The 55,949-nt window shown below is 69.5% G+C and carries 50 protein-coding genes and 2 pseudogenes (1 of these 52 running past the window's edge); 31 read left to right on the top strand and 21 right to left on the bottom strand.

What is annotated here, in order from left to right:
• Positions 1 to 108: 108 nt before the first annotated feature.
• Positions 109 to 390 (bottom strand): annotated as a pseudogene (locus ACIBI9_RS56335) (transposase); the annotation flags it as partial.
• A gap of 249 nt (positions 391 to 639) precedes the next feature.
• Here ACIBI9_RS56335 and ACIBI9_RS56340 point away from each other — a divergent pair.
• A complete protein-coding gene (locus tag ACIBI9_RS56340) occupies positions 640 to 1,503 on the top strand; it encodes a tyrosine recombinase XerC (protein ID WP_397235675.1) in 864 nt (287 codons plus the stop codon).
• 350 nt (positions 1,504 to 1,853) lie between these two features.
• Complete coding sequence (locus tag ACIBI9_RS56345; RefSeq protein WP_397235757.1) at positions 1,854 to 2,003, top strand: hypothetical protein; 150 nt, start codon at positions 1,854 to 1,856, stop codon at positions 2,001 to 2,003.
• 341 nt (positions 2,004 to 2,344) lie between these two features.
• Here the strand turns inward: ACIBI9_RS56345 and ACIBI9_RS56350 are convergent.
• A pseudogene (locus ACIBI9_RS56350) lies at positions 2,345 to 3,244 on the bottom strand (murein hydrolase activator EnvC family protein); the annotation flags it as partial.
• A gap of 290 nt (positions 3,245 to 3,534) precedes the next feature.
• Here ACIBI9_RS56350 and ACIBI9_RS56355 point away from each other — a divergent pair.
• A complete protein-coding gene (locus ACIBI9_RS56355; RefSeq protein ID WP_397235676.1) occupies positions 3,535 to 4,710 on the top strand; it encodes an epoxide hydrolase family protein in 1,176 nt (391 codons plus the stop codon).
• 71 nt (positions 4,711 to 4,781) lie between these two features.
• Here the strand turns inward: ACIBI9_RS56355 and ACIBI9_RS56360 are convergent, their stop codons facing one another.
• Positions 4,782 to 6,365, bottom strand: a complete 1,584-nt coding sequence (locus tag ACIBI9_RS56360) for an MFS transporter (protein ID WP_397235677.1) — start codon at positions 6,363 to 6,365, stop codon at positions 4,782 to 4,784.
• A 485-nt stretch (positions 6,366 to 6,850) separates the two neighbouring features.
• Between ACIBI9_RS56360 and ACIBI9_RS56365 the strand changes: the two genes are divergently transcribed.
• The 6 genes from ACIBI9_RS56365 (at position 6,851) to ACIBI9_RS56390 (ending at position 12,965) form a co-directional block, all read left to right on the top strand.
• Positions 6,851 to 7,459, top strand: coding sequence for an ArsR/SmtB family transcription factor (locus ACIBI9_RS56365; protein ID WP_397235678.1), 609 nt, complete (start codon positions 6,851 to 6,853; stop codon positions 7,457 to 7,459).
• A gap of 486 nt (positions 7,460 to 7,945) precedes the next feature.
• Positions 7,946 to 8,893: a 30S ribosomal protein S2 gene (gene rpsB, locus ACIBI9_RS56370; protein ID WP_397235679.1), complete on the top strand. Its 948-nt coding sequence runs from the start codon at positions 7,946 to 7,948 to the stop codon at positions 8,891 to 8,893.
• A 788-nt stretch (positions 8,894 to 9,681) separates the two neighbouring features.
• Entirely contained in the window at positions 9,682 to 10,515 is an 834-nt protein-coding gene (gene tsf / locus ACIBI9_RS56375; RefSeq protein ID WP_397235680.1) for a translation elongation factor Ts, read from the top strand.
• 205 nt (positions 10,516 to 10,720) lie between these two features.
• Positions 10,721 to 11,419, top strand: coding sequence for a UMP kinase (gene pyrH / locus ACIBI9_RS56380; protein WP_240777587.1), 699 nt, complete (start codon positions 10,721 to 10,723; stop codon positions 11,417 to 11,419).
• 43 nt (positions 11,420 to 11,462) lie between these two features.
• Positions 11,463 to 12,020 carry a ribosome recycling factor gene (gene frr, locus ACIBI9_RS56385; protein ID WP_192790776.1) on the top strand — a complete coding sequence of 186 codons (558 nt, stop codon included), beginning with the start codon at positions 11,463 to 11,465 and terminating at the stop codon, positions 12,018 to 12,020.
• A gap of 105 nt (positions 12,021 to 12,125) precedes the next feature.
• Positions 12,126 to 12,965 (top strand): phosphatidate cytidylyltransferase, encoded by an 840-nt coding sequence (locus ACIBI9_RS56390; RefSeq protein WP_397235681.1) that lies wholly within the window; start codon positions 12,126 to 12,128, stop codon positions 12,963 to 12,965.
• Here ACIBI9_RS56390 and ACIBI9_RS56395 read toward each other — a convergent pair whose 3' ends face one another.
• Entirely contained in the window at positions 12,966 to 13,988 is a 1,023-nt protein-coding gene (locus ACIBI9_RS56395) for a suppressor of fused domain protein (protein WP_397235682.1), read from the bottom strand.
• A gap of 104 nt (positions 13,989 to 14,092) precedes the next feature.
• Between ACIBI9_RS56395 and rlmN the strand changes: the two genes are divergently transcribed.
• Positions 14,093 to 15,193 (top strand): 23S rRNA (adenine(2503)-C(2))-methyltransferase RlmN, encoded by a 1,101-nt coding sequence (gene rlmN / locus ACIBI9_RS56400; RefSeq protein ID WP_355379196.1) that lies wholly within the window; start codon positions 14,093 to 14,095, stop codon positions 15,191 to 15,193.
• 27 nt (positions 15,194 to 15,220) lie between these two features.
• Here rlmN and ACIBI9_RS56405 read toward each other — a convergent pair whose 3' ends face one another.
• The 5 genes from ACIBI9_RS56405 to ACIBI9_RS56425 form a co-directional block, all read right to left on the bottom strand.
• Positions 15,221 to 15,928 carry an SGNH/GDSL hydrolase family protein gene (locus tag ACIBI9_RS56405; protein WP_397235754.1) on the bottom strand — a complete coding sequence of 236 codons (708 nt, stop codon included), beginning with the start codon at positions 15,926 to 15,928 and terminating at the stop codon, positions 15,221 to 15,223.
• Between the two features lie 37 nt (positions 15,929 to 15,965).
• The gene (locus tag ACIBI9_RS56410; RefSeq protein ID WP_397235683.1) at positions 15,966 to 16,637 is read right to left on the bottom strand and encodes a hypothetical protein; all 672 of its coding nucleotides are present in this window, start codon (positions 16,635 to 16,637) and stop codon (positions 15,966 to 15,968) included.
• The gene (locus tag ACIBI9_RS56415; RefSeq protein ID WP_397235684.1) at positions 16,634 to 17,365 is read right to left on the bottom strand and encodes an ATP-binding cassette domain-containing protein; all 732 of its coding nucleotides are present in this window, start codon (positions 17,363 to 17,365) and stop codon (positions 16,634 to 16,636) included. The genes ACIBI9_RS56410 and ACIBI9_RS56415 overlap by 4 nt, the downstream gene beginning before the upstream one ends.
• An 88-nt stretch (positions 17,366 to 17,453) precedes the next feature.
• The gene (locus ACIBI9_RS56420) at positions 17,454 to 18,242 is read right to left on the bottom strand and encodes an RNA-guided endonuclease InsQ/TnpB family protein (protein ID WP_397235685.1); all 789 of its coding nucleotides are present in this window, start codon (positions 18,240 to 18,242) and stop codon (positions 17,454 to 17,456) included.
• Positions 18,243 to 18,287: 45 nt separating this feature from the next.
• The gene (locus ACIBI9_RS56425) at positions 18,288 to 18,452 is read right to left on the bottom strand and encodes a hypothetical protein (RefSeq protein ID WP_397235686.1); all 165 of its coding nucleotides are present in this window, start codon (positions 18,450 to 18,452) and stop codon (positions 18,288 to 18,290) included.
• A 262-nt stretch (positions 18,453 to 18,714) separates the two neighbouring features.
• Between ACIBI9_RS56425 and ACIBI9_RS56430 the strand changes: the two genes are divergently transcribed.
• Entirely contained in the window at positions 18,715 to 19,269 is a 555-nt protein-coding gene (locus ACIBI9_RS56430) for a DivIVA domain-containing protein (protein ID WP_397235687.1), read from the top strand.
• Here ACIBI9_RS56430 and ACIBI9_RS56435 read toward each other — a convergent pair.
• A complete protein-coding gene (locus ACIBI9_RS56435) occupies positions 19,266 to 19,913 on the bottom strand; it encodes an HAD-IA family hydrolase (RefSeq protein WP_397235688.1) in 648 nt (215 codons plus the stop codon). The two genes, ACIBI9_RS56430 and ACIBI9_RS56435, sit on opposite strands and share 4 nt — an antisense overlap.
• A 19-nt stretch (positions 19,914 to 19,932) precedes the next feature.
• On the opposite strand from ACIBI9_RS56435, the gene ACIBI9_RS56440 reads away from it, so the two are divergent.
• Entirely contained in the window at positions 19,933 to 20,415 is a 483-nt protein-coding gene (locus ACIBI9_RS56440; protein WP_397235689.1) for a GNAT family N-acetyltransferase, read from the top strand.
• Positions 20,416 to 20,469: 54 nt separating this feature from the next.
• On the opposite strand, the gene ACIBI9_RS56445 is transcribed toward ACIBI9_RS56440, so the two are convergent.
• The 5 genes from ACIBI9_RS56445 to iolC form a co-directional block, all read right to left on the bottom strand.
• Positions 20,470 to 21,507, bottom strand: coding sequence for an AI-2E family transporter (locus tag ACIBI9_RS56445; RefSeq protein ID WP_397235690.1), 1,038 nt, complete (start codon positions 21,505 to 21,507; stop codon positions 20,470 to 20,472).
• Positions 21,508 to 21,568: 61 nt separating this feature from the next.
• Entirely contained in the window at positions 21,569 to 23,413 is a 1,845-nt protein-coding gene (gene iolD / locus ACIBI9_RS56450; protein WP_397235691.1) for a 3D-(3,5/4)-trihydroxycyclohexane-1,2-dione acylhydrolase (decyclizing), read from the bottom strand.
• Entirely contained in the window at positions 23,410 to 24,249 is an 840-nt protein-coding gene (iolB, locus tag ACIBI9_RS56455) for a 5-deoxy-glucuronate isomerase (RefSeq protein WP_397235692.1), read from the bottom strand. The genes iolD and iolB overlap by 4 nt, the downstream gene beginning before the upstream one ends.
• A complete protein-coding gene (locus ACIBI9_RS56460; RefSeq protein ID WP_397235693.1) occupies positions 24,246 to 25,151 on the bottom strand; it encodes a deoxyribose-phosphate aldolase in 906 nt (301 codons plus the stop codon). The genes iolB and ACIBI9_RS56460 overlap by 4 nt, the downstream gene beginning before the upstream one ends.
• A complete protein-coding gene (iolC, locus tag ACIBI9_RS56465) occupies positions 25,148 to 26,086 on the bottom strand; it encodes a 5-dehydro-2-deoxygluconokinase (protein ID WP_397235694.1) in 939 nt (312 codons plus the stop codon). The genes ACIBI9_RS56460 and iolC overlap by 4 nt, the downstream gene beginning before the upstream one ends.
• A gap of 265 nt (positions 26,087 to 26,351) precedes the next feature.
• On the opposite strand from iolC, the gene ACIBI9_RS56470 reads away from it, so the two are divergent.
• Genes ACIBI9_RS56470 through ACIBI9_RS56505 form a run of 8 tightly spaced genes read left to right on the top strand, consistent with a single transcriptional unit; the run spans position 26,352 to position 36,348 of the window.
• Complete coding sequence (locus tag ACIBI9_RS56470) at positions 26,352 to 27,743, top strand: extracellular solute-binding protein (protein ID WP_397235695.1); 1,392 nt, start codon at positions 26,352 to 26,354, stop codon at positions 27,741 to 27,743.
• Positions 27,718 to 28,644, top strand: coding sequence for a carbohydrate ABC transporter permease (locus ACIBI9_RS56475; protein ID WP_397235696.1), 927 nt, complete (start codon positions 27,718 to 27,720; stop codon positions 28,642 to 28,644). Before ACIBI9_RS56470 ends, ACIBI9_RS56475 begins: the two co-directional genes overlap by 26 nt.
• Positions 28,641 to 29,459: a carbohydrate ABC transporter permease gene (locus ACIBI9_RS56480; RefSeq protein WP_394495944.1), complete on the top strand. Its 819-nt coding sequence runs from the start codon at positions 28,641 to 28,643 to the stop codon at positions 29,457 to 29,459. Before ACIBI9_RS56475 ends, ACIBI9_RS56480 begins: the two co-directional genes overlap by 4 nt.
• Positions 29,459 to 30,523, top strand: coding sequence for an ABC transporter ATP-binding protein (locus ACIBI9_RS56485; protein WP_397235697.1), 1,065 nt, complete (start codon positions 29,459 to 29,461; stop codon positions 30,521 to 30,523). Before ACIBI9_RS56480 ends, ACIBI9_RS56485 begins: the two co-directional genes overlap by 1 nt.
• Positions 30,520 to 31,698: a CehA/McbA family metallohydrolase gene (locus ACIBI9_RS56490; RefSeq protein ID WP_397235698.1), complete on the top strand. Its 1,179-nt coding sequence runs from the start codon at positions 30,520 to 30,522 to the stop codon at positions 31,696 to 31,698. Before ACIBI9_RS56485 ends, ACIBI9_RS56490 begins: the two co-directional genes overlap by 4 nt.
• Positions 31,689 to 32,585, top strand: coding sequence for a TIM barrel protein (locus ACIBI9_RS56495; RefSeq protein WP_397235699.1), 897 nt, complete (start codon positions 31,689 to 31,691; stop codon positions 32,583 to 32,585). The genes ACIBI9_RS56490 and ACIBI9_RS56495 overlap by 10 nt, the downstream gene beginning before the upstream one ends.
• Complete coding sequence (locus ACIBI9_RS56500; RefSeq protein WP_397235700.1) at positions 32,582 to 33,661, top strand: Gfo/Idh/MocA family protein; 1,080 nt, start codon at positions 32,582 to 32,584, stop codon at positions 33,659 to 33,661. The genes ACIBI9_RS56495 and ACIBI9_RS56500 overlap by 4 nt, the downstream gene beginning before the upstream one ends.
• Positions 33,658 to 36,348, top strand: coding sequence for a glycoside hydrolase family 38 C-terminal domain-containing protein (locus ACIBI9_RS56505; RefSeq protein ID WP_397235701.1), 2,691 nt, complete (start codon positions 33,658 to 33,660; stop codon positions 36,346 to 36,348). Before ACIBI9_RS56500 ends, ACIBI9_RS56505 begins: the two co-directional genes overlap by 4 nt.
• Here ACIBI9_RS56505 and ACIBI9_RS56510 read toward each other — a convergent pair.
• Both ACIBI9_RS56510 and ACIBI9_RS56515 read right to left on the bottom strand, forming a co-directional pair.
• Positions 36,333 to 38,141, bottom strand: coding sequence for a tetratricopeptide repeat protein (locus ACIBI9_RS56510; RefSeq protein ID WP_397235702.1), 1,809 nt, complete (start codon positions 38,139 to 38,141; stop codon positions 36,333 to 36,335). The two genes, ACIBI9_RS56505 and ACIBI9_RS56510, sit on opposite strands and share 16 nt — an antisense overlap.
• Entirely contained in the window at positions 38,138 to 39,079 is a 942-nt protein-coding gene (locus ACIBI9_RS56515; RefSeq protein WP_397235703.1) for an SIR2 family NAD-dependent protein deacylase, read from the bottom strand. Before ACIBI9_RS56515 ends, ACIBI9_RS56510 begins: the two co-directional genes overlap by 4 nt.
• Positions 39,080 to 39,384: 305 nt before the next feature.
• Between ACIBI9_RS56515 and fxsT the strand changes: the two genes are divergently transcribed.
• Positions 39,385 to 41,946: an FxSxx-COOH system tetratricopeptide repeat protein gene (gene fxsT, locus ACIBI9_RS56520; RefSeq protein WP_397235704.1), complete on the top strand. Its 2,562-nt coding sequence runs from the start codon at positions 39,385 to 39,387 to the stop codon at positions 41,944 to 41,946.
• A gap of 4 nt (positions 41,947 to 41,950) precedes the next feature.
• Here the strand turns inward: fxsT and ACIBI9_RS56525 are convergent, their stop codons facing one another.
• On the bottom strand, positions 41,951 to 43,120 hold the full coding sequence (locus ACIBI9_RS56525; RefSeq protein ID WP_397235705.1) for an aKG-HExxH-type peptide beta-hydroxylase: 1,170 nt from the start codon (positions 43,118 to 43,120) through the stop codon (positions 41,951 to 41,953).
• Positions 43,108 to 43,245, bottom strand: a complete 138-nt coding sequence (locus ACIBI9_RS56530) for a hypothetical protein (RefSeq protein ID WP_397235706.1) — start codon at positions 43,243 to 43,245, stop codon at positions 43,108 to 43,110. The genes ACIBI9_RS56525 and ACIBI9_RS56530 overlap by 13 nt, the downstream gene beginning before the upstream one ends.
• A 248-nt stretch (positions 43,246 to 43,493) precedes the next feature.
• On the opposite strand from ACIBI9_RS56530, the gene speB reads away from it, so the two are divergent.
• Both speB and ACIBI9_RS56540 read left to right on the top strand, forming a co-directional pair.
• Entirely contained in the window at positions 43,494 to 44,426 is a 933-nt protein-coding gene (gene speB / locus ACIBI9_RS56535) for an agmatinase (protein ID WP_397235707.1), read from the top strand.
• Complete coding sequence (locus ACIBI9_RS56540) at positions 44,423 to 45,919, top strand: purine-cytosine permease family protein (protein WP_397235708.1); 1,497 nt, start codon at positions 44,423 to 44,425, stop codon at positions 45,917 to 45,919. The genes speB and ACIBI9_RS56540 overlap by 4 nt, the downstream gene beginning before the upstream one ends.
• Here ACIBI9_RS56540 and ACIBI9_RS56545 read toward each other — a convergent pair.
• Positions 45,916 to 46,407: an Lrp/AsnC family transcriptional regulator gene (locus ACIBI9_RS56545; protein WP_185071603.1), complete on the bottom strand. Its 492-nt coding sequence runs from the start codon at positions 46,405 to 46,407 to the stop codon at positions 45,916 to 45,918. The genes ACIBI9_RS56540 and ACIBI9_RS56545 overlap by 4 nt on opposite strands.
• A gap of 196 nt (positions 46,408 to 46,603) precedes the next feature.
• Here ACIBI9_RS56545 and ACIBI9_RS56550 point away from each other — a divergent pair, with 196 nt between their 5' ends.
• The 8 genes from ACIBI9_RS56550 to ACIBI9_RS56585 all read left to right on the top strand — a co-directional run bounded on the left by ACIBI9_RS56550 (position 46,604) and on the right by ACIBI9_RS56585 (position 55,395).
• Entirely contained in the window at positions 46,604 to 48,034 is a 1,431-nt protein-coding gene (locus ACIBI9_RS56550; RefSeq protein WP_397235709.1) for a gamma-aminobutyraldehyde dehydrogenase, read from the top strand.
• Between the two features lie 13 nt (positions 48,035 to 48,047).
• The gene (locus ACIBI9_RS56555) at positions 48,048 to 49,115 is read left to right on the top strand and encodes an ABC transporter ATP-binding protein (RefSeq protein ID WP_397235710.1); all 1,068 of its coding nucleotides are present in this window, start codon (positions 48,048 to 48,050) and stop codon (positions 49,113 to 49,115) included.
• Between the two features lie 21 nt (positions 49,116 to 49,136).
• Positions 49,137 to 50,324 (top strand): spermidine/putrescine ABC transporter substrate-binding protein, encoded by a 1,188-nt coding sequence (locus ACIBI9_RS56560; RefSeq protein ID WP_397235711.1) that lies wholly within the window; start codon positions 49,137 to 49,139, stop codon positions 50,322 to 50,324.
• A gap of 3 nt (positions 50,325 to 50,327) precedes the next feature.
• Positions 50,328 to 51,179 carry an ABC transporter permease gene (locus ACIBI9_RS56565; RefSeq protein WP_397235712.1) on the top strand — a complete coding sequence of 284 codons (852 nt, stop codon included), beginning with the start codon at positions 50,328 to 50,330 and terminating at the stop codon, positions 51,177 to 51,179.
• Entirely contained in the window at positions 51,176 to 51,961 is a 786-nt protein-coding gene (locus tag ACIBI9_RS56570) for an ABC transporter permease (protein ID WP_397235713.1), read from the top strand. Before ACIBI9_RS56565 ends, ACIBI9_RS56570 begins: the two co-directional genes overlap by 4 nt.
• A 34-nt stretch (positions 51,962 to 51,995) precedes the next feature.
• Positions 51,996 to 53,390 (top strand): NAD(P)/FAD-dependent oxidoreductase, encoded by a 1,395-nt coding sequence (locus ACIBI9_RS56575; RefSeq protein ID WP_397235714.1) that lies wholly within the window; start codon positions 51,996 to 51,998, stop codon positions 53,388 to 53,390.
• Positions 53,387 to 54,283, top strand: a complete 897-nt coding sequence (locus ACIBI9_RS56580) for an alpha/beta hydrolase (protein ID WP_397235715.1) — start codon at positions 53,387 to 53,389, stop codon at positions 54,281 to 54,283. The genes ACIBI9_RS56575 and ACIBI9_RS56580 overlap by 4 nt, the downstream gene beginning before the upstream one ends.
• A 188-nt stretch (positions 54,284 to 54,471) precedes the next feature.
• The gene (locus ACIBI9_RS56585; protein WP_397235716.1) at positions 54,472 to 55,395 is read left to right on the top strand and encodes a serine hydrolase; all 924 of its coding nucleotides are present in this window, start codon (positions 54,472 to 54,474) and stop codon (positions 55,393 to 55,395) included.
• Positions 55,396 to 55,464: 69 nt separating this feature from the next.
• Here the strand turns inward: ACIBI9_RS56585 and ACIBI9_RS56590 are convergent, their stop codons facing one another.
• Positions 55,465 to 55,949: the 3' portion of a TetR/AcrR family transcriptional regulator gene (locus ACIBI9_RS56590; protein ID WP_397235717.1), read on the bottom strand. The gene runs 175 nt beyond the window's last position; 485 of the gene's 660 nt are visible here — the last part of the coding sequence; its start codon lies beyond the right edge, outside the window — the gene reads right to left on this strand; it ends in the stop codon at positions 55,465 to 55,467.

Below are 55,949 nucleotides of genomic sequence, written 5' to 3' on the forward strand. Positions count from 1 at the left end.
AGCGCTCAACGAGCTCGAGATCGCTTATCCGGGAAGGATCAAGTAAATCAGATAAAGAGCACTCTTCGTTACTCAGAGTAGGACTTTACACACTTTAGGTGACAAGCTCGACGCGGCCTTCAGGATCTCGTTGGCGCGGCGTAGTTCGGCGTTCTCGCGGCGCAGCCGCTTCAGCTCGGCCGACTCGTCGGTGGTGCGGCCGGGCCGGCTGCCCTCGTCGATCTGGGTCTGACGGACCCAGGTGCGCAGTGTCTCCGCGGTGCCGATGCCGAGCTTGGTCGCGACCGCGTTGATCGTGGCCCACTCGGTCGGGTAATCCGGTCGCAACTCGGCGACCATCCGCACCGCTCGACGGCGCAGCTCGGCGGGGTAGGGAGACTTACCTGGCATGGACTCGATCCTCTCAAGAGATCAAGTCTCCACCGAAACCGGGGCGATTCAGTCCGTTGATGCGGTCATGGCTTGGTTCGTGCTTGAGAGTTGTGGTGATGTGAGTGGCTATGGGTTGTTCTTGGGATGAGGGCGAGCTTGAGTGGGGACGGTGAAGTTTTCTGCTTGCCATGGCCTGGCAGTTAGCAGTGGGAGTGATCTGGAGATGGGGGTTCTGGGATGAGTGGGGGTGTCGGGCGTGAAGAGGTGGTGGCAGAGTTCGGGCGGCATCTGCGGTTTGAGCGGGATCTCTCGCAGCACACAGTGCGGGCCTACCTGACTGACGTGAACTCCTTGCTCGATCATGTGGATGGACAGCTGGAAGGACTTGATATCGGGGTGCTTCGCGAGTGGCTGGCTGGGCAGTATCGGGCGGGGAAGGCTCGGGCTACGCTGGCGCGGCGGACCGCTTGCATTCGTACCTTTACCGCCTACTGCTGCCGCCGCGGCTGGCTTGCGACCAACCCGGGGTTGTTGCTGGGTAGCGCGAAGGCGGCTCGGCCGTTGCCGGCTGTTCTTGCTCAGGAGCAGGCGCAGGCCGTCCTGGAGGTGCCCTCGACTGGGGAACCCAAGGAACTTCGAGATCAGGCCCTTCTCGAGCTGCTGTACGCCACCGGTGTGCGGGTGAGTGAGTTGTGTGCGCTCGACGTCGATGATGTGGATCGGGACCGGCATGTCATCCGGGTCCTGGGCAAAGGGCGGAAGGAGCGGTCTGTGCCGTTTGGGCTGCCTGCTCTTCGGGCGGTGGACAGGTGGTGCATTCACGGGCGGCCGTTGTGGGTGCGGGCGCGGTCAGGGGCTGCGCTCTTCCTTGGGGTACGGGGTGGCCGCATCGATGCGGGGACCGTTCGGCGGGTCGTGCATGCGCGGCTGGCTCAGGTCGATGGGGCTCCGGACATGGGGCCGCATGGGTTGCGGCACAGTGCGGCGACCCACTTGCTTGAAGGCGGTGCGGATCTACGGAGTGTTCAGGAGCTGCTTGGGCACGCGTCTCTGAACACCACGCAGATCTATACGCACGTCTCGATCGAGCGTCTGCGTGCGGCTTACCGTCAGGCTCATCCGAGGGCCTGATGAGGGAGGGAGACGATCAAGTCATCGAGTGGGTCGATGGTTGATTGGCTGATGCTGGTGATAGGGCGGCGCGTCTGCTGGTGACTGTCGCGCGTCGCTGGGTGATCTTCTAATTCCTGTTGGTCGCGGTTTTGCGGTGGCGGCCGGGCTTCGTGTTGGTGGTCGTGGGGCTGCTGGGCGATGAGTGCTTCTCATCACGATGCCGGGCGCTGGTGTTCTCGGGCTCTTGCTCCTCTCCCGCGGTGGCGCGGTGCTGGCCCCTTCTCCGTGGGCGGTGGTTCGTTCGAGTACGTCTGTGGCTGCGTAGGGCTGCGAGTAGGAGACCCATCCCAAGCAGCGTGCCGAGGCCGATGGCGGATGTCGTGGTGGTCGAGGCCGAGCGGGTCAGGAAGTCGAACGTGGTGGTGGGGGGAGTGGGGCGGTGTTTCCGGCGCGAGGTGGTGGGAGTGAAGAAGTCCGCGGCTGCCAAAGGGTGGCGCTGGCTTGGTGCGCTGTTGTGACTGCTTGGCGATGAGGTGTCGGGGGGCGGGGTGCGGGTGGCTGGCGCGATCAAGGTGAGGGTGGTCGGGGTGGCGTAGCTGATCAGAGTGAGGGTGGCGGGGTTGGTGGCCAGGGCGGCCGGCTCCTTTGGCGTTGCCGGTGGTGCTGGGGTGAGGGCAGTTGGGGAGCTTCGTGGCTGTGTGGTGAGAGGTCTGGTGATCTCGCCGTCTGGTGGCCGGAGACGGTGCTCGAGCTCGTCAACCTCCCGTGGGAAGTGCTCAACTACGGGGTTCTCGTCTTCGAGCCAGAAGGGGAGGAGGCGGAGGGGGGCCTGGCCCAGGAGTAGGAGGGGATCGAGGTAATGGGTGCCGCGTCGGAGGCCCCAGTGCAGGCATGACTCGGGGCAGTGGCCTGGTGAGGCTTCTACGACGCCGAGCTTGGATCCCGGGGTGACGGGTTGGCCTCGACGTACTGACGCTTTGACGGGGAGGTACGTGGTGCGGAGGCCGCCCTCGTGCTCGATGGTGACCACGCCTTTTCCAGCTACGGGGCCGGCGAAGCGGATTGTGCCGGGGCCGGCTGCCAGGACTGGGGTGGATACGGGAGCGGCTAGGTCGATGCCGCGGTGTCCGGCAAGCCAAGGCTCGGGCGGTGGGGTGAAGCGGCGCAGCACGCGGGGGTGCCCGTCGAGCGGCCAGCGCCATGTGGGTGGAGATGCTCTTGCCGGGGGAGCGGGGAGAAGAAGGATCGCGGCGGCGGCGAAGAGCAGTGTTGTCAGGGCGCCATGGGCTGTCGCGAGGGCATATCGAGTGCGGGACTTTGCTATGAGGGCTTGCGCAGCGCGGGGTGGTGTGGCTTCTTGTGCGGGTGCGGGTGCGGGTGCGGGTGCGGGTGCGGGTGCGGGCGCGAGGGTGTGGTGAGTGCGGGGTGGTGTGGCTTCTTGCCTGAGTGTGAGGGCTTGACCAGCGCGGGGTGGTGCGTCTTGGAGGGGCGGATTGAGGACGGGGTGGGCCGGAGATGATGTGGCGCCTTGGGCTGGTCTCGGGGAGTGGTGGCTGAGCGGTGGTGGGGTGGCCCGTCTTGTTCTGCGGGTGTTGGGCGTTGTGTTGGGGTGAGGGGCTTGGCGGAGGTTGCCCAAGATGCAGGAGCCGTTGGGGTGGCCGGTGTTGGGCTCTGTGGAGTGGTTGGGCACCTCTGGGGACGTGAGGACGGTTGTTCGCGCTGGCGGGTCGATTGCGGAGGTGGGAGGGGGAGAGGTCATGGCGCGAGTTTGGTTGAACGCGTCGGGGTGGTTGGGAGGCGAACGGGATTCTGGGGAGGAGCGGGTGAGGAGCTTGTGGGCTGTGGATAACTGGCGGGTTGGCGGCTTGGGGCGGGATCAAGAACTGCGATGATGAGGCAGCCGGTTCTGGCCTGGTGTAGGTCTGCGGGAGTGGACACGTGCGGTCTTGGGTGGGGCGCGTGCGTGGGACATCGGGTGGGCTTGTCCTCGCACCGGCCGGGGTTTGTCGAGGCGATAGTTGCTGGGTGGATCGCATGTGCTGAATCGGCGTGGATAGCGGAAGGAAATGTGCCGCATTGGCTCCTAGCGTGGCGAACACTCAAGCCGACAAGGAGCATCAGATGGAGATTCAGCCGTTCACCATTGCTGTCCCTCAGCCCGACGTCGATGACCTGAAGGTCCGGTTGGCCCGGACCCGTTGGCCGGATGAGCTACCCGGCATCGGGTGGAGTCGCGGGGTGCCGCTGGAGTTTCTGAAGGAGATGGTTGCGTATTGGGCCGAGAGGTACGACTGGCGCGCTGCCGAGGCGCGGCTCAACGCGTACCCACAGTTCATCACCGAGATCGACGGGCAGCGGATCCATTTCCTGCACGTCCGCTCCGACAACCCCGACGCTCTGCCGCTGGTGCTCACTCACGGCTACCCCAGCGCGTTCGCCGAGTTCACCACGCTGATCGAACACCTGCGGCAGGACTTTCATGTGGTGGTCCCGTCGCTACCCGGCTTCGCCTTCTCCACGCCGGTAGGTGAGACCGGCTGGGCGATGGGCCGTACCGCTCGGGCTTGGGTCGAGCTGATGCGGCGGCTCGGTTACGACCGATACGGCTTGCATGGTGGCGACATCGGCGCCGGTGTCTCCGGCGCGGTGGCCGGCCTCGATGGCGAGCATGTCGTGGGCCTTCACGTGGTGACCGATCCGTACACGGCGGCGGCCACGGCCACGTTCCTGCCCGGGATGGCCGACAGGCTCGACCCGGCAGACCCGGTCGACCGGCCGGCCCTGGAGCGGATGGCAGAGTTCCGCGCCGACGGCTCCGGTTACCTGGCGATCCAGAACACCCGCCCCCAGACCATGGGCTACCTGCTCAACGACTCGCCCGCCGGGCAGCTCGGGTGGATCGCAGAAAGCTTCGAACGGTCAACCGACCTGCCCTATGACCGGGAGCAGCTTCTCACGATCGCCAGCCTCTACTGGTTCACCGGCTCTGGCATCTCCGCCGCTCGTTTCCTGTACGAGCAGGCCCACTCCTCCGACTGGGGTACGCCGCCGGCCTTGCCGCAAGGATTCGCGGTGTTCGGTGCCGATCCCACCGTCCGCAAGCTGGTCAACCCGCCGGCCGAGGCTCACTGGACCGAGTATGAGCGGGGCAGACACTTCCCCGCCATGGAGGCACCGGAGATTCTGGCGGCGGACCTGCGGGTCTTCTTCGGGGGATTGAAGTGATCAAACGCGCGTGACTCGCTCTCGCTCTTGTTCGTCTGTGCCGGACTGGGCTTCGCCTGAGGGGCGGTGGGTCAGCGAGGAGTGTGGCGTTTGGAAGCGATCAAGGAGTTCAGGGTCTGGGATGGGGACGGGTTGCTGCTGGGTTTCGCCAGGCGGGCGGGGTGTGGGTGGCGGTGAGTGCGTAGGGGGGATGTCCAGATCCAGGCAGTGCTCAGGGCTATGCCTGCTGCGCAAATGAGGATGACCGGGCGCAAGCCGATGAATTCGGCGAGGACGCCTCCGGTTATGCCGCCGAGGGCCAGGACGCCCTGCACTGCGAAAGTCATGGTGGCGTTCACCCGGCCGCGAAGCTCTGGGGAGGTTTCGCGCAGGGTGATGGCGCCCATGCAGGTGGCGAAGGCCACGACGATGCCACCTGTGATCGTTCCGGTCAGGGCGAGCAGCGAGAGTTTCCACCACAGAGGGCCGGTCAGCAGGCCTACCGCCAGGATTTCGATGGGGAAGAAGAGCACCGAGATGAGCAGAACGCGGTTCTCGCCGTAGCGCTTGGACAGGCGGGCCGTGACCCAGGCGCCCAGTATGCCGCCAAGGCCGCTCAGGGCGATGAGGGCGCCTATCAGGGGCTTGGGGATATTGAGCGTGTTCACCATGTAGAGCATGTAGATGGCTGTGTACGCCATGGCGAAGAAGTTGATCGTGACGCCTGCGCCCAGGAGAGCGCGGAGCACGGGATGGGTGACGCTGGTCCGCAGGCCCTCCATGACGTCGTTCCACATGCCTCGGGAGGTTGCCGGCTCGTTCTTCTCCCGGGTGCGGATGGCGCGGAGCAGGAGGGCTGAGGCCAGGAACGACAATGCTTCCGCCAACACGGCCAGCGGGGCCGTGAAGAGTTGAACCAGGAGGCCGGCCAGGCTGGGGCCACTGACCGACGCGACCGAGTAGGAGGCGTGCAAGCCGGCCATCGCCTCGGTTCGCTGGGAAGGCGCGGCGACTGCCGCCACATAGGGGAAGTTCGCCGCCCTGAAGAGTACGCCGGCTGCGCCGATCACCAGGGCCACGGTGATCAGCCATGTGACGCTGAGGAGGTCGAGGAGCCAGGCCACGGGGACTGTGGCGGCGGCTGCGCACGATACGAGTTCGCAGGCGATCATGAGGGGGCGGTGCCGGGTGAGCCGATCCGCGATGGCGCCTGACTGGAGGCCGAACACGAGGGCGGGCACCGAGGCGGCGGCCGTCAGCAGCCCCATCTGGGAGGGGGAGGCGGCCAGCAGGGTTACCGCGGTCAAGGGGATGGCCAGCTTGGACACCTCCGAGCCGGTGACGGAGATCGTCCGGGCGGCCCAGAGGAAGCGGTAGTCGCGCTGGTTTCTGAGTGGGATGGGTGCGTCTGAGCTGCGGTCGTCGCGGTTGTGGGGGTTTGGAGTGGAGCCGGGGTTGTCCGAAGTGCCATCACCGGCTGCGTGGTTGTGGTGGCTCGGGCCGGCGCTGGAGTCGTCGGATGCGCCGCTATGAGCCGCGTGCTTGTGGTTGAGGGTATGGCGCTGCGGGATGTGGCTCCCACGGGAGGCGTGGTTGTTGTGGTCGGGGGCGTGGTTGCTGGTGGCGAGATTGTGGTCGGGTGCGCCGGTTGCGTTGGTGAGGTTGCGGTCAGGCATTCGATCCTCGGTCAGTGGCCCTGCGGTCTCCGTCAGTGGTCCCGTGGTCTCGGTCAATGGCGCTGGGGTCTGGGTCAATGGCGCTGGGGGCTCGGTGGTCATGGCCCTGCGGTCCCGGAGGTGGCTGGCTGGCGGGGTGAACTGAGCTGAGTGACGGCCGGTTGGGTCGTCGTGCCTTCGGGCTGGATATGGGTTTTCGGGGATGCGGTCTGGGTTGGCGTCTTCGTGGGGTGGGTGGGGGTGATCGCGGGTGATGGTGATGGGGTCGGCGTTGTGGCGGTGGGACTGGCTTGAGGGGTGGTGTTGTGCAATGGGGAGCGGGGGCTGGAGGAATCGGTTGGCCGTCGGCGGGGTCGGCTGGCGTGGCGTGGGTGCTTTTGGTGGTGCGGGCAGAGTTGTGAAGGGAATGCTTCATAACTGTGAAGATAACCCTTCATAGTTATGAAGGCAATGCTTCAGATCTTGGGGCGGGTAACCTTGGCGCCATGAGTGAGGGGCTCAGTGATCCCAGGGCGATGCGGGCGCTGGCCCACCCGGCGCGCCTGATGATCCTCAATCGGCTGGGTCTCGAGGGCAGTGCGACTGCCACTGAAGTGGCGGAGATCGCGGGGATCACGCCCAGTGCCGCGAGCTATCACCTGCGCATGCTGGCCAAGTACGGGTTCGTGGAGGACGCGCCGCCGCGTGGCGATGGCAGGGAACGGCTGTGGAAGAGCGTGAACAAGCCGATCAGCGTCGGAGTCAAGCCGGGCGATCAGCCGGACGTACGGGATGCCAAGGTGACGCTGATGCTGGCGTTCCGCCGGGAGGCGAATGAAGAGGCGGATCGCGCGCTGGCCGCCACAGAGGGTGAGCCTGACGAGTGGCGGGATGTCACGCGGTTCAACCGAATGCGGATCAGGGTCGACCCAGAGGAGTTGGCCCGGCTCAACGAGTCGATCGAGAAGCTGGTCGAGCCGTACTTCATCGCCAATCGCGACGAAAAGGACGCGCCGCGCGAGGCCAGGATCGCCGAAGTGCAGCTGAACCTCTTCCCGGTCGCGAAGAGGCCGACGCCGGGGCTGCCTACCGAGGATCACGACGCGGCTGGGTGATGTGGAGCTACGGGCCGTGTCTCCGGAAAGGATGGGTAGAGAGCCTGACTCGGGCGGCGGTGGGCGTGCGGGACTGTGCTTTGGTGCTGGGCTGAGGTGTGGGTTTGGTCCGCGGCTTTCTGTGTGAATTTGGTCGAGGGCGCGTTGGGTTACCGGGCCGACCGGTGTTGGTCCTGGTGTGTCAGGTGCTGATGGTGTTTGGTGCCTGGATGCCTGAATGATCGTGGTGGGGTGGGTGTGGGGGCAGAGAGCTGGATGTCTCATTGACGGTTCACGGTCAGGCTGGGCTGGCGTGGGAGGTAGACTTTTCGGTGGCCTGTGACCACAGGCCGACTTCGCATGCCCCACTGCGGACCGCGCCATCGGTCCGGGCCATGTGCCCGGCTGGCGGGGTTTCGGGGCATCAGGGCGGCAGACGACGCGCTGCTGCGGCACAACCGAGAACCGCGCCCTCCCGCAGGGCGCCAAGACCTGGAGGACCAGCACATGGCCCCCGTCGTCACCATGCGACAGCTGCTTGAGAGCGGCGTTCACTTCGGTCACCAGACCCGGCGCTGGAACCCGAAGATGAAGCGATTCATCTTCACCGAGCGCAACGGCATCTACATCATCGACCTGCAGAAGTCGCTCTCTTACATCGACCGCGCGTACGACTTCGTCAAGGAGACCGTCGCCCACGGCGGCACCATCCTGTTCATCGGGACCAAGAAGCAGGCTCAGGAGGCCATCTCCGAGCAGGCCGCCCGGGTCGGGATGCCGTACGTCAACCAGCGCTGGCTGGGCGGCATGCTCACCAACTTCTCCACCGTGCACAAGAGGCTTCAGCGGCTGAAGGAGCTCGAGGAGCTCGACTTCGACAACGTCGCGGGCTCGGGGCTCACCAAGAAGGAGCTCCTCATGCGCCGTCGCGAGAAGGACAAGCTCGAGCGCACGCTCGGCGGTATCCGTGACATGGGCCGCGTGCCCAGCGCGGTGTGGGTCGTCGACACCAAGAAGGAGCACATCGCGATCAGCGAGGCCAAGAAGCTTGGCATCCCTGTGGTCGCGATCCTCGACACCAACTGCGACCCCGATGAGGTCGACTACCCGATCCCGGGCAACGACGACGCCATTCGCGCCGTCGGTCTGCTGACCAGGGTCGTCGCCGACGGTGTCGCGGCCGGTCTGATGGCTCGCTCCGGCGCCGCCCGCGGTGACGAGAAGCCTGCCGCCGCCGAGCCGCTGGCCGAGTGGGAGCGTGAGCTCATCGAGCAGGGCACCGGCGACGCCGCGGCTGAGGCCGCCCCTGAGGCCGCTCCTGAGGCCGCCGCCGAGGCCGCTCCTGAGGCCGCCGCCGAGGCTGCTCCTGAGGCTGCCGAGGCTGAGGCTCCCGCCCCCGCGGCTGAGGCTGCTCCTGAGGCCGCTGCCGAGGCTGAGGCCGAGCCGCAGGCCTGACGTCTGCGCTCACGTACCCGGGGTTCCCCAGGTACGGGCCCGTCCCGGTCGGGTGGGTGAAGAGTCCACCAGGCAGGGCGCGCGCCTTGCTCCGATGAACGGAACGGCAGGACGAGGGATCTCCCTGGTCCTGCCGTGATCGGGCAAGGAACGGGCCACGAAGACAAGTGAACGGTTGAGCGAGGGGCCGCGGCCTCGCCGGGTGAGTGATCGCCCGGGTGAGGACGTTTCCCAGCCAGGCAAGGGCCAAGAGCCGGGTCGGGCCGCCGAGCCGGGCCGAGGTCGAGGTTCAAGGCTGAGGTCGAGGTTCAAGGCTCAGGGCTGAGGCCGAGGCTGAGGTCGAGGTCCAAGGCTGAGGCTCAGGGCTGGGGTCTGGGGTCCGGGCTGGGGTTGTGAGCCGAGTCTGGGGTGCGATCCAGGGTTGGGTCGTAGGCCGGGCCGGTGGTGAGCCGGGCCGTTCCGGGTGACCGGGGCGGGTGGCCGGGCCAGGTTGGACCGGATAGTTCAGCGGGCCAGGGTGGTCGGCCGGGCCGGGGAGGGCGGGTTCGCCCGAACCGGGCGCGGCGGGCCGGCCGGGTGGCGTCGGTGCTGGCTGGTGATGGTCCAGGATGGTAAGCCAGGGCGAGGCTGGGCAGTATGCCAGGCGAGCCGGGCCCCGAACGCAAGACAGAGGCTGACGCAAGACAAAGGCTTCCGTACGGCAAGCGCCCGCCGTACGAACCAAGGGTGAGCAGGCGTGCGTTGCCCACCTGATCCACGACGACGACGAAATCCCACAAGGAAAAGCAATGGCTTCCGTGAACATGGCCGATGTCAAGCGGCTTCGCGAAATCACCGCTGCCGGCATGATGGACTGCAAGAAGGCGCTCGAGGAGTCCGAGGGCGACTTCGACCGCGCTATCGAGCTCCTGCGCCTCAAGGGCGCCAAGGACGTGGGCAAGCGCGAGGCCCGTACCGCCTCCAACGGCCTGGTCGCCCTCAAGCAGGACGACGACTCCGCCGCCGCGCTGCTCGAGCTCAACTGCGAGACCGACTTCGTGGCCAAGGGTGAGCGCTTCCAGGAGCTGGCCGGCCAGGTCGTGGCGCACATCCTCGAGACCAAGCCCGCCGACGTGGCGTCGCTGCTCGAGTCGTCCTTCGACGGCAAGACCGTCAAGGAGCACCTCGACATCGCCAACGCCGCGCTCGGCGAGAAGATCGAGATCCGCCGGTTCGCGGTGCTCGAGGGCGGCTACATCGGTGCTTACATGCACCGGACCGACCCGGCGCTGCCGCCGGCCGTCGGCGTGCTGGTCCAGCTCGACAAGCCGAACGCCGAGGTCGCCAAGGACATCGCGCAGCACGCCGCCGCGATGGCCCCGCAGTACCTCAAGGCCGCCTCCGTCCCGGCCGACGTGGTCGAGAAGGAGCGCAAGCTCTTCGAGGAGATGACCCGCGAGGAGGGCAAGCCCGAGGCTGCCATCGGCAAGATCGTCGAGGGCCGCGTGAACGGCTGGTACAAGGACTTCACGCTCCTCCAGCAGGCCTTCGTCAAGGACAACAAGAAGAGCGTGGGCAAGTACGCCGAGGAGAACGGCGTCGAGGTCCAGGCCTTTGTCCGCTTCAAGGTCGGTCAGGCTTAGGCTTAGGCATGCCACCGGCCAGGCAGGCTCACCGGTCAAGGTGAGCCGCCCGGCCAAGGCAAGAGCAAGCCGACAGCCCAGACTGATCCACCGAACGAAGGAGGCCGCCGCCGTGCAGGACCACCGGGAGCCAGCCCACGAATCCACACGGACGGCGGCTTCCTCATCTCAAAATCCGCACAACCCGCTCAGATGGAAGCGGGTGATGCTGAAGCTGTCAGGAGAGGCGTTCGCCGGTAGCGAGCCGCTGGGCATCGATCCGGTGGTCGTCGATCATCTGGCCGATTCGATCGCCGAGGCCGTCAAGGAAGGCGTGCAGGTCGCGGTCGTGGTCGGCGGCGGCAACATGTTCCGCGGCGCCACCCTGTCGCAAGGAGGCATCGACCGCGCCAGAGCCGACTACATGGGCATGCTCGGCACGGTCATCAACTGCCTGGCCCTGCAGGACTTCCTCGAGCGGCGGGGCGTCGAGACGCGTGTCCAGACCGCCATCACCATGCAGCAGGTGGCCGAGCCGTTCCTGCCGCGCCGCGCGATCAGGCACCTCGAGAAGGGGCGCGTGGTCATCTTCGGCGCGGGGCTCGGCTCGCCGTACTTCTCCACCGACACCGCGGCGTCCCAGCGGGCCCTGGAGATCGGCGCGGAGGCGCTGCTCAAGGGAACGCAGGTGGACGGGATCTACGACTCCGATCCACGCAAAAATCCGGATGCGGTCAGGTTCGACCACCTTGACTACGGCGAGGTGCTGCTCCGCGACCTCGCGGTCATGGACGCCACCGCGATCAGCCTGTGCAAGGACAACGACCTGCCGATCGTGGTCTTCGACCTCATGGGCGAGGGCAACATCCTGCGAGCGGTACGCGGTGAGAAAATCGGCACGCTGGTGAGTCCCGCAGGCAAATGAGGGAGCGAGCCCGATATCGCCAGCTAGAAGACAGGGAGCCGCTGTGATCGACGAAACCCTCCTCGAAGCCGAGGAAAAAATGGACAAGGCCGTCTCGGTCGCGAAGGAGGACTTCGCGACCATCCGTACGGGCCGCGTCACCCCCTCGATGTTCAACAAGATCAACGCCGAATACTACGGCACGCCGACGCCGATCCAGCAGCTGGCGTCGTTCCATGTGCCGGAGGCGCGCATGGTCCTCATCCAGCCGTTCGACAAGAGCTCGATGGGCGCCATCGAGAAGGCCATCCGCGACTCCGACCTCGGCGTCAACCCCACCGACGACGGCCAGGTGATCCGCGTGACGTTCCCGGAGCTCTCCGAGGAGCGGCGCAAGGAGTACATCAAGGTCGCCAGGAACAAGGGCGAGCACGCCAAGGTGTCGGTACGCAACATCCGGCGCTCCGCCAAGGAAGTCCTCGACAAGATGATCAAGGATGGCGAGGCGGGGGAGGACGAGGTCAGGCGGGCCGAGAAGGAGCTCGACGACCTCACCCAGAAGCACGTCGCGAAGATCGACGAGCTGCTCAAGCACAAGGAAGCCGAGCTGCTCGAAGTCTGAGCGGCACGCTGCAAGTAGCGGCTTGGACCTGCGGGCCGCCGCAGGTAGCGGGTCTTGAACGGCCCTCGCCCCGAGTGGCGGGGGCCGTGGCTCTTGGAGAACTCTGTGGAAGAACGTACGGCTGACACCAGCTCGAGCGGCGGCGGCCGTACCGGAAGGAACCTGCCCGCCGCGATCGCGGTCGGTGTGGTCCTGGGCGCGCTGGTCATCGGCACGATCTACACGATCAAGGAGCTGTTCCTCGTGGTGGTCGCCGGGGCCGTGGGCGTCGGCGTGATGGAGCTGATCAAGGCCTTCGCCACCCGCGAGATCAAGGTGCCCGCCGTGCCGGTGCTCGCGGGCCTGGTGGCGATGCAGGCGGGCGCGTACTGGGGCGGGCCGGTGTGGCTGCTGGCCACGTTCGCGGTGTTCGCGTTGGTGCTCCTGGTCTGGCGCATGTTCAGCGACGGGACCGACGGTTACGTACGGGACGCCTCGGCCTCGGTGTTCACGCTGTTCTATCCCGCCATGCTCGCGGCGTTCGTGCCCATGCTGTTGCGTTCCGACGACGGCGACCACCGGGTGCTGATCTTCATCGCGGTGACCGTGGCCAGCGACATCGGCGGCTACTTCGCGGGCGTGCTGTTCGGCCGGCACAAGATGACGGCGATCAGCCCGAAGAAGACCTGGGAGGGGCTCGCCGGGTCGGTGATCGCGTGCACGGCCGTCGGGGCGTGGCTGGTGGTCTGGCTGATGGACGGTGCCATCTGGCAGGGCGCGCTGATCGGCGGGCTCGCGGCGCTGCTGGCCACCGTGGGCGACCTGATCGAGTCGATGATCAAGCGGGATCTCGGCATCAAGGACCTGGGCACGATCCTGCCCGGCCACGGCGGCCTGATGGACCGGCTCGACTCGCTGGTGACGACGCTGGTGCCGGTCTGGCTGCTGATGACGCTGTTCTTCTAGCTACCGCTGCTGCGCCTCCAGCGTCTCGGTGGTGACCGGCGAGAGCCAGAGCCACCGTACGGCCTCACCCCCGAACGCGAATCCCGACATGTCAGGCATGTGGGGTGCGTTGGCCAGCATCAGGACCCCCGAGTACCGCGGCCCCAACGGGAACGTCGAAGGCTCGTGATACCACTTCGCCGTGTGCCCGTGGCCGAGCCACGTGACGGAGTGCCACGGATACTGCGACAGCCACACCAGCAGCAGCGCCGCGTCGCGCGGGTCCTCGCGGGTGGCCACGGCCAGCTCGATCCTGGCGTACGCCCCCGGCTTGTCGATCCACTGCTCGACGGTGGGCATGCGCTGGCAGCTCATCCCCACCGTGGACAGCACGGTGTAGGCGCGGCCCTGGTGCGGCGGCCGTTCGGTGATGCCGACGGTCGGCAGCCGCTCGCCGCTGGCGTCCCAATAGCGCCCCGCGGGACCGAGCGCCCGGTCCAGGTGGCCCATCACGAACTGCTGGAACGACGGCCACGACCCCTCGCTGTGCCGCCAGTCCCAGTAGGACCTGGCGTTGGAGATGCGGGGCTGCAACCCTTCGAGCGCCTCCGACAGCGCCCACGCGAACGGCGACTCGCCCACCGCGTCGCGGGCGTAGCCGGGCATGCCCCTGCTCATGTCGGCCCAGCCGGGGATGACCGCCAGCAGCTCCTCGTCCTCGTACAGGGCGACCCCGTCCCCCTCCTCGAACCACAGCGCGGTGAGCTGCCCGAGCGGCCTGCGGCCGTCCGGGTGGAGGGTGTTGGCCCTGGGCATCAGCGGCGGCAGGCCGGCGTTGAGCCGGGCCAGGTCGACCACCGCCGGGGCGGGTCGATGGTTGGCCAGCCAGACGGCGCCGTGCACCGCGCCGCCGGGCGAGCACAGGTAAGCTACCGAGGAGTCCTCGTCACGCTCGACCACGAGCGTCCGGCTGCCGTACGGGTTACCGGCGGCGAGAACGACCTCGGCGCCACCCTCGCCAGATGCCGACCGAAAAATCGCCATACGAGATGACTGTAGATCCGGGGTATCCATGACGCGAGGAATGCCACCTCCGATCCGAACGTTCATTACCCTGATTGACAGCCACTCAAAGCAAAGGCAGGAACGTGTCCCAGCCCCCAGGCCAGCTCACCTTTGTCGCGCCCCGGCGGGCCAAGCCCGCACGGCACCTGGCTGACCTGTCGATGGCCGACCGGCGGGCCGCGGTCACCGAGCTGGGCGAGAAGGCGTTCCGGGCCGACCAGCTCTCGCGCCACTACTTCGAGCGCCTGACCACCGACGTCGGCGCGATGACCGACCTGCCGGCGGCCTCCCGCGAGAAGCTGGCCGCGCTCCTGCCTGACCTGCTGACCTCGGTCAGGGAGCTGACCACCGACGGGGGCACCACGCGTAAGACGCTGTGGCGGCTGTTCGACGGGGCGCTGGTCGAGTCGGTGCTCATGCGCTATCCCGACCGGGTCACGATGTGCGTGTCCTCGCAGGCCGGCTGCGGCATGAACTGCCCCTTCTGCGCCACCGGTCAGGCGGGCCTGACCCGCAACATGTCCACCGCCGAGATCGTCGAGCAGGTCGTCGCCGGCGCCCGGGCGCTGGCGGCCGGCGAGGTGCCCGGCGGGCCCGGCCGGGTGAACAACGTCGTCTTCATGGGCATGGGCGAGCCGCTGGCCAACTACAAGCAGGTCATCGGGGCGGTGCGGCGGCTCGTGGAGCCCGCCCCGCACGGGCTGGGCATCTCGGCCCGGGGCGTCACCGTCTCCACCGTCGGGCTGGTGCCCGCGATCGGCAAGCTCGCCGACGAGGGGCTGCCCGTCACGCTGGCGCTGTCGCTGCACGCGCCCGACGACGAGCTGCGTGACACGCTGGTGCCGATCAACACGCGGTGGAAGGTGGCCGAGGTCCTCGACGCGGCCTGGGCGTACGCGGCGAAGACCAAGCGGCGGGTCTCGATCGAGTACGCGCTGATCAAGGACATCAACGACCACGAGTGGCGGGCCGACCTGCTGGGCAAGCTGGTCCGGGGCAAGCTGGTGCACGTCAACCTGATCCCCCTCAACCCGACGCCGGGGTCGAAGTGGACTGCTTCCCGGCCTGAGGACGAGCGGGCGTTCGTGCGCCGGCTGGAGTTCCACGGCGTGCCGGTGACGGTACGCGACACGCGCGGCCGCGAGATCGACGGCGCCTGCGGCCAGCTCGCGGCCGCCGAATGACCACCCGCCCAAGGGGCGGGACCCGGGCTAATGGGGCGCGATCGAGCGGGCGGTGAAGCCCTCGATCAGGTCGGCGATCATGGCGGCGCCCCTGCTGTTCAGGTGGATGTTGTCCGTGGTGAGCTGGAGGCCGCGGCCCCTGGAGATGGCGTCCAGGCTGCGGCCGAGCAGGAAGCGCTGCATCGCGGCGGTCTGCGCCAGCCGCCCCTCCGCCTGGTAGCGGGTGCCGGGAGCCCGGCCCTGCTCCTCCAGGTACGCCGTCATCCGCTCGTTGAGCGGCAGGTACGTGACGCCCTCGGCCGCAGCGACCCGCCGGACGATCTCGCTGTACTCGGCGGCCCGCCGCGCCGGGACCGAGTCGGGCTCCTCGCCGATGACGGGCAGGGAGAGCAGCGCCACGCGGGCCATCGTCTCGTCCTGGAGGCGGCGGGCGATGGTGGTGAGGTTGGCGGCGTAGGCCTCCGGGGCGGGGTCCGTGGAGAGCTTCCAGCGCTTGCGTAGCGTCTTGAGGAGTTTCCCGCTGAGCGTGGAGTTCGCGTCGTTCGTGCCGATCAGTACGGTCACCACGTCGGGGTCCTGGCCCACGACGCCGTCGAGCCGCTTGACCGTCTCCGACGACGGCTCGTAGTTGACCCCGGCGTTGATCACGCTCGCCTCGGGCAGCCGCGAGCGCAGCATGGCCACGTAGTCGGCGCTCACCTGTGCGCGGGTGATGCTGTCACCCAGGCAGATCATTTTCACCGTCGTCTCCTCTAGGGTGAGTGAGTGCTCACTAACCTACCCTATGCCGGAGCCACACGTACGCTCCCAGGCCGATCAGGCACCAGACCAGGGAGATGGCGCCGAGCTCGGGGAGCTGGTCGAGGAGGTGACCCGTGTTCGCCGCCTTCATCCAGGCGATGAGCGGGACGGTGAGCCAGTGCAGGGGCGAGGAGCTGAGCAGCAGCATCGCCAGGAACCCGAGCAGCAGCCCCATGATCGAGAGCGCGGGGGAGCGGACGACCGCGCGGCTGGTGAGGGCGCCCAGCGCGGTACCGGTGAGCGCGGCCAGGGCGTTCAGGACGATGGCGGCGGCCAGCACGCCACGCGACGGGGCCTGGCTCACGCCGAGCAGGAGCGCCGCGCCCATGCTGAGCGCCGCGAACCCCGCGCACGTCGCGAACGCCGCCATCAACCCCGCTGCCACCTCCCTGCCTTGGCCGCCCACCTGGACCGCGGACAACTCGCGCTGTTTGTCGGGCTCGGTGTCGAGGAGACTCCTGGTCGCCCAGGCAAGGATGGGGATGATCAGTACGGCGCCGTCCGTGAGGGCCGAGGCCTCCCCGCCGCGCGGCGCCCGGCTGCCGTAGACGATCGCCAGCATGGCGAAGGCCAGGAGGAGCGCCTGGAACATGCGGTGCGAACGGATGTAGGCGGCCAGGCGGAACGTGGCCAGGGCGATCATCCGGACTCCTCGATCTCGCGGGTCGGGTAACCCTCGCCGCGCATCCTGGCGAGGAAGTCATGGAGTTCGGACGCGGGCACGGTGACGGCCACGACCGTCTCCCTGTCCTCGGCCGGTTCGAGGCCGGGTGCCGTCGTGCTCTCCTTGAGGCGGCCGTCCACCAGCGACCAATGGCGCATCCCGGGCAGGGAGCGCAGGCCGCCCTGGTGGTCGCTGACGATGACGATGCCGCCGCGGCCCGCCACCTCGCTCGCGATCGAAGGGAGCGCCTCACGGGTGTCCACGTCGAGCCCCGCGAACGGCTCGTCCAGGATCAGCAGCCCCGGCTCCGACATCAGCGCCTGGACCAGCCCGACCTTGTGCGCGCTGCCCTTCGACAGCTCACCCAGGGCGACGGTTAGAAGGTGGCCCATGTTCAGGCGCTCGGCCCACGGCTCCCAGCGGGCGCCACCGCGTACCCGGGACATGTGGCGCAGATAGGCCGTGACCGTGAACGGCTGGGCGGTCGGGAAGCGGTCGGGAGCGAAGCCGACCACCTTGGGACGGTCGGCGATCGTGCCGATCGTGGGCCGGGTGAGACCCGCCAGGAGGCGGAGCAGCGTCGACTTGCCTGCACCGTTCACGCCGGTCAGCTCGATCACGTCGCCGGGGGCGAGCTGGGCGTCGGCGTCTTCGATGACGAAAGGATCACGTCTTCGGTAGCGGAAAGAGACCTTGGACAGACGCATGGTCCTGTAACCGTATATGTCGGGTCGCATCGCCATCATAAAGAGCCTCACAGTGCCTCCTCCGATCCCCGAAGGGAGCGGCTTCTCGCTAGGCCGCTTCCGCAGCGTTGCGAAGGGCAAGCCCTGCCCTCAAGATGTTGATCGCCGCGTTCACGTCGGCGTGTGCCTCATGGCCGCACGTCGCGCATCGGAACTCGGCTTGGGTGGTGCGGTTCTCCTTGGCGCAGTGCCCGCAACGCGAGCAGGTGCGGGAGGTGTTGGCGGGATTCACTGCAATCAGCTCTCGACCGGCGCTTTCAGCCTTGTGCGCGAGGATCGTCAGCAACACCCCCCAACCCGCGTCCAGGATGCTTCGGTTCAGGCCGGACTTCTGGGACACGCCGGTGCCGGGCGCCTCAATGGTGCCGGATGCCGAGCGGGTCATGTTGGCGATCTTCAGATCCTCGTGCACGATCACGTCATAGCCGCGGACCAGGGCAAGTGCGGTCTTGTGTGCATCGTCGACGCGCTGACGACGGACCTTGGCGTGCAGGTGGGAGATCCTGGCGACGGCCTTACGCCGCCGCATGCTTCCTTGTGTTCTTCCAGCCAGATCCCGCTGAGCGGTGGCGAGCCGATCGGCCATCGCGGCGAGGTGGCGCGGGTTGGCTACCTGCGTGCCATCACTGGTGGTGACGAGCGACGCCACGCCCAGATCGATCCCGACGGCTGCGCCAGTGCTGGACAGATGCTCGGTGGGCACGTCAGCGCACGACAGCACGACGTACCAGCGGTGACCCTTCCGCTTCACGCTGATCGTCTTCACCTGGCCCTTGACGGGGCGGTGCTGGTGCACACGGACATGACCGATGCCCTGCAGACGAACGAACGTGGTCAAGTGCCCGGACTGGGAGTCCCATCGGCAGCCGTCCCCGTCCTTGGGTCACTCCACCGTGTCAAACCAGCCACGTCCCTTGAAACGCGGAAACCCGGGCGTACGGCCCTCGCTGACTCGCTTGAAGAACGCCACGAATGCCTTGTCCAGGCGGCGCAGCATGGCCTGCTGGGAGGAGAACGACCACCGGCCCTGCCCGTGGGTCCTCGGCACGGATATGCTTCAGATCCCCGGACTGATCTCCGTAACGGATCGTGACGCGGCGAGCGCGATCTCCTGGTGTCGAGTGGGACGCAACAGGAATGTGAACGACCTGCGCACACCCACCTCCCCAACATCAGCCTGTTTGATCACAGCGCATCGATCAGCAGCGACAATAGCCCAGGAGGAAGTGCGGATTCCCCCCGTCAGCTAGAGCGGGCGGTCCCCTTCGCGCCAAAATCGATGGAGACACCCCAGCACGTTCTCAAGAGGAGTGGGCTTGAATCGCTTTCCACGCGTCATGGGTATGCGTTCAGGCTATGACCCCGCCGAAGTCGACGCCCTGATCGGGCGGATCGAGTCGACCTTGGGCAGGGGCATGCCCGCTGTGGAGCCCGTCAGCGCAGATGACGTGCGACGGGCCACTTTCCGCGCCAAGCGTGGCGGCTATCTGGAGACCGCGGTCGACTTCGCCCTGGAGGCGTTCGTGGTGGCGCTGGAAACCCAGGCCAAGCGGCCGGTACGGCTGGCCATGGCCGAGCCGACCGGCGAGATGCTGCGCGAGGAGTGGTTCGAGACCCAGGCGGCCCGCGTCGAACGGGTGGCCTTCCGCCCGGGTCGCATGGGCACCGGCTACAACGAGGACGAGATCGACGCCTTCCTGGACCGCATCGTGGCCACCCTGCGCGGGACGACCGACTTCCCGGTGACGGCCAAGGAGGTGCGGGCGGCGAAGTTCTCGACCGTGCTGTTCCGGTCCGGCTACCTCATCGCGGACGTCGACTCCTTCCTGGCCGGCATCGCGGACGTGCTGGAGCAGCGCCGTTAGGCGTTCTCGACCACGGAGAGCAGCCCGCCGAGATCGGGCAGCATCTGCTGGATGATCTCCTCGTCGTCGGGCCGGTTGCCCTGGCGGTTGATCCACACGCGCGGGATGTCGAGGCGGTGCGCGGGCACCATGTCGTGGAAGTAGCTCTGCGCCACATGAACCCATCGATCCGGTTCGTACGAGCGCCTGAACGTCTCGAAGTGCGCGTCGGCCGGCTTGTACGCGCCCACGTCCTCCGACGTCAGCACCGCGTCGAACGGCACGGGCAGGCGCCGCCGCGTCTCGGCGATGAGGTCGCGGTCGCAGTTGGTGAGCAGCGCCAGGCGCCAGCCCGCTTCGCGCAGCTTCGACAGCTCGGTGCCCACGTCGGGGAACACCGGCCAGTACGGGAGCGTCGTGCCCAGCACCGCGGCGTTGTCCTCGTTGAGCTCCACCTTCTCGTCGGCGCAGGCCCTGCGCAGCGCCTCGGCCAGCACGTGGCGGTAGCGGAGTGCCGGGGACTCGGCCTGCACGACGTGTTCATGCCGGTTGTACGCCTCCAGCAGCCGCGCCCCCTGACCCGGCGCGATCAGCTCGGCGCTGGTGCGGATGCCGTGCCGCCAGTCGACAAGTGTTCCGAAGCAGTCGAACGTTACCCATCGCATAGATCTCATAATGAGGTACATGGCGATATCCGTGCGTCCCATCGAGCGGCGAGATCTCGCGAACGTGACCCGGGTGCTGACCGGGAGTTGGGGTGGCTCGACTGTGGTGGCCCTGGGCCGCGGCGAGCTGGTCGACGCCGCCGCGCAGCCGGGCTTCATCGCCGAGATCGGTGGCGAACTGGCCGGGATCATCACGTACGCCCGGCGTGGCGACTCCGTGGAGATCATCACGATCGACGCCGTGATGCCGGGCCAGGGGGTGGGGGCGGCGCTGCTGGACGCGGTACGCGCCGTCGCGGCAGGGGGCGGGGCGGCCAGGCTCTGGCTGGTCACCACCAACGACAACACGCACGCCCTGCGGTTCTACCAGCGGTACGGTTTCGACCTGATCGCCCTGCACCGCAACGGGGTGGACCGGGCGCGCAAGCTCAAGCCGGGCATCCCCGCGGAGGCCGACGGCATCCCGATCCGGCACGAGCTGGAGCTGGAGCTTCCCCTCTGACCCTCCCACTTCCTGTCTTCCCCGGACGCGCGCCGGGGAGGGTGGACGGATGGCTCACGTCGCGGGAGTCGCGGGAGGAGGCCGCGGCGGAGCGAGAGTGACCGGGCCGGGCTCGGCCCGCGGCCTGCGCAGCAGGGCCACGACGACCGCCGCCACCGGGGCCGCCAGGAACGCGCCGATGATCCCCGAGATCAGGCTGCCCACCGCGATCGCCACCAGGATGACCGCTCCGGGCAGTTCGAGGGCCCGGCCGTAGATCTGCGGCGCCAGCACGTGCCCCTCGATCTGCTGCACCGCCACGGTCACCCCGACCACGATCAGCGCCACCAGCCAGCCCTTGAACACGAGCGCCACCACCGCGGCCAGCAGCCCCGCGATGAACGCCCCCACCACCGGCAGGAACGCCCCCACGAACGTCAGCACCGCCAGCGGCAGCGCGATGGGCACGCCCAGGATCCACAGCGCCATGCCGATGAAGAACCCGTCCACCGCGCCCACGATCGCGATCCCGCGGACGTAGCGGCCGATCACGGAGAAGGCCAGGCGACCGGTCTCGGTGATGCGCGGCCTGGCCGGAGCGGGCGCGAGGTTCACGAGCCAGCGAAAGAGCCGGTCGCCGCCGTGCACGAAGTACACCGACAGGACGACCGCCACCGCCGCCCCCACCACGATCTCGCCCGCCGTTTTGACCCCGGCCAGCGCGCCCGTGGTGATCTGGCGGCCCTGGGAGGCCAGGTACTCCTTGGCCTGCGCGGCGAGCTTACGCGGGTCCATCCCGAAGCGGGCGGTCAGGTCGGACAGGTTGTCGAGCACCTTGCTGATGCTGACCCGCAGCTGCGAGACGCTCTCGATCGTGGGCGGCACCAGCAGCGCGATCAGCGCCCCGGCCAGCACGAGCCCGCCGACGAAGACGATCGTGGTGGCCAGGGCCCGGTTGAGCCCGCGTGACCTGAGCCAGCGGGCCGGGGGCAGCAGCAGCGCCGTGATGAACAGGGCGACGACGACCGCGATGGCCACCGTGGCGACGCGGGAGAGGCAGAAGCCGGCCACCGCGATCAGCGCGATCCACCCCAGCAGCCGCCACGGCCCCATCCCCTGCCCCCTATCGTGCCTGGTCAGAGGCCTTCCCCAGGGGAGCGGAGGGCAACCCTGGTCAGTCGGGCGGCGTCAGGTGGAGGCGCTGGGAGCGCTTGTTCTCCTCGTACGTCTCCCGCGCCGCGCCGGTCGTGCTGCCGACCTCCGCGACCGGCACGTCCCACCACGCCTCGGAGGACGGGGCATCGTCCACCATCGGGTCGGTGCGTACGTAGATCACCGTGGTCCCGGTCGCCGAGCGGGCCTCCTCGAGCGCCTTGCGCAGGTCGGCGACCGACTCGGGGCGCAGCACCGTGGCGCCGAGGCTGGCCGCGTTGGCGGCCAGGTCGACGGGCAGCGGCCCGCCGTCGCGATGCCGGTACGAGGTGCCGAGCCGCTCCGCGCCGACGCTCTCCGACAGGCGGCCGATGGAGGCGAAACCGGAGTTGTCCACCAGGACGACCACCAGCTTGATCCCCTCGGAGATCGCGGTGATCAGCTCCTGGGCCATCATCAGGTACGAGCCATCGCCCACCAGGACGAACACCTCGCGCTCCGGCACCGCCATCTTGACGCCCAGACCGCCGGCGATCTCGTAGCCCATGCAGGAGTAGCCGTACTCGACGTGGTAGTTGCCCGGCCCGCTCGGCCGCCAGAGCTTGTGCAGGTCGCCGGGCATCGAGCCGGCCGCGCACACCACCACGCCGTCCTCGGCCGCCGCCGCGTTGACCGCGCCGATCACCGCGGACTGGGGCAGCGGCGAGCCCTCCAGCGAGTAGGCCCGGTCCACGGCCGCGTCCCACTCCCCGGTCAGCTCGGCGGCCCGCGCGCGGTAGTCGTCCGGCGCCCCCCGCCAGCCCGCGAACGCCTCGACCAGGTCCGCCAGCCCGTCGCGGGCGTCGGCGACCAGTTGCACGCCCGACAGCTTGGCGGCGTCGAAGGCGGTGATGTTGAGGTTGAGGAAGCGGGCGTCGGGGGCGAAGATCGTCCGGGAGGCGGTGGTGAAGTCGCTGTAGCGGGTGCCGATGCCGATGATCAGATCGGCCTCGCGGGCCAGCGCGTTGGCGGCCGTGGTGCCGGTGGCGCCGATCGCGCCCACGGCGAGCGGGTGCCCGTACGGGAGCGCGCCCTTGCCCGCCTGCGTCTCGGCCACCGGGATGCCGTACGTCTCGGCGAAGATCCGCAGCTGCTCGGTGGCCTCGCTGTAGATCGTCCCGCCGCCCGCGACGATCAGCGGACGCACGGCCGACTTGACCAGCTGGGCCGCCCGGAACACGGCGGCCCGCTCGGGGCGCGGCCTGGGGACGTGCCAGACGCGGCGCGTGAACAACTCCTCCGGCCAGTCGTGGGCCTCCGCCTGCACGTCCTGCGGCAGCGCCAGCGTCACCGCGCCGGTCTCGGCCGGGTCGGTGAGCACGCGCATGGCGGCCAGCAGCGCCGACGGGAGCTGCTCGGGGCGGTTGATGCGGTCCCAGTAGCGCGAGACCGGCTTGAAGCAGTCGTTGACCGAGATGTCGTACGAGCGCTGGTCCTCCAGCTCCTGCAGCACCGGGCCCGCCACGCGGGTGGAGAAGATGTCGCCGGGCAGCAGCAGCACCGGCAGCCGGTTGATCGTCGCGCCCGCCGCGCCCGTGATCATGTTGGTCGCGCCGGGGCCGATGGAGGTGGTGCAGGCCAGGGTGGCCAGGCGGTTGCTGGCCCGGGCGTAGGCGGCGGCCGTGTGGACCATGGCCTGCTCGTTGCGGCTCAGGTGGTAGGGGAGGTCCTCGGCGGAGGTGGCCAGCGCCTGGCCGAGCCCGGCCACGTTGCCGTGGCCGAAGATGCCGGAGCAGCCGCCGAAGAACCTGCGCTCCACGCCGTCGCGCTCGCTCCACTGCTGAGCCAGGAAGCGCACGACGGCCTGGGCGACGGTCAAACGCGTCATGAAGTCCTCCCGAACGGCAGTCTCGGGTCTGTGGGCTGGCTTTCCCAGGAGGAGCGGATCCAAGCGTGGCGGGGATCGTCGCAGAAGGCCATCGAGCGTTCCTCCGCCGGGCCCGCCAGGACGTTCAGGTAGTAGAGGTCGTAGCCGGGGGCGGCCATGGCGGGGCCGTGGTAGCCGTACGGGACGAGGACGACGTCGCCCGAGGAGACCTCGGCCAGGGTGTCGATGTGGCCGCGTTCGGAGGAGTAGACGCGCTGGTAGGCGTTGCCCTGGTCGGCGACCTCGAAGTAGTAGATCTCCTCCAGGACCGCCTCGCCGGGGTTGTCGGTGTCGTGTTTGTGCGGCGGGTACGACGACCAGTTGCCGCCCGGGGTGATCACCTCCACGGCCATGAGCTTGTCGCAGTCGAAGGCGTCGGGGGCGCAGAAGTTGTTCACCTGGCGGGTGGCCTGGCCGGCGCCGCGGATCTCGACCGAGACCTGGTCCGCGGGCACGTAGCGGGGCTCCAGGGCGCGGGTGGCGAGGGCGGAGGGCAGGGCGATGCGTCCGGTGCCCCGGAGGGTGACGTGGGAGCCGATCGGGACGTAGGCGAAGTCGCTCGGCCCGCTGAAGACCGAAGGCCGTCCCGTCAGCTCGAACGTCGCGGCGGAGGTGGTGACCGTGCAGGATCCCGACAGCGGGAGGACCAGCAGTTCCTCGTCGCCGGTGTCGAACGAGACCGGCGTGTCCGCCAAGTCCACAATCCGCAGGCCCGAGTACGTCCAGCCTGCCAGGGACGGGGTGATCTCGACGGACCAGGGGCCGTTCGCGGCCTTGCCGAACGGAACGTATGTCATGCGCGGGTCTCCCGTACCAGTGCCGCGGCGTTGTCCACCGCTTTCGCGACGTCGTCATCCGGAGGGTAGAGCAGGGCGCGGCCCACGACGAGGCCGCGTACGCCGGGAAGGCTGAGGGCGCGGTCCCAGTCGGCGTAGGCGGCGTCGATGTCCGGCGGGTCGCCTCCGAGCAGCAGCGCGGGCAGCGTGGTGGCGGCCATCACGCGCTCCATCTCCGCCACCGCCGGGATCTTGAGCCAGGTGTAGGCGGAGGTGGTGCCGAGCGCCTGGGCGACGCTGATCGCGCGGATCACGGCCTCGGGAGACAGGTCGTTGCGCAGCGCCCCCGACTCGGAGCGCCGCGCCCAGAAGGGCTCCACCATGGCCGGCAGGCGGTGGCGGGCCAGGTCGGTGACGGCCCGGGCGCAGGACTCCAGGGTGGCCACCGTGGCGGGGTCGGCCGGGTCGATGCGGAGCAGCATCTTGCCGCCGTCGAGGCGCATCGCGTCGATCGAGGCCGCGTCGAACCCGGTGAAGCGGTCGTCCACCTCGAAGACCGAGCCCAGCAGGCCGCCCCGGTTCATGGAGCCGAAGGCCAGCTTGCCCTCCAGGGCGCCGAGCAGGAGCAGGTCCTCCATGACGTCGGGGGAGGCGAGGATGCCGTCCACGCCGGGGCGCGAGAGGGCCACCTGGAGGCGGTCGAGCAGATCGGCGCGGCTGGCCATGGCCATCGGCCGGTCGCGTACGCCCAGGGCGCCGCGGGCCGTGTGGTCGGCGGCGATGATCAGCAGCCGCTCGCCCTCGCCGGGCAGGCCGCGCCGCTCCCGCCGGGCCGCGGCCTCGGCGATCTCCTCCGGCCGGGTGGCCCGGATCTGGGTGAGCCGCTCGTAGCCGGAGGTCCTGGGCAGGGTGAGGTCGCTCAAGAGCCCGCTCCGTTCAGCAGGTCCTCGACCTCGGCCGTGGACGGCATGGCGTCGGCGCAGGCCAGCCGGGCGGCCACGAACGCGCCCGCCGCGTTGGCGAAGCGCACCGTCCGCTCCAGCGGCCAGCCGCGCAGCAGCCCGAGGCAGATCGCCCCGCCGAACGCGTCGCCCGCTCCGATGCCGTTGACCACCTTCACCTCCACCGGTTCCGCCACCACGCTCTCCTCGGAGGTACGCGCGAGAACCCCCTCAGGGCCCATTTTCACGATCGCGACCTTCACTCCCGCGTCCAGCAGCGCCTGCGCGGCGGCCTCAGGGTCGCGCACGCCGACCGCGTTCTCCACCTCGTCCAGGTTGCCGACCGCGACGTTCGCGCACGGGAGCATCCGCCGTGCGGCCTCGTGGGCCGCCTCCCGCGACTTCCAGAGCGACGGCCGCCAGTCGAGGTCGAACACCGTCCAGCCCGACGTGCGCGCCGACAGCGCGGCGGCGTGGGCGGCGGCGCTCGGCTCCTGGCTCAGCCCGGTCAGCGAGAACCAGAACAGGCTCGTCTCCGCGATGGCGCCGAGGTCGAGATGGGAAGGGGAGATCTGCAGGTCCGGCGGGTGCTCACCACGGTAGAAGTAGATCGGGAAGTGGTCGGGAGGGAAGATCTCGCAGAACGTCACGGGGGTGGGCGGGCCCTCGACGGTGCTCACGAAGGCGTCGTCCACGCCGAACCCGCGGATCGCCCTGCGTACGAACTCTCCGAAGGGATCCGCTCCCACGCCGGTGATCACGGCGGAGCGCAGCCCGTGGCGCGCCGCGGCGACGGCGACGTTGGTCGGGCTGCCGCCGAGGAACTTGCCGAAGGACTCGACGTCGGCCAGGCCGACGCCGGTCTGCAGCGGGTAGACGTCGACGCCGGAGCGCCCGAACGTGATCAGGTCGTACAAAGCACCTCCAGGAATGGAGCTTACCTGCGACACTATGGCATATTGTCATGACATTCGGATGTCCGCTATGTAACCTATTGTCCATCCACTCAAACCCCTCCCGCCTCACAACCCGCCGTGTGGGACGGTTAGCTCCGGGCCTTCTGCGGCAAAAACACAGCGTGTGAGCACTCTCCGTAAATTTGGCCAAGCCTTTACGTCATATGGATGTCATGACATATTGGCCCATGGCCTTACCTCCTTACGGACCTGTCGGAGGGTTTGCATGGCATTGCGGAAACGGTCGATGGGTGTGGTCGCGGTCATCACCGCGGCCGGGCTGGGGCTCGCAGCCTGCGGCCAGTCGTCCGGCGGCGGAGGCGGCGACGCCATCGAGCTGACGATCACCCAGAACGCCATCGCCGGCGGCAAGAACGCGGCCGGCGCCAACTTCATCGCGAACTGGGTGATCCCCAAGTTCGAGGCGGCGCAGAAGGCGAAGGGCAAGAACGTCAAGGTCAAGTTCGTCCCCAGCGGCGTCGACGACGAGCAGTACAAGACCAAGCTCTCCCTCGACCTCAAGTCAGGCAAGGGCGCCGACGTGATCGACATCGACGGCATCTGGGCGGGCGAGTTCGCCGAGGCCGGTTACATCAAGCCGCTGGCGGACCTGGTCGGCGGGGACGCCGACAACTGGGACGGCTGGGCGCAGATCCCGGAGGCCGTGCAGGGCCTGGCCACGTTCAACGGCAAGAAGTACGCGCTGCCCGTCGGCACCGACGGCCGGGTGCTCTACTTCAACAAGACGCTCTTCCAGAAGGCCGGGCTGCCGGCCGACTGGCAGCCGAAGAGCTGGCAGGAGGTCCTCGACGCCGGGACGAAGCTGAAGTCCTCCGGCGTGCCCGTGCCGATCCAGATCAACGCCGGCACGGCGATGGGCGAGGCCACCTCCATGCAGGGAGTGCTGCCGCTGCTCGCGGGCGCGGGCGGCGAGGTGCAGAAGGACGGCAAGTGGTCGGGCGCCTCCCAGCCGCTGAAGGACGCGCTCGGCCTCTACCAGAAGATCTACGGCGGCGGCCTCGGCGACCCCAAGCTCCAGCAGGAGGCCAAGGGCCGCGACAAGTCGTTCCAGCAGTTCGCCGCGGGCAAGATCGGCATCCTGATGGAGGGCGACTACTTCTGGCGCGGCGTCGTCAACCCCGCGACCGGCGTGGCCAAGATGGCCGACCGCGACCAGGTCGTCGGCTATGCCATGATCCCCGCGATGGAGCCCGGCAAGGGCATCCGCGGCCAGGACTTCGTCAGCATGTCGGGCGGCGCGCTGCGTACGGTGAACCCCAACAGCAAGCACCCGAAGGAGGCCTTCGAGCTGGCGACCTTCACGCTCTCGCCGGAGGGGCTGAAGGAGGAGACCAAGGACGGGAACGTCCGCATCACGCCCCGCACCGACGTCAACAAGGAGATCCTCGCCGGTGAGCCGCTGCTGACCTACATCTCGGAGAAGGTGCTGCCGCTGACGGCCTACCGGCCGCCGGTGGCCGTCTACCCGCAGGTGTCGGTGGCGCTGCAGGAGGCCACGGCCGCGGTGGTGGGCGGCACGGCGCCCGACCAGGCGGCGGCCGACTACCAGAAGAAGCTCGAAGGAATCGTCGGTGGCCCTGGCAACATCGCCTCCTGAGGCCACCGAGGCCGCCGCGCCGAGCCGCTACAGCTCGGACGCGGCGGGCCTGGGCAGGCTGCGGGCAGGGGTCTTCGTGGCCCCCGCCCTGCTGCTCATCGCCGCGTTCCTGGTCTTCCCCGCGCTCTGGGTGCTCTATCTCGCCCTCACGAACTACCGCCTGACCGGCGCCGCCGCCGCGGAGCCGAAGTTCGTGGGGCTCGCCAACCTCATCGACGCGGCCGCCAACCCCGAGTTCTGGAGCTCCACCTGGCTGACCGTCGAGTTCGTGCTGGGCTCGGCGGTCATCGGGCAGGTCGGGCTCGGCTTCACCATCGCCTGGCTGCTGCGCGACCGGCGCGGACCGCTGAAGCGGCTGGTCGAGGGCCTGGTCATCCTGGCCTGGATCCTGCCCGGCGCGATCGTGTCGTTCCTGTGGGTGGCGCTGCTCGACCGCGACGGCGGCACGCTCAACGCGCTGCTCGGCATCGAGGGCTTCGCCTGGCTGCTCGACCACCCCATGCTCTCGATCATCGTGTTCAACACGTGGCGCGGCACCGCGTTCTCGATGATGCTGTACGGCGCCGCGCTCGGGAACGTGCCGCCCTCGCACCTGGAGAGCGCCCGCCTGGCCGGGGCCTCCGGCTGGCAGCAGCTCAGAGACGTGGTGTTCCCGCACATCAGAGGGCACGTCCTGACCAACCTGCTGCTGATCAGCCTGTGGACGTTCAACGACTTCACCCCGTTCCTGCTGACCGCGGGCGGCCCCGACGGCAAGTCCGAGGTGCTGGCCGTGCACGTGTACAAGGTCGCGCTGCAGAGCGGCGAGCTGGGCTACGGCGCCGCGGTCTCCGCGATCATTCTGCTGATCAACCTGGTCGTGGCCGTGTTCTACCTGCGGCTGCTCCGGAGTAGGAAATGACGCGTTTCGTGCTGGGCCGGATCGGCTTCTACACGCTGATCGCGGTGCTGCTGGCCTTCTTCACGATCCCGTTGCTGTGGCTGGTGACGGCGCCCTTCACCTCCGACCCGACCTACGAGGTCAGGGTCCCCGACTTCACCCTGGACAACTTCAGGGCGGTGGCCGAGCATCCGTACGCGCTGCCGTCCCTCTACAACTCCCTGGTGCTGTCCGTCGGCACGGCCGTTCTGGTGGTGCTCCTGGCCTCGCTGGCCGCGTACGCGCTGAGCCGGGTACGGCTGCCCGGCCGGGACGTGCTGCTCTACGCGTTGCTGCTGCTGTCGTCGATCATCACGGGTACGGCGGCCATGGTGCCGCTGTTCCAGCTCGCGGTGGAGCTCAACCTCATCGACTCGCAGCTCGGGCTGATCCTCATCCTGACCGGCGGGCTGCTGCCGGCGGCGATCTTCATGCTCAAGGACTTCATGGACTCCACGCCGAAGTCGTACGAGGAGTCGGCGCGGGTCTTCGGGGCCACGCCGCTGCAGATCGTGCGGCACGTGGTCGTGCCCCTGGTGCGGCCCGGCCTGGCGACGGTCGGGGTCTGGGCGGTGGCCAACGTGTGGGGGAACTTCCTCATGCCGTACCTGCTGCTGAGCGACGTCGAGAAGCAGCCGGCGGCGGTGATCACCTACACCCTCTACACCGAGGGCGGCCAGGCCAACCTCAGCATGTTGTCCACGTTCGGCCTGCTGTACTCGGTCCCCGTGGTGCTCATGTACCTGTTCGTCAGCAAGAAGTACGGCTTCCGCTTCCACGGAGGGATCAAGCGTTAATGGCCGGAATCGAACTACGCGGGCTGACCAAGGTCTATCCCGGCGGGGTGAAGGCGCTCGACTCGCTCGATCTGGTCATCCCCGACGGCGAGTTCTTCGCCCTGCTCGGCCCCTCCGGCTGCGGCAAGACCACGCTGCTGCGCACGATCGCCGGCCTGGAGACCGCCACCGGCGGAGCCGTGGTCATCGGCGACCGGGACGTGACGGGCGTGCAGCCCGGCGCCCGGGACGTCGCCATGGTCTTCCAGGACTACGCGCTCTTCCCGCACATGGACGTCACGGACAACATCGCCTACCCGCTGCGCATCAAGAAGGTCGCCAAGGGCACCCGCCGCGACAAGGCCGCCGAAGTGGGGGCGCGGCTCGGGCTCGAACAGCTCATGGACCGGCGGCCGGGCCAGCTCTCGGGCGGGCAGCAGCAGCGGGTGGCGCTGGCCAGGGTGATGGCCACGCAGGCGCAGGCGTTCCTGTTCGACGAGCCGCTGTCCAACCTGGACGCCCGGCTGCGGCTTGAGGCGCGTACGTTCCTGAAGAAGCTCCAGCGCGAGCTGGGCGTCACCACCGTCTTCGTCACCCACGACCAGGCGGAGGCCCTGGCCATGGCCGACCGGATGGCCGTCATGGAAGCCGGGCACATCCGGCAGATCGGCACACCGGCCGAGGTCTTCCAGCGGCCCGCGAACACGTTCGTGGCCGGATTCATCGGCTCGACACCCATGAACCTGCTGGACGGCGTCGTACGAGGTGACACGCTGGAGGTGGCAGGGTGCAAGGTGGCGGTCCCGGCCTCGGCCGAGGGACGGCTCTCCGACGGGGAGAAGATCGTGTACGGCGTGCGACCCGAATACCTGGCCTACTCGCCCGAGCCCGGGGAGGGCGCGCTGGGCGGCAAGGTGGCCATCGTGGAGAACCTCGGCGCGTCCCACCTGGTGACCCTCGACGTCAACGACGTGACCGTGCAGGCCGTCGTGCCCGAGGGGAGCGAGCCCGAGATCGGCGACGACGGCTACGCGGCGCCCCGGCGCGACCGCGCCCTCGTCTACCGGGACGGAGAGCTCGTTTGAGAGGCCACTGGAGCCTGGACGACCGGCTGGAGCGGATCCTGCGCGAGGTGCCCTTCGAGGTGCCCGCGGGGACCGCGGCCGTGACCGTGCGGCTGGCGTACGACCGGTCGCAGGGTGTCATCGACCTCGGCTGCGGCGCGCCCGGCGGCTTCCGCGGCTGGTCGGGCGGCGCGCGCGACGAGTACACGATCACCCCCGACTGGGCGACGCCCGGCTACCTGCCGGGCGAGCCGGAGGCGGGCACGTGGCACGTGTTGCTGCGGCTGCACCGCATCCCGCCGCAGGGCCTCGACTACTCGCTGGAGATCACCACCTCGGCCGTCACCCCCGCCGAGCCGGTGGCCGAGGAGCCGCCGCACGGGGAGCGCCCGCCCCGGCGGGACCTCCCCGCCGTCGACGGGATGCGATGGTTCGCCGGAGACTTCCACGCCCACACCCTGCACAGCGACGGCAGCCTGACCATCGCCGAACTGGCCGAGCTGGCCCACGGGCGCGGGCTCGACTTCCTGGCCGTCACCGACCACAACACCGTCAGCCATCATCCCTGGCTGGACAAGATCGACCGTGGGATCACGCTCCTCCCCGGGCAGGAGGTCACCACCGACCGGGGCCACGCGAACGTGTTCGGGGACGTCGGGTGGGTGGACTTCCGGCAGCCGGCCGACTCCTGGGTCGAGCACGCCGAGCGCGCGGGCGGGCTGATCTCGATCAACCACCCGCTCGGCGGCGACTGCGCCTGGCTGCTGCCCATCACCCGGCGCCCCAGGATCGCCGAGGTCTGGAGCTCCGGCTGGTGGGACCGCCGCTGGGGCGCGCCGCTGGCCTGGGCGGACGCCTGGCGCGACGACGTGATCGCGATCGGCGGCAGCGACTTCCACCGCCACGGCTCCGACGGCCTGCCCGGCGCGCCGACGACGTGGGTGCTGGCCGAGGACACGAGCACGGTGCTGGACGGCGTCCGCGCCGGGCGCACCGCCGTCTCCACCGGCCCCGACGGGCCGCTGCTGCTCAGGCTGGGCGACGAACTGCTCGCCCTGGACGCCGACGGCCTGGTGCTGGTACGTCCCGACGGCACGCGGCAGGTCGTACGCGGGGAGCGCGAGCTGCTGCGGGCCGTCGACGGACGGCACCGCCTGGAATCCTACGAGAACGAGGTGATCGCGCTATGCGAGTGAAAGTGGCCAACGCGCCCGTGAGCTTCGGTGTCTTCGAGCTGGCCACAGAAGCGCCGCCGCTCAGCGCCGACGAGATGGTCCGCGCGCTGTCCGAGGCCGGGTACGAGGGCATCGACTCCGGCCCGATCGGCTACCTGGGCACCGGATCCGGGCTCGCCGACCGGTTGGCCGGGAACGGGTTGCTGCTCGCGGGCGGCTGGGTGGACCTGCCCTACAGCGACGCGGCGGCGTACGAGGCCGGGCTGCCCGGGCTGGAGGCCGCGCTCGACGTGTTCGCCGCGGCGCCGCCGGCGCCCGAGGGGTTCGGGCCGCGGCCCACGCTGGCCTGCTCGGGCTCGCCGGAGCGGTTCGCGCGCCCTGGTGGGAGCGTTCCAGGATTGGCGGCCGCCGAATGGACCGGATACGCGGCCCGCCTGCAGAGGGCGGTCGACCGGTGCCGCGAGCGCGGGCTCGACCCCGTGTTCCACCACCACCTCGGCACCTACGTCGAGACCCCTGACGACGTCGAGCGGCTGCTGGAGCTGACCGACGTGCAGCTCTGCCTCGACACCGGCCACCTGCTGCTGGCCGGGGGCGACCCGGTGAGCGCGCTGCGCGACTGGTCGGGCCGGGTCGGGCACGTGCACATCAAGGACGGCGACACGAAGATCCTCGCCCAGGCCCTGGCCGACGGCGTGGACCTGCGCGAGCTCATGGGGCGCGGCGGATTCGCCCCGCTCGGGGAGGGCGAGCTGGACCTGCCCGCCGTGGTGCGCGTCCTCGACGAGATCGACTACGCGGGCTGGGTCGTCATCGAGCAGGACACCCTGCCCGGACGCCGCACCGTCGCCCAGAACATCGCCGACCAGGCGGCCAACCGCCGCAAGCTGGAGGACTTGGGACTGTGAGAATCGCGCTGGTGGGATGCGGCGCCGTCACGCAGGCGGTCTACGTGCCGCTGCTGTCGAGGCGGCGCGACCTGTTCGAGGTGGTCGCGGTCTGCGACCTGTCGCGGACGCTCGCCGACGCGGTGGGTGACCGGCTGGGCGCCGCCGGGCGCTTCACGTCGGTGGCGGAGCTGCTTTCGGCCGGCGGCTTCGAGGCCGTGCTCGTCCTGGCCTCCGGCTCGCACGGGGAGACGGTCAACCGGGCGCTGGCCGGCGGGTACGCCGTGCTGTGCGAGAAGCCGCTCGCGCTGACCAGGGCCGAGGTGGCCGCCCTCCCCGAGGGGCGGCTGATGGTGGCCTACATGAAGCAGTACGACCCGGCCGTGCGCCGGGCCGAGGAGCTGCTGGCCGAGCTGGGCGGCCCGGAGACGATCAGGTCGGTCGAGGTGACCGTGCTGCATCCGAGCGGGGAGTCGCAGCTGGCGTTCGCGAACCTGACGCAGGCGCGGGACGTGGACCCCGGGCTGCTCGACTCGCTGCGGGCCGCCGAGCGCGACCTGGTCTCGCGGGCGCTGGGGGAGTCGGCGCCGGAGCAGGTACGGGCGCTGTACGGGGTGGCCTTGGGCTCGATATGCCATGATTTGTCGCTCTTGAGGCGCTTTACCGGGTCGCCTACGGAAATTTCGTACGTTGAGACCTGGGGGCCCGCGCCCGGGTCCATCGAGATCAGCGGGCCCCTGCCCGCCCGGGGCCGGTTCTCGATCCGCTGGCACTACCTGGAGGACTACCCGGCCTACCGCGAGACCGTGGCCATCCACCACGACAAGGGCTCGCTGGAGCTGGTCTTCCCCTCGCCCTACCTGATGAACGCGCCCACGACGCTCACCGTGGTCTCCGGCGCCGAGAGCCGCACCGAGTACCGCGACGTGACCGAGGCGTTCGAGGTACAGCTGGCCGCCTTTCATGCTTTCGTGAACGATGGCAAGCCGCCCCTCACCGACGCGGGCGGCGGGCTGGAGGACATCGTGACCGCCCAGCGGATCGCCGCTCGTTACGCCGTACAGCATGATCTGCCCATCGGAGGGGAGGGCGCATGAGCGAGGAGATCGTCGTCGTACCGCACACGCACTGGGACCGGGAGTGGTACGAGCCGTTCCAGCGCTTCCGGCTGCGGCTGGTCGCGCTGCTCGACGAGGTGCTCGACACCATGGAGCGCGAGCCCGCCTACCACTTCACCCTCGACGGGCAGCTGGCCTGCGTGGACGACTATCTGGAGGTCCGGCCCGAGAACCGCGACCGCATCGCCGCGCTCGTCGAGTCGGGGCGGCTGGCGGTGGGGCCGTGGCAGATCCTGCTCGACGAGTTCCTGTGCTCGGGCGAGAACATCGTGCGCAACCTCGAACTGGGTATGAGCCGGGCGGACAAGCTCGGCGGGGCGATGCCGGTGGGGTATCTGCCCGACATGTTCGGGCACACGGCGCAGATGCCGCAGATTCTGCGCAAGGCCGGGCTGCTGCACGCGTGCGTCTACCGCGGGGTGCCGTCCTCGGTCACCACGGACGCCTTCGCCTGGGTCGCGCCGGACGGGACGGCACTGCGTACCCAGTACCTGCCCGCGGGCGGCTACGGGAACGGGGCGCACCTGTTCTCGGACTCCGCGGGGCTGACCGAGCGGGCGGCCGGGTTCGTCAAGACCATGCGGGAGTGGCACGGGCCCGAGGGGGCGCTGCTGGCCATGTACGGCACTGACCACTCGGCGCCGGTGCGCGGGCTGCCGGAGATGGTGGCGGCCATCGGCGGCCGGATGGACACCTTGTCCGGATATATCGGGAAGTATTCCGGTGAAGTCGACGGGCTGCCGCGCGTCGAAGGCGAGCTGCGCTCCCACGCCCGCGCCAACATCCTGCCCGGCGTCATCTCGGTCCGGGCCCACGTCAAGCAGGCCATGGGCCGCGCCGAGCGGATGGTCGAGCGCTACGCCGAGCCGCTGGCCACCCTCTGGGGCGCCGACTGGCCGGGCCGCTTCCTCGACATGGCGTGGTGGCGGCTGGTCGACGCCAGCGGCCACGACTCGGTGACCGGCTGCGGCGTGGACGACACCGCCCAGCAGGTGGCCGCGCGCATCGCCGAGGCCGAGCACCTCGGCCAGGCCGTACGCGACATGGTGACCGCCCGGCTGGCCGGGTCGGTGCCCTCCGACGGGGTGCTCCTCGTCAACCCGACGCCCGCCGCGCGCAGGGGCGTCGTGGTCGTGGACGTGGCCGGCACCGACCCGCTGGTGGACCCCTCGGGCGCGCCGCTGCCCGTCCAGCCGCTGGAGTACGCGCCCACGCTGCTGCTGGACGAGGAGATGGACGCCGCCACGGCGCTGACCTTCGTCCACGGCACCGAGCTGTACGGGCAGCACATCACGGCGTGGTCGGTGGAGGGAGAGACGCTGACGTTCACGGTGGCGCGGGAGACGTCGGCCGTGTTCGACCTGGACGACCTGCGCGCGGCGACCGGCGGCGTGCGGCGGGTGCGCATACTCGCCGAGCCCAGGCGCACGGTCGCCGCCCTGGTGGAGGTCCCGCCGCTGGGCCACACGAGCATCCGGCCGGTGCCTCACGAGCAGGTGCAGGGGTCGCCCGCCGGGCAGAGCCGCCCGGCTCCGACGCCGGTGCGCGGCGACGAGCAGGTGCTGGACAACGGCCTGCTGCGGGTCACGATCGCCGGCGACGGCACGCTGACGCTGGTGGGCGCGGACGGCACGACGGTCACGGGAGCCGGGCGCATCGTGGACGGCGGCGACGTCGGCGACACCTACAACCACGCGCCCCCGGCCGACGACCTGATCGTGTCCGAGCCGTCGTCCGTCGAGACGGAGCTGGTCTGCTCGGGCCCGCTGGTGGCGGCGGTGGACGTGCGGCGCACGTACCGGTGGCCGGCCACGGGGGACGGGATCGACGGCGCGCCCGAGCTGCCCGCGCCCTCGCGGAGCCTCCGGACCGAGGAGATCGTCGTCACCACCCGCGTCGAGCTGCGGGCCGGCGAGCCGTACGCACGCCTGCGCGTCGAGTTCGACAACCGGTGCGCGGACCATCGGGTCCGGCTGCACGTGCCGCTGCCCACCCCGGCGACGGAGTCGCACGCCGAGGGCCAGTTCGCGGTGGTCACCCGCGGGCTGACCTCGGAGGGCGGCTGCGGCGAGACCCCGCTGCCCACCTTCCCCGCCTCCTCGTGGGTGGCGGCCGGCGGCGTGGCGGCGCTGCTGGAGCACGTGACGGAGTACGAGGTGGCGGACGGCGAGCTGGCCCTGACGCTCCTGCGCTCGGTCGCCTACCTGTCCCGCAACCGCAACGCCCTGCGCCCCGAGCCGGCCGGGCCCCAGTTGCCGACCCCGGCGGCCCAGTCGCGCGGGATCCGCTCGGTGAGCCTGGCGCTGATGCCGTACGCGGAGTCCTGGGAGGAGGTCGTGCCGCAGGCCGAGACCTTCCGCCACGACCTGCTCGTGGTCCCGGGCCAGGGTGACCGCGCCCTGGAGCTGCCCGCTCCCGCGTCCGGGCTGTCGGTGACGGGCGACGGCGTGGTGATGACCTCGCTGCGGATGCGTGACGACCGGCAGGAGCTCAGGGTCGTGGCCCTCACGCCGGCCGCCACGGAGGCCGTGATCGAGGGCGCCTTCACCCAGGCCCACCACGCCGACCTGCGCGGCCGTCCCGGCGACCGGCTCCCGGTCGAGGACGGCGTGCTCCGACTGGCGCTGAAGCCGTGGGAGATCGCGACGGTTCAGCTCTCCGGATAGTCGCCGAGCCGCCCCAGCGCCTGCTCGCGTGCCTCCCTGGCCAGGTCCTCCTCCGACCGGGGCAGGCCGAGCGCCAGGGCCCGGTCCAGGTCCGCCAGCGCGCCGCGGAAGTCGCGCAGCGCGATCCGGACCTGGCCCCGGCCGTAGAGTGCCCGGGCGGCGTTTCGGTCCAGGTCGAGCGCGTCGTTGTAGGCGGCTTCCGCGTCAGCGGGCGAGCCGGCCCGCCAGAGCGCGTGGGCCAGGAGCGTGCGGGCGGCGACGTCTCCCGGCATCCTGGCCACCGCCTGCCGGCCCAGGTCCACCGCCTCGTCCGGGCTGCCCATCGACAGGCAGACCTCGGCGAGCGCCGTCAGGACCCGTACGGTGGCCAGGGCGTCCTGCTGGCTCTCGAACTGCGAGCGCGCCGCCGTCAGCGTCTCCCTGGCGGCCTCCAGGTCGCCCTCGACCCTGGCGACCTCCGCCTTGAACGCCAGCAGGTTGGCAAACTGCCGCTCGTCGCCCTGCTCCAAGGAGCGGCTGGCCGCCACGTCGGCGAAGCGGCGGGCCGAGATGAAGTTGCCCTCCCCGAGCGCGGCCTCGGCGGCGGCGCGGAAGTCGGCAGGCGTGTGCTCCTGAGGCCGGTCGCGGGCAGGTGCGACGTGGTGGGCGGTGCGGATGGCCTCGACCAGGCGTTCCTGGCCGAGCTGGTACCACAGGCTCCTGGCGCGCTGCTCCTCCGTGAGGATGTGCCGTGCCACCAGGGCGTCCACCACGGCGTTGGGCATGTCGGCGGTCTGCGTCAGGCCCCGGTAGGCGGTGCCGCGCGTGCCCCGCTCGGTGATGAAGGTCGACTCGATCCAGGCGCGCAGCTCGGGCTCGGACACGCCGGTCTCCAGGCTCACGTCGCGGACCGTGCGGTCGAAGTAGGCGGCGAGGATCCCGGCGAGGTCGCCGAGCTGGGCGAGCAGCTCGGCGGTGATCGGGTCGTCGGACCCGCCCAGGCCAGACCAGAGCGCCGCGCACGCGATCTGCAGCTCGAAGGGCGACACCCGCTCGCTGACGATCTCGACGCTCTCGCCCAGCCGGTCGGTGTAGGTCGTCTTGCGCAGCCGCTCGACCAGCTGCTCCGCCACGCCGGGCGCGTAGCGGCGGCCGCTGTGCGAGGCCGGTCGCGTCACCGCGGCCACCGCGGACGCCTGCCCCAGACCGTCGAGGCGCACATAGGCGAACGGCTGGGGGCTCAACAGCCCTTCGTAGCCGCTCAGCGTGGCGAGCTGGTCGTCGCGCACCAGGAGCAGCAGGTTGAGCGGCAGGTCCCGCAGGGCCTGGGCCAGCTCGCCGATGAGGCGGTCGCGCTCGGGCAGCCGGGCGGGGAAGGCCGTGAACAGCTCCTCCATGTGGTCGATCGCGGCCAGCACCCGGTGCGGGGAGGCGCCGGCCACGATGCTCTCCAGCGCCGAGCTGACCGTCTGCTCCGGGTCGGGGGTCTGGCGGGCGGGGGTCCAGCTGCTGATCAGGGTGAAGCGGTAGCCGCCCGGCCCGGACGCGTGCGCGAGCGGCCAGGTGGGCTGGTGGATCAGCCGTCCGACGGGCAGCGTCAGCGTGCGCGGCTCGTCGTCGAGCAGCGGGAGGACGCCGGCGTGCAGCAGGGACGTCTTGCCGACGGCGGCGGGGCCGTGGAGCACCACCACCCGCTCGGACAGCCAGGCGTCCCGCAGGTGGCGGGCCTCCTCCGACCTGCCGTGGAACAGGGCCGACTCGGTGCGGCGGAAGGGGCGCGGTCCGACGTACGGCTCGGTGGGATTGCTTGTCATGGCGTCCCCCGGAGTCCGGCGGCCAGCTTGTCGTTGAGCGAGCGCGGGGTCTCCCACAGGATGCGGATGCTCTGGGCCTGGAAGTAGCGCCCGAGGTATTGGCGCTCCTCGGCGGAGTGGTCGTCCGGGTTGAGCTGGATGCTCGTGTGCTCCCTGCGCATGGTGCCGGGCAGGCCGTGCAGCAAGGTCCGGAACATGACGTGGAACGTCCAGTCGCGCAGGCCGTAGCCGATGAACAGCAGTGCCTTGGTCCGCAGCGCGGTGCGGACCGGGAAGGGCAGCAGCGTCATCGGGTGTCCGCCGCGCGGGGAAGCGGACGACGCGTTGGTGTGCCTGCCGTCCTGTGCCAGCCTGACCAGGAAGTCGAGGTAGTCATCCTCGATGAGCACGATCGAGTGCGGCTCCTTGTGGTGGCCGTGCAGATGGAACACGAGTGGCCGCTCCACGCACGGGGTGAAGGCTGGTTCACGAAAAGGGCTCCCGGTCCAGTCGTCTGAGGACATCGCGTACCACGGACATAAGTCCCAAATGGGCTGCTTTCTCGCCTGCTGCAGCGCCAGGAACATGAAGTCGTCGTAGTTCGTGGTGATGTACAGGGGGAGAGGGTAGCGGGCCAGCACGGCGTGCACCGGGAATTGATCCGTCCGGTCGGGCGGGGTCGCGTTGGCGAACTCTGCCCTCAGGAATTCGCGTTTCGTCCTGGTTGCGTCACGATAGACCATCGTGGTCGCGTATTGCATCACGCGTGCCAGGTTGTCGGAATCCGCGTACGGGTAGTTGATCTTGCTGGCCCATTTCGTGGCGAGCTGACCACCGAGCGGGAGCCGCTCCGCGCTGGCTCCCGCGCCGAGAAAGGGGATGCAGTCACCATTGTTGAGATCCCCGATCAGCAGATCCCAGGCGGCCTCGTTGTCGCGGTCGATGCCACCGGCGTGCACGCGTCACCGCCTTCCGGGTCATGGCGGCGAGGTGCGGAACCCTTCAGAGGGTCCATGAAAGGGCCGCCGCAGTCAATAGCCGAGAATGGCCGCATAGTGGCGCTTGGTCATCTCCGACATAACACAATATATGTTAGTAATCCCGGCAAAGAGTGCTTTATGTGGCGGGGCAAACCGCCATTAAGGGCTGTCCGCTTCAGGGGGAAAGTGCTCTTTCCGCTGGGTGCGGACACGACCTGCCGCGGGCAGATATCGCATTAGGATCGGTGGCGATAGCCGAATAGCGACCAGTGGCGGTGATCGTGATGGAGGACGTCGCGCGGCAGGAGCGCCGCCCCACCCTCTGGGGGCGGGAAATCCCGTTCCGCAACCGCTGTTTCACCGGTCGTGAGCGCGAGCTCGCCGAGCTTCACAGCCGGCTGGCGCAGCACTCGACGGCGCTGGTCGGCCAGCCGCCCCAGCCGGTCTACGGCATGGGCGGCATCGGCAAGACCGAGATCGCCGCCGAATACGCGCATCGCCACGCGGAGGACTACGACCTCGTCTGGTGGATCAGGGCCGAGCAGGAGGAGACCATCGTCAACTCGCTGATCGGGCTGGGCCGCAAGATGTCCCTCGACGGCTTCCGCCCCGACGATCGCGACTACTCCGCCAGGCTGGTCCTGTCCGCCCTCGCCAACCGCGAGCTCTACGAGCGATGGCTGCTGATCTACGACAACGTCGAGAGCGCCAACGCGGTCCAGCACTACCTGCCCAGCGGCGGCGGCCACGTCATCATCACCACGCGCGACCGCCACTGGCGGCGGGCGATGGACCTCGACGGGATCGAGGTAGGGGAGTTCCTTCCCGACGAAACGGTCAAGTTCTTTCATAGGCGGGTGACCGCCCTGGCCGACCCGGGTAGGTCCGGCTCCGTGGAAGCCGAGGCCGACGCGAAGGAGCTGGCCAATCAGCTCGGAAACCTCCCGCTGGCCGCCGAGCACGCCGCCGCGTACCTCAACGAGACCGGCACCAGCATCTCCGAATACCTGGAGCTGTTCCGCGACAACGCGCACGCGCTGCTGGCCAGCTCGGTCGACATCAAATACCCGCAGACCGTGGCCACGACGTGGAGCGTCTCGCGCAGCAAGATCTCGCCGGAGGCCGACGCGCTGTTCAAGCTGCTGGCCAGCCTCTCCGCCGAGCCGATCGCCGAGGAGCTGCTCGTGCAGCCGGCCGTGGCCTCCAAGCTGCCGCAGCCGCTCGACCGGGTGCTGAGCGGCGTGACCGAGTTCCGCAGGGCGGCCAGGGAGCTGGGCCGCTACTCCATGCTCAAGCTCGACGGCGTGCGCAACGTCGTGCAGCTGCACCGCGTCGTGCAGGCCGTGACCAGGGACCGCATGGTGCGCGAGGACCCGGAGGCCGCGGCCCGCTTCCAGGAGGCCGCCCACCTCCTGCTGGCCGCCTCCGATCCCGGGGCGGTCGACCGCGAGGACAGCGAGCAGATCTACCAGCGCTCCCTGCAGCACCTGGTGCCCTCGCGGGCGGTCGAGTCCGGCGACCGCCTGGTCCGCAAGCTGATCATCAATCAGGTCGAGCAGCTCTACCGCCGCGGCGGCCACCAGGAGAGCCTGCGGATCGGCCTGCCGACGCTGGAGCTGTGGCGGCAGCGCTTCGGCCAGGACGACAAGCAGACCCTGGCCCTGGCGGTCCAGGTCGGCAACGCGCTGCGCACCGCCGGCCAGTGGGAGGAGAGCCTGCGGCTGCAGGCCGACACCCTCCAGCGGCTGCGCGACAACTTCGGCGAGCTCGACGCCGTCTACCTGAGCTGCGCCCGCGTGCACGACGTCGGGCTGCGGCTGCTCGGCCGCTACGCCGACGCGCTGGACAACGACCTGAGGCTGCTGCCGCTCTTCGAGCAGCAGCTGCGGCCCGACCACCCCGACACGCTGCGGATCCGCAGCAACGTGGCGGTGAGCCTGCGCTGCCTGGGCCGCTTCGAGGAGGCCCTGCGCTACGACGACGAGACGCTGGCCGAGCGGCAGCGCATCTTCGGCCCGGTCGAGCACGCGACGCTGAGCTCGCAGTTCGGCCGCTCCCGTGACCTGCGCGGGCTGGGGCGCTACGAGGAGTCCCTCGACCTGATCCGGCGGATCAGCAACGCCATCGACCGCAAGAACCAGCCATGGAACCAGTTCCGGCTCCTGGTCGCCATCGACTTCAGCGTGGCACTCAACCGGGTCGGCCTCTACGAGGACGCCTTCGTCCAGGGCGTGAAGGCCTGGGAGCGGCACAAGTCGACGCTCGGCATGGAGCACCGCCAGACGCTGCAGTCGGCCACCAACCTCATCAACGACTACCGGCTCACCGAAGACCTGGCCGGCGCCCAGCGGATAGGCGAGGAGACGGTGCTGAGCCTGGAGAAGGTGGCCGGCCCCGGCCACCCCAACACGCTGGCGGCCTACAACAACCTGGCCATCGTGCTGCGGGTCAGGAACAATCCGGGCGGCGCCCGCCGGCTGAGCGAGCGGGCGGCCGAGGGGATGAAGGCCCTCCTGGGCGACACCCACCCCAACACCCTGATCGCCATGCACAACCTCGCCAGTGACCTGGCCGCGCTGGGCGAGGTGGGGCAGGCCCGGAGGCTGGGCGAGACGGTGCTCGAGCGCAACGTCAAGACGCGCGGCCCCGACCACCCCAACACCCTGGCCGCCATGGCCAACCTGTCCCTCGACCGCAACGCCGACGGAGACAAGGACGGCGCCCAGAGCCTGCGCGAGAAGATGCTCGACGGCTACCGGCGCTCGATCATGCCCGACCACCCGCACGCCCGGCTGGCCGCCCAGTACGGCCGGGTCAACCTGGGCATCGAGCCCATGAACGACTGACGGCCTAGATCGAAAACCCGGGATTGGCGCTCAGCCAGCGCGCTCGGTGCCCGGCCCGGAGCTCGGCCGCCCGCCGCTCGGCCGAGGCGGGCACCGGCTCGCGCAGCCACTCGCCGAGCCGGCCCAGCAGCCCGTTCACCAGCACCTCGCCCGGCCCGGTCAGGCTCCCCGAGCCGCTCGCGCGGGCCAGCGCCTCGAACGTGATGGCCCGGCGGTAGGCGAACTCGGCCTCCGCCCGTTCGACGGCCGGGCTCGCGTGGCGTTCGGCGCGCCAGAACGCGGTGATCGCGAAATTCGCGAAACAGCCCTGTAGCAGCGCGCCGAGCGGTCGAGGGTCGGAGCGCCAGGGCGCGTACCAGCGGCGGCCGTCGTCGGGACCGGTCAGCTCGACCACGTCCTCGACGGCGCCGAGCACCAGATGCCAGACCTCGTGGACCAGGCTCTCCGCGAACGCGACCGGGTCGGGCGGCGGCGAGAGCGCGATCGCCCCGTACGCCCAGCCGGACGTCGCGCTGGCGGGCCGCACTCGATCACGGCCCTCCAGCGGCACCAGGGTGGTGAAGACCGCCGCGATCGTCTCGGCGGCGTGGTGATGCCGTTCGCACAGCACCCGCCAGGCGTGGCCGAGCTCGCGCTGCCACCACACCGGATCGGCCTCGCCCCGCCTGCCGAAGCCCGCCAGGTAGGGATCGACCGCGTCGAGCTTGACGGCCAGCCCCAGCCCGTTCGCCTGCGCGTGCAGGGAGGGGATCGGGACCAGACCGGACTCCGCGACCGTGCCGAGCCCCGGGACGAACGCGCCGGGGCGCAGCGGCGGCCGCCGCCCGGCCCGCAGCGCCGCTCCGGCGCTGAAGGAGACGAGATAGCCGAGGTCCGGATCCTCGCCGTCGCGCAGCCGCCGCAGGCAGTCGACCGCCCAGCAGCCCACCTGGGGGAGCACCAGCAGCTCCGCCATGAGGCGCGGATCGCTCTCCTGCAGGTCGGCCAGCGCGCGGAACGCGGCATCGGCGTCCGTCCCGCGCACCTGCCGCCGCACGGCCTCCACGAGCAGTTGGTTCCTGTGGAGCTGGATCTCCCGGAGCCGGGTCAGCAGCTCGGAGGTGAGGTCGTCGTCGACCAGGCGGTGGCAGATCTCGTACGTCTCAGCGGCCGAACACTCCTTCAGCCATCGCACGGGACGGCACCGTTGTTGGCATCCTCCTGCCACAGCCGATCCCACGGCCCTCTTCGCCCGAGGATCTTGTTCACCAGCCCGTCGAGCGTGGCGTCGTCGAGTTCGGTCAGTTGGAGCAGCGTCATGTCAGTCAGCTCCGCAAGCCCGGTGCCAACCGCGTGAGCCGGTTCCCCCATAGAAGGTCCCTCCTAGGCTGCTGCCGAGATCATACGACGGCGCTTTGCCCGAATGAAATGCCGCTGAATACGGCCGGGTTTTCGGCCGGTGCCAAACCCGCGTGATGACCTGCTTGTGGTCGCCCACAACACACACCGGGTGACTTCGTGGGCTCTACAATTGCCGCAGGTCAGAGGCATGACGAACACTGGGCCGCATGAACCTTGGCCCTGTCGACTCCTCTCAGGTCCCGCGCTTCGCCGGGCTCGCCACCTTCGCCCGCCTGCCCAGGCTCGACCAGGTCGAGCGGGCCGACGTGGCCGTCGTGGGCGTGCCGTTCGACACCGGCGTGTCCTACCGGCCCGGCGCCAGGTTCGGCCCGGCCGCGGTCAGGGAGGCCTCCCGGCTGCTGCGGCCGTACCACCCGGGGCTGGACGTCTCGCCGTTCGAGCGGGTGCAGGTGGTCGACGCCGGTGACATCGCGGCCAACCCGTTCGACATCGGGGCGGCCATCGAGAGCATCGAGGGCGCGGCGGACTCGATCGACGCCAAGCTCGTCGCGATCGGCGGCGACCACACGATCGCGCTGCCGCTGCTGCGGTCCGTGGCCAGGAAGCACGGCCCGGTGGCGCTGCTGCACTTCGACGCACACCTCGATACCTGGGACACCTACTTCGGCGCCGAGTACACGCACGGCACCCCGTTCCGGCGGGCGGTGGAGGAGGGCCTGCTGGACACCGAGGCCGTCAGCCACGTCGGGATCAGGGGCCCGCTGTACGGCAAGAAGGATCTTGAGGACGACCGGCGGCTCGGGTTCGGCATCCTGACGGCGGCCGACGTGCTGCGGCGCGGCCTCGACGAGGTGATCGACGTGCTGCGGCAGCGCATCGGCGACCGGGCCCTGTACGTGTCCGTCGACATCGACGTGCTGGACCCGGCCCACGCCCCGGGCACGGGGACGCCGGAGGCGGGCGGGCTCACCAGCCGGGAGCTGCTGGAGATCCTGCGCGGCCTGGCCGGCCGCAACCTGGTCGGGGCCGACGTCGTCGAGGTGGCCCCGGCGTACGACCATGCGGAGATCACCTCGGTCGCCGCCTCCCACGTGGCCTACGACCTCGTCAGCCTGCTGGCGTTGCAGGAGAAACCATGAGCCTCACCGAGATCGAGACGTACGGGGTCGAGCGCATCCCCGACGCGGACCGCAACGCGCGCCCGATCGACCTGTTCCGGCTGGCGTTCGGCGGCGCGAACACGTTCGCCACCTGCGTGCTCGGCGCCTTCCCCATCCTGTTCGGCCTGTCGTTCTGGCAGGGGCTGGCCGCGACCGTGCTCGGGCTCGTGGTCGGCGCGCTGATCCTGGCGCCGCTGTCGCTGTTCGGGCCGCTCAACGGCACCAACAACGCCGTCTCCTCCTCCGCCCACCTGGGCGTGCACGGCCGGATCGTGGGCTCGTTCCTGTCGCTGCTGACCGCGATCGCGTTCTTCTCGATCTCGGTGTGGTCGTCGGGGGACGCGCTGGTCGGCGGCGCCCACCGGCTGGCCGGGCTGCCCGACACCGACCTGTCGTACGGCGTCGCGTACGCGCTCTTCGCCGTCCTCGTGCTCATCGTCTGCGTGTACGGCTTCCGCTTCATGCTGTTCGTCAACAAGATCGCGGTCGCGGCGGCGTCGCTGCTGTTCGTCCTGGGGGCGTTCGCCTTCGCCGGGGACTTCGACCCGTCCTATCCCGGGACGCTCCCGGCCGGCGACCCGCTGTTCTGGCCGTCGTTCATCGGCGCGGCGCTGATCGTGCTGTCGAACCCCGTGTCGTTCGGCGCCTTCCTGGGCGACTGGTCCAGGTACATCCCGGCCACGACGCCGAAGTCCCGGGTGATGGCCGCGGCCTTCGTGGCGCAGATCGCCACCATCCTGCCGTTCCTGTTCGGCCTGACCACGGCGTCGATCATCGCGACCAAGGCCGCCGACTACATGGACCCGGCCGCCCCCAACTACGTCGGCGGGCTGCTGGCCGTCTCGCCCGGCTGGTACTTCGTACCGGTCTGCCTGATCGCCCTGATCGGCGGCATGTCCACCGGCACGACCTCCCTCTACGGCACCGGGCTCGACTTCTCCAGCGTCTTCACCCGCTTCTCCCGGGTGCAGGCGACGGTGTTCATCGGCACGCTGTCGATCGTGTTCATCTTCATCGGCCGCTTCGCCGCGAACCTCACCCAGAGCATCTCCACGTTCGCCACGCTGATCATCACGTGCACGGCGCCGTGGATGGTGATCATGATGCTCGGCTACATGACCCGCAGGGGCTGGTACGACCCCGACGCGCTCCAGGTCTTCAACCGGCGCCAGCGCGGCGGCCGCTACTGGTTCGCGCACGGCTGGAACTGGCGCGGGCTGTCCGCCTGGCTCATCTCCGCGGGCCTCGCGCTGCTGTTCGTGAACCTGCCGGGCCAGTTCGTCGGCCCGCTGGGAAACCTGGCCGGGGGAGTGGACATCTCGCTGCCCGTGGGGCTGGCCGTCGCGGGTGTGCTCTACCTGGCGCTGCTGACGGCGTTCCCCGAGCCCCGCGAGGTGTACGGCCCCGAGGGCCCGCGTTTGGTGCGCACGGCGGGCACGCCTATCCTGCCCATCGTGGAGACGGCAGGCTAGCGGGTGCCCCAGGAGTAGGTCTGCTTACGCAGCTTGAGATAGACGAACGATTCCGTGGCCCGCACGGCGGGGATGGCGCGGATCTTGCTGAGGATCTCCAGCAGGTGCCCGTCGCCCTCGCAGACCACCTCGACGATCACGTCGAAGGAGCCCGCCGTGAGGACCACGTAGTCGATCTCGTCGATGGCCGCCAGCTCGTCGGCCACCGCCTCCAGGTCGCCCTCGCAGTTGATGCCGATCATGGCCTGCCGCGGGAATCCCAGCGTCAGCGGGTCGGTGACGGCGACGATCTGCATGACGCCCGCGTCCTGCAGCCGCTGGACACGCTGACGCACGGCGGCCTCCGACAGGCCCACCGCTTTCCCGATCGCCGCGTACGGCATGCGCCCGTCGGTCTGGAGCTGCTCGATGATCTGCTTCGACAGATCGTCGAGCACCACCGGCCCGGCATTGGCGTTGTTGCGGCGTACGCGGGGCGGCGTCGTCATCGACGGAATCCTCCTACTGGTCCGGCGTTACGGGTGCGTTCCCGCTGAGTTGCCGTCCTGGTGCGACATGTTGTCAGTTCTGGGCGGCCTGTCAAGCGAATTCGTAGCAATTTGGTATCTTCACCACGAAATCCCTTGTCGAGATGCACCTGCTCTGTAAGAGTCGCGGCATCTCAGCCACCCACTTGGAGGGCGCATGATCCGTCTGCAGAACTTCATCAATGGTGAGTTCGTGGACGCCAAGAGCGGCAAGTTCTCCGACATCATCGACCCGTGTACGGGCGAGGCCTACCTGCAGGCCCCCGTCTCCGGCCCGGAGGACGTCGATGCCGCCTTCGCCGCCGCTGCCGCCGCGTTCGAGTCGTGGGGCAGGACCACGCCGGGTGAGCGGGCCAATCTCCTGCTCAAGGTCGCCGACGCGATCGACGCGCGGGCCGACGAGATCAACGAGGCGGAGTGCCTCAACACCGGCAAGCCGCGGGCCCGGATGGCCGAGGACGAGACCCCGGTGGCCGCCGACCACTTCCGCTTCTTCGCGGGCGCGGCGCGCACCCTGGAGGGCCCCACGGCGGGCGAGTTCCTCGCCGAGCACACCAGCGTCATCCGGCACGAGCCGATCGGCGTGATCGGCCAGGTCACGCCGTGGAACTACCCGATGATGATGGCGGTCTGGAAGATCGCCCCGGCCCTGGCGGCCGGCAACACGGTCGTGCTCAAGCCGTCCGACACCACCCCGGCCTCCACGCTCAAGCTGGCCGAGATCCTCGGCGAGGTGCTGCCCGCGGGCGTCTTCAACGTCGTCACCGGCGACCGCGAGACCGGCGCCCTCGTGGTGGGCCACCCCACCGCCTCCATGGTCGCCATCACCGGCTCGGTCGGCGCGGGCATGTCGGTCGCCAAGAGCGCCGCCGACGACCTCAAGCGCGTGCACCTGGAGCTCGGCGGCAAGGCCCCGGTCGTGGTGTTCGAGGACGTCAAGGACCTGCGCAAGGCCGCCTCCGACATCGCCACCGCCGGCCTCTACAACGCCGGTCAGGACTGCACCGCGGCCTGCCGCGTGCTGGTGCACGAGAGCGTGCACGACGAGTTCGTGGCCGCGCTCGCCGAGGCCGCCGCCGGCACCGTGACCGGCGACCTGGGCAACGAGGACGCGCTCTACGGGCCGCTCAACAACGAGAACCAGCTCACCAGGGTCCAGGGCTTCATCGACCGGGCCCCGGCGCACGCCAAGGTCCTCACCGGCGGCCACCGGGTCGGCGAGAAGGGCTACTTCTTCGCGCCGACGATCGTCGACGGCCTCAAGCAGGACGACGAGATGGTGCAGAACGAGGTCTTCGGCCCCGTGATCACCGTCCAGACGTTCGCCGACGAGGCCGACGCGCTGGCCAAGGCCAACGACGTGAAGTACGGCCTGAGCGGCTCGGTCTGGACCTCGGACCACGGCCGGGCCATGCGCATGTCCAACCGGCTCGACTTCGGCGTGGTCTGGGTCAACACGCACATCCCGTTCGTCTCGGAGATGCCGCACGGCGGCTTCAAGCACTCCGGGTACGGCAAGGACCTGTCGGTGTTCGGCCTGCACGACTACACCCGGGTCAAGCACGTCATGCACTACATCGGCGAATAGGACAACGGCTGGGATGACTGAGCTGAATGCGATAGAGCTTGAGGACGTCGTCAAGGAGTACCTCTCGCATGGCGAGGTCGTCCAGGCGGTCAAAGGCGTCACTCTGGGCATCGCCGAGGGGGAGTTCTTCTCCCTCCTCGGCCCGTCCGGGTGCGGCAAGACCACGACCATGAGGATGATCGCGGGGTTCGAACCGCCCTCGAAGGGGCTGGTGCGGCTGCACGGCAAGGACGTCACGGACGTCCCGCCCAACAAACGCGACGTCAACATGGTCTTCCAGTCCTACGCCCTCTTCCCGCACATGAGCGTCTGGGACAACGTGGCCTTCGGGCTGAAGCAGCGCAAGACGCCGCAGGAGGAGATCAAGCGGCGGGTCGGCGAGATGCTGGAGATCGTCGACCTCGCCGGCAGGGAGAAGCGCCGCCCGCGGGAGATGTCCGGCGGCCAGCAGCAGCGCGTGGCGCTGGCCCGCGCGCTGGTCAACCGGCCGCGGGCGCTCCTGCTCGACGAGCCGCTCGGCGCGCTCGACCTCAAGCTGCGCCAGGCCATGCAGATCGAGCTCAAGCGCATCCAGCGCGAGGTCGGCATCACGTTCGTGTACGTGACCCACGACCAGAACGAGGCGCTGACCATGAGCGACCGGATCGCCGTCATGAACGACGGCCTGGTCGAGCAGCTCGCCGGGCCCCGGGAGATCTACGAGCGGCCCGCGACCGCGTTCGTGGCCGGCTTCATCGGCACCTCCAACCTGCTCACGGGCGCCGCGAGCGGCGGCGAGCTGAAGATCGGCGGCGGCCGGGTGCTGGTGCCCGGGCACGACGGCGACGTGACCGTGACCGTGCGGCCCGAGAAGATCACCATCGACACGGTGGAACCCGGTCAGGGCCTGAGCGCCGTGCGCGGCACCGTCGCCGAGGTGGTCTACCTGGGCACCTACAACAGCTACGCGGTGAGTCTCGCTGACGGGGCCGAGATCACAGTGTTCCAGCAGAACGCTCTTGATGCGACGGCCACGGCGGAGCGGGGGGACTCCGTGTGGCTGTCGTGGCAGGCGCAGCACTCATATGTGATTGGAAGTTGATAGCACGTCATGAACCACCCCATGCCCCGCTCCCGTCGTGATGCCTTCCGCATCGCCGGGTTCTCCGCCGCCGGGCTCGCGCTGGCCGCGTGCGGCGTTCAAGGACAGAAGGCCGCGCCCCCTAAGGCCGACGCGGTCAAGGATTTCTGGGCCAAGCAGACCAAGCACGGCAAGGTCGTCTTCGCCAACTGGCCCGAGTACATGCCGGAAGACAAGGCCCCGCTGGAGAAGTTCAAGCAGGCCACCGGCATCTCGTACGAGTACAAAGAGGTCATCCAGGAGAACGCCGAGTTCTTCGGCAAGGCCGACCCCGTGCTGCGCGCGGGGCAGTCGCTGGGCTACGACATCGTCGTCATGACCAACGGCGTCCAGCTCCAGCACATGATCGAGCTGGGTTACGTGACGCCGCTCGACCACTCCCAGCTGCCGAACTTCGAGGCCAACGCCGGCCAGAAGTACAAGGAGCGGGCCTACGACCCCGGCAACAAGTACACGGTGCCGTACACGTCCGGTGTGACCGGGATCGCGTACAACACCAAGTACGTCAACGAGGACATCACCAGCATCGAGTCGCTGTTCGATCCCAAGTACAAGGGCCGGGTCGGCATGATGTCCGACGCCCAGGAGATCGCGAACTTCGGCATGTTCGCGCTCGGCATCGCGCCCGAGAAGTCGACCGAGGCGGACTGGAAGAGGGCCGGGGAGAAGCTCAAGGCCCAGCGCGACGCCGGAATTGTCCGGAAATATTACGATCAAAGCTACATCGACGCTGTGTCCAAGGGCGACGTCTGGCTCACCATGGCCTGGTCGGGCGACGTCTTCCAGCGCCAGCTCGCCGGCGAGCCCGTCAAGTTCGTGGTGCCCGAGGAGGGCGGCACGATCTGGACCGACAACATGCTCATCCCCAAGAACGCGGCCAACCCGGTGGACGCGCTCATGCTCATGGACTACCTCTACCAGCCGGCCGTGGCCGCCGAGCTGGACGAGTTCATCCAGTACGTCACGCCGGTCCCGGCCGTGCAGGACCTGCTGCGGGAGAAGGCCAAGACGGCCAAGGGCAAGGACAAGAAGGCCCTCGAGGACATGATCAACAGCCCGCTCATGTTCCCCACCGAGGCCGACTACGCCAAGCTGCACAACTACACCCAGCTGACCACCCAGCAGGAGCAGGTCTTCAACCCGATCTTCCAGTCCATCACCCAGGCGTAGCACATGAGGCGGCTCACCCCCTACCTGCTGGCGCTGCCGAGCTGGATGTGGCTGGCGATCTTCCTGGTCGTGCCCATGGCCGCGATGGCCTCGGTCTCCCTGCAGACCGGCAACGCCATCGACGGCTTCGCCATGACGTTCAGCTTCTCCAACTACAGCGACGCGCTCGGCCGGTACAGCACCCAGCTGGTGCGCTCGCTGCTCTACGGCGGCCTGGCCACCCTGGCCATGCTGGTGATCGGGTACCCGGTGGCGTACTGGATCGCGTTCAAGGGCGGCGCGCGCAAGTCCGTGTACCTGTTCCTGCTGTTGCTGCCGTTCTTCGTGTCGTTCGTGCTGCGTACGATCTCGTGGAACTTCCTGCTGTCGGACAACGGCATCCTGTTCGGCACGCTGAAGGGCTGGGGGCTGCTGCCCGAGGACTTCCACGTGCTGGCCACGACGGTCGCCGTGGTGGGCGGGCTGACGTACAACTTCCTGCCGTTCATGATCCTGCCGATCTACGTGTCGCTGGAGCGGGTGGACCCGCGGGTGATCGAGGCGGCCCAGGACCTGTACGCCACGCGGGCGTCGGCCTTCCGGCGGGTGGTGCTGCCGCTGTCGCTGCCCGGGGTCTTCGCGGGGGTGCTGATGACGTTCGTGCCCGCCACGGCCGACCCGATCAACGCGCAGATCCTCGGCGGCACGTCCAACACGATGATCGGCAACATCATCCAGACCGAGTACCTGACCAACCTCAACTACCCGACGGCCTCGGCCCTGTCGTTCACGCTGATGGCGGTGCTGCTGGTCGGCATCTTCGTCTACGCCAGGGCGCTCGGGACGGAGAACGTGCTCGAGGCGGCGGCCCGATGAGGGGCACGCGGCTGGGGGACCGGCTCCTCCACATCTACACCTGGATCGTCATCCTCTGGCTGTCCTCGCCGATCGCCGTGATGATCCTTTTCGGCTTCAACGACAAGAAGAGCAAGTCGAACACCTCCTGGCAGGGCTTCACGCTCCGCTGGTACGCCGAGCTGTTCGACATCTCCGACCTGACCGTGGCGCTGCGCAACTCGCTGGTGATCGCCGCGGTCAGCACGATCATCACGGTCGTGATCGGCACCATGCTGGGGCTGGCGCTCGGACGGCACCGCTTCCGCGGCAAGGGAGTCACGAACTTCCTGGTCTTCGCCGCCATCTCCACCCCCGAGCTGGTCATGGGCGCGTCGCTGCTGTCGCTGTTCGTCTCGGGGAACGTGCCGCGCGACGCGAACACGATCATCGTCTCCCACGTGCTGTTCTCGCTGTCCTTCGTGGTGGTGACGGTACGGGCGCGGATCGTCACGCTGGACCCGTCGCTCGAGGAGGCGGCCAGGGATCTGGGGGCGACGGCCTGGGGGACGTTCAGGCAGGTGACGCTGCCGTCGATCCTGCCGGGCGTGATGGCGGGCGCGATGTTGTCGTTCGCTCTGTCCATCGACGACTACGTGGTCACCAGCTTCGTCAACGGCTCGACCGTCACCTTCCCCCTGTGGATCGTCGGCGCGGTCAAGACCGGTATCCCACCCCAGGTCAACGTCATGGGTACGCTGATCTTCGGCATCGGGGTGCTGATCGCGATCGGAAACGCGGTGGCGGCGCGGCGCCGTACCTAATAACCTCCACGAACTTCGTAGGGAAGTGGGATTTGTGGATCCGCTGAAGGCGCTTGCTGATGCGGAGCGCAAGCCGTACTGGCTGGACAGCCCGGCCAGACCCGAGCCGCGACCGCGGCTCGACCAGACAACGAGCGCCGACCTGGTCGTCGTCGGCGGAGGCTTCTCAGGGCTGTGGACGGCCCTGCTGGCCAAGGAACGCGATCCGTCCCTGGACGTGGTCCTGCTCGAAGGACGCAGGATCGGCTGGGCCGCCACCGGCCGCAACGGCGGGTTCTGCATGGCGACCCTCACCCATGGCCTGGCCAACGGCCTGGAACGGTGGCCGGACGAGCTCGGGCGCCTGGAGCGCATGGGCGTGGCCAACCTCGACGAGATCGAGCAGACCCTGGAGCGCTACGGCGTCGACTGCTCCTTCGAACGCACCGGCGAGCTGCACGTGGCCACCGAGCCGTGGCAGCTCGACGGGCTGCGCGAGCACCTGGAGCTGATCTCCGAGCTGGGCCTCGACTACGTGCCGCTCGACCAGGAGCAGGTACGCGCCGAGGTGAACTCGCCGACCTACCTGGGCGGGCTCTGGGAGCGCAGCGGCTGCGCCATGCTCGACCCGGCGCGGCTGGCATGGGGGCTGCGGGAGGCGTGCCTGCGGCTGGGGGTGCGCGTCCACGAGCGCACCCCGGTCCGCTCGCTGCGCGACGACGGCACGACGATCACGCTGCGCACGCCGTACGGCGCGGTCGCGGCCCGCCAGGTGGCGCTGGGGACCGGGGTGTTCCCGCCGCTGCTGCGGCGGCTCAAGCACTTCGTGGTCCCCGTGTACGACTACGCGCTGATGACCGAGCCCCTGACCGACGTCCAGCTTGCCGAGGTGGGCTGGCGCAACCGGCAGGGCGTGGGCGACTCGGGCAACCAGTTCCACTACTACCGGCTGACCGACGACAACCGGATCCTGTGGGGCGGCTACGACGCCGTCTACTACAACGGGGGTCTGGTCAAACCCGAGTACGAGCAGCGCGACGAGACGTTCGTCAAGCTCGCCGAGCACTTCTACGACACCTTCCCCCAGCTCGACGGGGTGCGGTTCACGCACCGGTGGGGCGGGGTGATCGACACCTGCAGCCGGTTCAGCGCCTTCTACGGGCAGGCGCACGGAGGGCGGCTGGCCTACGCCACCGGCTTCACCGGGATGGGCGTGGGCGCCACCCGCTTCGGCGCGAACGTCATGCTCGACCTGCTGTCGGGCGAGTCCACCGAGCGGACCGAGCTGCGGATGGTCAAGGAGAAGCCGATGCCGTTCCCGCCGGAGCCGGTGCGGTCCGGGGTCATCCAGTTCACCCGGTGGTCGATCGCGCAGGCCGATCAGCACCAGGGCAAGCGCAACCTGTGGCTGCGCGCGCTCGACCGGATGGGGCTGGGGTTCGACTCGTGATCCTGGCCACGCGAGTCGAGTTCGTGGTCGACGGCCTCACGCTCGTCGGGGACCTGCGGGTCCCCGGCGGCGCGGGGCCGCGGCCGGCTCTGGTGTTCACGGGGCCGTTCACGGGGGTGCGCTCCCAGGTCACGGGCCTGTACGCGGATCGGCTGGCCGAGCGGGGCTACGTGACGCTGGCCTTCGACCACCGGAACTGGGGGGAGTCCGGAGGGCTCCCGCGCCAGGACGAGGATCCGCAGGGCAAGCTGCGCGACCTGCGGGCGGCCGTGTCGTTCCTGCGGTCGCGGGCCGAGGTGGACGGGGATCGGATCGGGGCGGTGGGGGTGTGTTTGGGGGGCGGCTACGCACTCAAGTTCGCCGCCTTCGACCCCCGAGTCCGGACATTTGTCGGTATCGCGGGCGCGTACAACAACCCGTACACCATGCGCTCCGGCATGGACTACCAGGCGGCGCTGGCGGGCTTCACGGACGTCCTCGAACGCCAGGACCAGGGCGGCGCCGTGGAGTACATCCCGGCCGTCTCCTCCTCGCCCTCGGGGGAGGGGGAGGCCGCCATGCCGGGTGACGAGCCGTACGCGTACTACGGCACCTCGCGGGGCGCCTCGCCGCACTGGTCCAACTCGGTGACCAGGGCGAGCGTCCGGGAGCTGGTCACGATGGACAACATGATGGGAGCGGACTTCCTGTCACCCAAGCCGGCGCTGATCGTGCACGGGGTCGTCGACCGGTTCTGCTCGCCGGAGGGGGCCGAGGAGGCGTTCCGGCGGCTCGACGAGCCGAAGCAGCTCGTCTGGGTGGACGCCAAGCAGCACATCGACCTGTACGACCGCGAACCGTACGTCACCCAGGCCGTGGACGCCACCACTGCCTTCCTCGCCACCCACCTCTGACATCAGCCACCGGCTACCTCCCTCCGCACGGCCTCAGCTGTCCGGCGAGGCCGTGCGGACGGGCAGCCTGACCGGATCGGCAAGATCATGTGAAGACTTGACCAGAAAGGCACCAGAGCACGATGGCCTGATCCGCACGGCATGGCATCCTCGCTTGCGACCCCCGACGATCTCTCGGAGGTGGGCGCGTGCGTACGAGGTGGATGCTTGCCTGGCCGATGCTGCTGCTGACGGCGGGATGCGGCGCCGACCAGGCAGCCGTCATCCCGGCGGCGGCGAAGCCCCCGCCCAAGGTGGCCCGCTGCATGCTGAAGATCGCGGCCCCGCGCGCCGGGGCCGTGGCCCGCACCCAGCTCGTACGCGACATCTCCGCCTACATCGGCAGCCGCCCGGGCCGCATCGTCTACGGCGCCCTGGACCTGGTCACCGGCATCCACTTCGGGCAGGGAGAGCACGAACACGACCTCATCACCGCCAGCGGCTCCAAGGTGGACATCCTGACCGCGCTCCTGCACCAGCGCACCCGCGACCTGGACGAGGACGAGCGTGACCTCGCCACCCTCATGATCACGGAGAGCGACAACCACGCGGCGGACGCCCTGTGGTCCCGCGTCGGCGCCTCCTCCGCGATGAGCGCCTTCTACCAGAGCGTGGGCCTGACGGAGACCACGCCGGGACCCTCCGTCTACTGGGGCGGCACCCTCACCAGCCCCGCCGACCGCATCCGCCTCCTGAAACTCCTGGTCAAGGGCGGCAAGAGCCGAAAGAGTGACCTGACGGCGGACGACCGCAGGCTGGTGCTCGGCCTGATGTCCCGCGTCCAGAAGGACCAGTCGTGGGGCGTCAGCGCCGCCGCCCGCCCGGGAGACCGGGTGGCCCTGAAGAACGGCTGGACGCCCCGCCCGTTCATCTCCGGCACGTGGGCCATGACGAGCTACGGCCGCATCGCGGGCCCGGGCCGCGACCTGCTGCTGTCGGTCCAGACGGATCACCAGCCGGGGCCGGACGCGGGCATCGAGACCATCGAGGGTGTGGCCCGCTTCATCGGCGCCCGCCTCGACTCCCTCTCCCCGATCATCACCCGCCCCTGCCCCGCCAACGCCGGCGCCTGACAACCCACGCAACGGCGGGTGTCCGCACCGTGGGTCTACCCGACCCAGAGGGGATGCGGTGGACGGGGATCATGTGCCGCCGGACGTCGACGTGTCCGGTCGATGCTGTGCGTCGGGGCGTCCCAGCAGCCTGTCGGCCTGGTGGAGGACGGCCTCCAGGTACTGGCGTGTGGCGTCGGGGTCGGCCGGCGCGTCCGGGTCGATGAGCATGCGGTACATCGCCGCGCCGACGACCATGTCGATCACGGTGTCGAGGTCGGCGTCGTCAGCCAGCAGCCCGTCGCGGCGGGCACGCTCCAGCGCGGTGTGGATCAGCCGGCGGCGGGGCTGGATGTACTGTTCGCGGTAGGTGGCCAGCAGCGACGGCTGGGTGACGCTGGAGCCGATGAGCTGGGCGAGGATCGCCCGGAAGCGGGTGTCGCCGAGGGTGTGCACCCAGGAGTCCATGAGCCGCTCGTCGACCGGCTGCGCCGCGGCGTCGGTGGTGGCCCAGATGTCGGCCTCGGGGACGAGGGTGCGGGCCCGCTCGATCGCCTGGATGAGCAGTTCCTCCT

Source organism: Nonomuraea sp. NPDC050451 (assembly GCF_044458585.1).

What these genes read in the sequence shown, in the direction of transcription:
- ACIBI9_RS56345 (WP_397235757.1), top strand. Translation starts at nt 1,854, where the DNA reads ATGGCGGATGTCGTGGTGGTCGAGGCCGAGCGGGTCAGGAAGTCGAAC.
- ACIBI9_RS56360 (WP_397235677.1), bottom strand. Translation starts at nt 6,365, where the DNA reads ATGCCTGACCGCAACCTCACCAACGCAACCGGCGCACCCGACCACAAT.
- ACIBI9_RS56365 (WP_397235678.1), top strand. Translation starts at nt 6,851, where the DNA reads ATGAGTGAGGGGCTCAGTGATCCCAGGGCGATGCGGGCGCTGGCCCAC.
- rpsB (WP_397235679.1), top strand. Translation starts at nt 7,946, where the DNA reads ATGGCCCCCGTCGTCACCATGCGACAGCTGCTTGAGAGCGGCGTTCAC.
- tsf (WP_397235680.1), top strand. Translation starts at nt 9,682, where the DNA reads ATGGCTTCCGTGAACATGGCCGATGTCAAGCGGCTTCGCGAAATCACC.
- pyrH (WP_240777587.1), top strand. Translation starts at nt 10,721, where the DNA reads ATGCTGAAGCTGTCAGGAGAGGCGTTCGCCGGTAGCGAGCCGCTGGGC.
- ACIBI9_RS56395 (WP_397235682.1), bottom strand. Translation starts at nt 13,988, where the DNA reads ATGGCGATTTTTCGGTCGGCATCTGGCGAGGGTGGCGCCGAGGTCGTT.
- ACIBI9_RS56405 (WP_397235754.1), bottom strand. Translation starts at nt 15,928, where the DNA reads ATGATCTGCCTGGGTGACAGCATCACCCGCGCACAGGTGAGCGCCGAC.
- ACIBI9_RS56410 (WP_397235683.1), bottom strand. Translation starts at nt 16,637, where the DNA reads ATGATCGCCCTGGCCACGTTCCGCCTGGCCGCCTACATCCGTTCGCAC.
- ACIBI9_RS56415 (WP_397235684.1), bottom strand. Translation starts at nt 17,365, where the DNA reads ATGCGTCTGTCCAAGGTCTCTTTCCGCTACCGAAGACGTGATCCTTTC.
- ACIBI9_RS56435 (WP_397235688.1), bottom strand. Translation starts at nt 19,913, where the DNA reads ATGCGATGGGTAACGTTCGACTGCTTCGGAACACTTGTCGACTGGCGG.
- ACIBI9_RS56440 (WP_397235689.1), top strand. Translation starts at nt 19,933, where the DNA reads ATGGCGATATCCGTGCGTCCCATCGAGCGGCGAGATCTCGCGAACGTG.
- ACIBI9_RS56445 (WP_397235690.1), bottom strand. Translation starts at nt 21,507, where the DNA reads ATGGGGCCGTGGCGGCTGCTGGGGTGGATCGCGCTGATCGCGGTGGCC.
- iolD (WP_397235691.1), bottom strand. Translation starts at nt 23,413, where the DNA reads ATGACGCGTTTGACCGTCGCCCAGGCCGTCGTGCGCTTCCTGGCTCAG.
- iolB (WP_397235692.1), bottom strand. Translation starts at nt 24,249, where the DNA reads ATGACATACGTTCCGTTCGGCAAGGCCGCGAACGGCCCCTGGTCCGTC.
- ACIBI9_RS56470 (WP_397235695.1), top strand. Translation starts at nt 26,352, where the DNA reads ATGGCATTGCGGAAACGGTCGATGGGTGTGGTCGCGGTCATCACCGCG.
- ACIBI9_RS56480 (WP_394495944.1), top strand. Translation starts at nt 28,641, where the DNA reads ATGACGCGTTTCGTGCTGGGCCGGATCGGCTTCTACACGCTGATCGCG.
- ACIBI9_RS56485 (WP_397235697.1), top strand. Translation starts at nt 29,459, where the DNA reads ATGGCCGGAATCGAACTACGCGGGCTGACCAAGGTCTATCCCGGCGGG.
- ACIBI9_RS56495 (WP_397235699.1), top strand. Translation starts at nt 31,689, where the DNA reads ATGCGAGTGAAAGTGGCCAACGCGCCCGTGAGCTTCGGTGTCTTCGAG.
- ACIBI9_RS56505 (WP_397235701.1), top strand. Translation starts at nt 33,658, where the DNA reads ATGAGCGAGGAGATCGTCGTCGTACCGCACACGCACTGGGACCGGGAG.
- ACIBI9_RS56510 (WP_397235702.1), bottom strand. Translation starts at nt 38,141, where the DNA reads ATGACAAGCAATCCCACCGAGCCGTACGTCGGACCGCGCCCCTTCCGC.
- fxsT (WP_397235704.1), top strand. Translation starts at nt 39,385, where the DNA reads ATGGAGGACGTCGCGCGGCAGGAGCGCCGCCCCACCCTCTGGGGGCGG.
- ACIBI9_RS56530 (WP_397235706.1), bottom strand. Translation starts at nt 43,245, where the DNA reads ATGACGCTGCTCCAACTGACCGAACTCGACGACGCCACGCTCGACGGG.
- speB (WP_397235707.1), top strand. Translation starts at nt 43,494, where the DNA reads ATGAACCTTGGCCCTGTCGACTCCTCTCAGGTCCCGCGCTTCGCCGGG.
- ACIBI9_RS56540 (WP_397235708.1), top strand. Translation starts at nt 44,423, where the DNA reads ATGAGCCTCACCGAGATCGAGACGTACGGGGTCGAGCGCATCCCCGAC.
- ACIBI9_RS56545 (WP_185071603.1), bottom strand. Translation starts at nt 46,407, where the DNA reads ATGACGACGCCGCCCCGCGTACGCCGCAACAACGCCAATGCCGGGCCG.
- ACIBI9_RS56550 (WP_397235709.1), top strand. Translation starts at nt 46,604, where the DNA reads ATGATCCGTCTGCAGAACTTCATCAATGGTGAGTTCGTGGACGCCAAG.
- ACIBI9_RS56555 (WP_397235710.1), top strand. Translation starts at nt 48,048, where the DNA reads ATGACTGAGCTGAATGCGATAGAGCTTGAGGACGTCGTCAAGGAGTAC.
- ACIBI9_RS56560 (WP_397235711.1), top strand. Translation starts at nt 49,137, where the DNA reads ATGCCCCGCTCCCGTCGTGATGCCTTCCGCATCGCCGGGTTCTCCGCC.
- ACIBI9_RS56565 (WP_397235712.1), top strand. Translation starts at nt 50,328, where the DNA reads ATGAGGCGGCTCACCCCCTACCTGCTGGCGCTGCCGAGCTGGATGTGG.
- ACIBI9_RS56570 (WP_397235713.1), top strand. Translation starts at nt 51,176, where the DNA reads ATGAGGGGCACGCGGCTGGGGGACCGGCTCCTCCACATCTACACCTGG.